Source organism: Curvibacter sp. GW821-FHT09D12 (assembly GCF_059416245.1).
Window position 1 is genome coordinate 1 of the sequence record NZ_JBWKOU010000026.1, and the last position, 57,671, is coordinate 57,671.

Here is a 57,671-nt window from a genome sequence, read left to right on the forward strand (position 1 = left end):
ACGTGGCCGATCTTCACGACCTGAACGTCTTGTGCCGAGGCAGCGCCTGCCAGAACTGCCAGGGCAGCAACAGCGGTAAGTGTCAACTTCAATTGCATGGATGAACTCCGAATCAGTAATAAACGCCGATAGAAGGCGGCGGTGGAAGGTATTTCAATTTCCGGGCCAGCTTTGTCGGGAGATGCCCTTAAAGCCCCTCTCCATCAATTCGATTCATGTACCAGCAGCCTGATTAATAGAACGTCCCACCGCATGAACGATCGATCCGCAGGCAACGAACGCTCCAGCCTCAATCAGCAAGATTCGATCCCCAGGAGATTCATCAGAAAAATTGATGATTCATGAAGCGCGCTAATTGGCATACGGGTGTCACAAAAACCCCACACCAAAAAGTTACGAAATGCAAACATGTCCCTAAAATCCGCGACCTGTCGTCAATGACATTTATTTGTGGGCGAAAAACCATTTCGCCTCATCTTGGTGCCTTCCTGGTCGGATGCACCCAGACGTGGCGCGATGCGGCCCTTCTGACTCACCCCTGCCCCACCTGAACACAGGACTTGCAATGAAAAAGACATTTCTGATGACCGCCCTGGCCCTGAGCCTGGGCTCTGCCTACGCCCAATCGAGCGTCACCCTGTACGGCGTGATCGACACCGCCTACCAACACCAGACCAACGCGACCGCCACCGGCGGCAGCCTGAACGCTGTGACTTCGGGTTCGATCAGCGGTAGCCGTTACGGCTTCAAGGGCAAGGAAGACCTGGGCGGCGGTCTGTACTCGCTGTTCACCCTGGAAGCCGGCTTCAACCCCAATGACGGCAGCCGTGGCCAAGGCGGACTGGCTTTCGGTCGTCAGGCCTTCGTGGGCCTGGGTGGTGACTTTGGCCAACTGACCGTGGGCCGCCAGTACACCCCGCTGTTCGAGCACTACGGCAATTTTGACCCGCTGTGGGGCATCTCCAACGTCAACGAATCGGGCTTCTACCTGGCCTACGGCACGTTCCGCCAGAACAACGCCGTGCGTTACGCCAAGAACATCGCTGGCGTGAACTTCGCCGCCATGCACGGCTTTGGCAACGTGTCGGGCTCCACCTCGGCCGGCCAACTCAATGGTCTGCAAGCCAACTACACCGCCGGTCCCCTGCTGGTCGGCGCGGCCTACCAGAAGTTTGACGTGAACGCCTCGGCCAGCACCAACCTGGGCAGCACTTCCAACGCCATGATCGGCGCCAACTACGGCTTCGGCCCGGCCCGCGTGTTCTTCAACTACATGGACACCAAGCTGAGCACCGGCGCCAAGAGCGACATCGCCACCCTGGGCGTGAACTACGAAGTGACCCCGCTGGTGGGCCTGATCGGTGCTTACTACAACGACAAGACCAAGTCGACCACCAATGTGGACGGCAGCCGCAACACCCTGGCACTGGGCCTGACCTACACGCTGAGCAAGCGCACCATGGTCTACACCTATGTGGACCGCTCCAAGCAAAACAGCGGCTACTCGGCCACCGCGATCACCGCCGGCTCCGATCTGTTTGGCGCCGCCTCGACGCTGAGCACCCGCTCCAACCTGATGCTGGGCGTGCGTCACGCCTTCTGATCGGCCCCCTCGATCTGACCAGGGAGGGTCGCTGCCCGGCCCCTCTGGTCTCTGGTTTCTCCAAGTTGAAGCCCCTTGCTCACGCCAGGGGCTTTTTTCATGGCTTCACGCCGGCGCGCCTGACTGCAGCAGGGCCCACAGCCGGCTTGACGACAGCGGCATCTGCAGCCTCGGCGCCGTGCCGGCCCGGCCTGCCCGGGCCAGGGCATCAGCCACAGCATTGACCAGGGTGGGGGTGGCGCCAATGGTGCCCAGCTCGCCCACGCCCTTGACCCCCAGCGGGTTGTTCTTGCAAGGGGTGGACTCGTCCATCGTGGTGTGGAATTCGGGCGCCAGGTCGGCCCGCGGGGCCGCGTAATCCATCAGGCTGCCGGTGACCAGTTGCCCGGTTTCGCGGTCGTACAGCAGGTGCTCGCACAGGGCCTGCCCCAAACCTTGCACAGCGCCACCGTCCAGTTGGCCGCGCACGATGAGGGGGTTGACCACCCGCCCCACATCATTGACCGAGGAATAGGCCACCACCTGCACATCGCCCGTCTGAGGGTCCAGCTCGACCTCGCAAACATGGCAGCCATTGGGCCAGGTGGGACCCGATACCGTGCTGGTCGAATCGATGTGGATGCGCTGCTCGCGCTGGGCCCGCGCCAGCGCAAACAGGTCGATCCCCAGATCGGTGCCTTTCACACTGAAGCGCCCGCCTTCATAGGCGATGTCCTCGGCGGCCACCTCCAGTTCGGCCGCCGCCAGGGTCTTGGCGTGCTCGATGGTGCGTTCGGCCCCCACCCGCACGGCCGAGCCGCCGGTGAACAAGGAACGTGAGCCCGCACTGCCGAAGCCGTCGCCGCGGTCGGTGTCACCCAGCACCACGCGCACCTGCGCGATCGGCACCCCGAACACATCCACCACCAGCTGGGCCAGCGTGGTGGCAATGCCCTGGCCCATGGCGTTGACGGCGGAGAACACTTCGATGGTCTCGTCCGGCAGCACGGTGACGGTGACGCGTTCCTCGAACACATTGCCACCGGTCCACTCCAGGAAGGTGGCAATGCCTTGGCCACGCAGCAACCCCTTCTGGCGCGAGGCCGCAGCCCGGGCCTCAAAGCCGGTCCAGTCGGCCTGCACCAGGGCCTGGTCCATCACCTTCTCAAAACAGCCGGTGTCATAGGTCTGCCCCATGGGGTTCTTGTAGGGCATCTGCTCGGGCTGGATGAAGTTGCGGCGGCGCAAGGCCACGCGGTCGATGCCAGTCTGCCGGGCTGCCTCATCCATCAGGCGTTCCATCGTGAAAATGGCCTCGGGCCGCCCGGCGCCGCGGTAGGCCCCGGTGGGTGCGGTGTTGGTCAGCACCGCCTTGAAGTGGAAGTCGATGGTCTGGATGTCATACACACTGGTCTGCACCCAGGGGCCGATCAGCAGCTGGATGGCCACCCCCGTGCCCGTGGCATACGCCCCCACATTGGCCAGTGAGCGCAAGCGCAAGCCCAGGATCTTGCCGTCGGCCGCCAGCGCCAGTTCGGCACGGGTCTGCAGGTCCCGGCCATGGCTGGACGACAGGAACTCTTCGCTGCGCTCGGCCACCCATTTCACGGGGCGCTGCAGGTGCTGGGCCGTCCAGGCCACCACCATGTCTTCGGGGTAGGCACCGGTCTTCATGCCGAAGCCGCCGCCCACATCGCCAACCACCACCCTCAGCCGCTCTCGCGGCAGGCCCAGCACGGCGATCAGGGTGTCGCGCACACCCGAGGGCATCTGGGTGCTCATGCGCAGGGTCAGGCGCCCATCGGCCGGATCGGGGTAGGCCAACACGGTGCGCGGCTCCAGCGTGAGGGCCGCCAGGCGCTGGTTGACCACCTCCAGCGCCACCACATGGGTGGCCTGGGCAAATGCCGCGGCACAGGCCACCGCGTTGCCGTGCTGCATCTCGGCGGCCACGTTGTCGGGGGCCTCAGGGCACAACGCGGGGGCGCCAGGGTGGGTGGCGTCGTCAAGGTTCACCACCATGGGCAACTCTTCGTACTCGACGAACACCGCCTCGGCCGCATCACGCGCCTGCTGTGGCGTGTCGGCCACCACCGCCACCACGGCTTCGCCCACATAGCGCACCCGCTCCTGGGCCAGCGGGTGGCGTGAAGGCGAGGCGGCCACACCATCGGCCCGCTTGAAGCCGGCATTGCCGGGCATGGGTTTGACGCCGGCCTGCGCCAGATCGGCCCCGGTGTAAACGCCCAGCACCCCGGGCAGGCCCAGGGCCGCCGAGCGGTCGATGCTCACGATGCGTGCATGCGGGTAAGGCGAGCGCTGAAACGCCAGATGGGCCTGTCCAGGCAGGCTGAAGTCATCGGCATAACGGCCTGCCCCTTTGAGCAGACCTTCGTCTTCGAGGCGCAGCACAGCCTGGCCGCTGCCAAATCGGGCAAAGGAAGATGGGGTGTTCACGGATTTGTCTCGCTGGTTGGAGCTTTGGAAACGGAAAACGGGAAACAGGGAACGGGCTGGGTACCGCCAAACACTCTAGCCAATTCCCGCCTCGGCTGCTGTCGCCGAACTCACGTCGCCCGGACCCGCCTGTCTTGTGGGCACCGATCTGGCGCCCAAAGCCCCCTGAAACCGGGAATGTTTCATGCTTGATGCTGCACCGCAGCAATACCCCTGTGACCCGCCGTCACGTGGGGTCTTCTGGCCTCTTTCCCAACCCTCGACAGGAGCCCTTCATGCTGGACCGAAGCTCAACCTTGTTTTCTCACGTCAAGCCTGGCGACAACGATTACGTCAGTGGCGGATTGCGCGACTTCTTCCTGTACCGAGACCTGGGCGTGGCCGCCGCCACGCACGGCCAGGTGATCGCCCACCTGGTGAAAGCCAACATGGCCCCTGAAGCGGGCACCGGGTGGCACCGGCATGAGGCCGATTTTCAGATCGTGATCATGCTCAAGGGCTGGGCACGCTTCATGTACGAAGACCAGGAAACCCTGGTGCAGGCCGGCGACTGCGTGCACCAACGCCCGGGCATCCGGCACTACCTGTTCGACTACTCGCCCGACATGGAATACCTTGAGATCGTCTCACCGGCCGACTTCAAGACCGTGGACGTGCCCGCGGTGTGCCCCATTCCGGCGCCCACGCCCTGGGTCTGACACAGGCCATGCACCCGCATGGGGCGGGTGCACCACCGAGAACGTGTTGACGTTCTCAGAACTCAGCGTCGAGTTCGTCGATTTCATCGGGCTCCAAGGCCGCGGCGGCCACCCACTCCTTCATGGCGGGCAGGGCCATGATGGTCTTGCAATACGCGGCACACACCGGATCCAGCGCCACATCGTAGGTCTGGAAGCGGGTCACCACCGGCGCAAACATCGCATCGGCGATGCAGGGCTGGGCGCCGAACAAATAGGGGCCGCCGTAGCGCTGCAGGCACTCGGTCCAGATGGTGGTGATGCGATCGATGTCGGTCTGTGCACGCGACCACAGCTTGAACCCCGGGAAATGGGCCTTGATGTTCATGGGCAGGGACGAACGCAGGGCGCTGAAGCCCGAGTGCATCTCACCGCAGATGGCTCGGCAATGGGCCCGGGCAGCACGATCCGCCGGCAACAGGCCGGCATCAGGCCGGATCTCGTTGAGGTACTCGCCAATGGCCAGGGTGTCCCAGACATGCAGTCCGTCATGGTCGAGGGCGGGCACCCGCATCGAGGCCGACAACAGCAGCATCTCGGCCTTCATGTCGGGGTCATCGGGTGAGATCACCTTTTCGCTGAACGGCAAGCCCGCCAGCTTCGCCATCAGCCAGCCACGCAAGGCCCAGGCACCGTAGTTCTTGCTGCTGATCGTCAAAACCGCTTTGGCCATGGCTTGCTCCTGTAGGTGCAGCGGCTGTGCAAGCCCCGTGCCATGCCGCCAGCGCCAGGCCTTGGCCCGCAACTTGCCTTCGCCCCGGCAACACCCACCGAAAGATTGCCATGCTGTATCAGGCCTACCAACTCCAGTCTGACCTGATGTCCCCGCTGCGCCTGATGGCGCAGGCCATGGGCTCGGCGTTCATGGTGCCCGGCACCGAACGCACGGTGCTGCGCCAGATGGCCGCGGCTGGCGAGGTGTTCTCGCGCCTGCGGCTCACGCACAGCCGGCCGGCCTATGGCATCGATGCGGTGCAGATCGGTGAACAGCGCGTGGCCGTCACCGAACGGGTGGCGCACACCCTGCCCTTCGGCACCCTGCTGCACTTTGCCAAAGACCCGGCCGCCGGCCTGCCCACCCAACCGCCCGTGCTGCTGGCCGCCCCCCTGTCGGGCCACTTTGCCACCCTGCTGCGCGAAACCGTGCGCACCCTGCTGCAGGACCACGATGTCTACATCACCGACTGGCACAACGCCCGCGACGTGGCCCTGCGCGAAGGCGCCTTCGGGCTGGACGACTACATCCGCTACATGATGCTGTTCCTGCAGCACATCGGCCCTGGCACCCACCTGGTGGCCGTGTGCCAGCCCTGCGTGGCGGCCCTGGCCGCCACCGCCCTGCTGGCCGAAGACGATGACCCGGCCCAGCCGCGCAGCCTGACCCTGATGGCCGGCCCGGTGGACTGCCGGGTCAACCCCACCGAGGTGAACCGACTGGCCACCAGCAAACCCATCGAATGGTTTGAAAAGAACCTGATCAGCCATGTGCCCCTGCCGCACCGGGGCTTCATGCGCCGCGTGTACCCAGGCTTTGTGCAGCTCAGCGCCTTCATGAGCATGAACCTGGAACGCCATCAACAATCGTTCGAACACCTCTACCAGCACATCCTGGAGGGCCGCCTCGACGAGGCCGAGACCATCAAGACCTTCTACGAGGAGTACCTGGCGGTGAACGACCTGCCCGCCGAGTTCTACCTGGAAACGGTGGAGAAAGTGTTCCAGACTTACGACCTGGCCGTGGGCCAGCTCCACTACCAGGGCCGCCGCGTCAACCCGGCCGCCATCCGGCGCACGGCACTGCTCACCGTCGAAGGCGAGCGCGACGACATCTGCGCCATCGGCCAGACCGTGGCCGCACAAGACCTGTGCAAAAGCGTGCGCCCCTACCTGAAGAACCACCACGTGCAGACCGGCGTGGGCCACTATGGCGTGTTCAGCGGCCGCAAGTGGAACCAGCAGATCTACCCGCGGGTGCGTGACAGCATCCACGCCAGCCTGGGTTGAGGCGCAGTGCCCAGGTGCTTGCGTTGAACTGGCGCTTGAAGTTCTGTCACCACTGCGTCCTCCACACAAGATTTGCACGTCAACCTCAGACCTTGTGAAGCCCTCAAGGTTGAGAGCTCATGTGCTCAGCCGGCCACCTGCCGCGCCACCCGCGCCACCTGGGCGGCGTCCACGCCAAAGAAAGCGCGCAAGGCGGCGCGCGTGTCGCTGCGGCCGAAGCCGTCGGTGCCCAAGGTGACATAGCGGCGCCCGGCCGGCATCCAGGCGCGCACGCTTTCGGGCACGGCGCGCACATAGTCGGTGGCCGCAATGACCGGGCCTTCGGTGTCGGCCAGCAAGTCCGTCAGCCAAGGGGTTCCTGGGTCAGGCTCACCCGCCAGGGCCCGGGCCTCGCAGGCCTGGCCATCGCGGGCCAGTTCGCTCCAGCTGGTGACACTGATCACGTCCACGGAGAACCCCTCGGCGGCCAGTTGTTGGGCCGCCTTGACCACCTCGGTGAGGATGGCGCCCGAGCCGAGCAGGGTCACCTTGTGGGTGGCCGCGCCGGGGATGCGCTGCAGCCGGTAGGCGCCGCGCAACACGCCTGCAGACGCGCCTTCGGGCAGGTCGCGCTGGGCGTAGTTCTCGTTCATCAGGGTGAGGTAATAAAAAACGTCTTGCTGCTCGACCAGCATCTCGCGCATGCCCTGGTCGATGATCACGGCCAGTTCGCCCGCGTAGGCCGGGTCGTAAGCCTTGCAGTTGGGGATGGTGGCCGCCACCAGGTGACTGCTGCCGTCCTGGTGCTGCAGGCCCTCGCCGCCCAGCGTGGTGCGGCCCGAGGTGGCACCCAGCAGAAAGCCGCGGGCGCGCTGATCGGCCGCGGCCCAGATGGCGTCGCCCACCCGCTGAAAGCCGAACATCGAGTAATAGATGTAGAAGGGCAGCATGGCCAGCCCGTGCACGCTGTAGCTGGTGGCGGCAGCGGTCCAGCTGGCGATGGCCCCGGCCTCGCTGATGCCCTCTTCGAGGATCTGGCCGTCCAGCGCCTCACGGTAGCTCAGCACCGAGCCGATGTCTTCGGGCGCATAGCGCTGGCCCACGCTGCTGTAGATGCCCACCTGCTTGAACAGATTGGCCATGCCGAAGGTGCGCGCCTCGTCCGCCACGATGGGCACGATGCGCGGGCCCAGTTGCGGGTCTTTCAGCAGGTTGCCCAGCATGCGCACAAAGGCCATGGTGGTGCTCATCTCCTTGCCATCAGGCTGCAGGGCGAACTGGCCGTAGCGGCTCAGTTCGGGCACCGGCACCACCTCGCAGGCGGCCTCGCGGCGCGGCAGAAAGCCCCCCAGCGCGGCGCGGCGCTGATGCAGGTAGCGCATCTCATCGCTGTCGGGCGCGGGTTTGTAAAAGGTCAGCGACTTGGCCTGCTCATCGCTGAGCGGCAATTGAAAGCGGTTGCGGTACTCGATCAGGTCGTCTTCGTCGAGCTTCTTCTGGCTGTGCGTGGTCATCTTGCCCTGACCGGCCGTGCCCATGCCATAGCCCTTCTTGGTGTGGGCCAGGATCACCGTGGGCTGGCCACGGTGCGCAGCCGCCGCGGCATAGGCGGCGTGGATCTTGACCAGATCGTGCCCGCCGCGCTTGAGGCGGTCGATCTGCTCGTCGGTCAGCCCCATGGCCAGCGCGGCCAGCTCAGGGTTCTGGCCGAAGAAATTGTCGCGGTTGAAACGCCCATCCTTGGCCGCAAAGGTCTGCATCTGGCCATCCACCGTGGCCGACAGGGCGCGGGCCAGGGCGCCGGTGATGTCGCGAGCAAACAGGCCGTCCCAGTCGCTGCCCCACACCAGCTTGACCACGTTCCAGCCGGCGCCGGCAAACAGGCGCTCCAGCTCGTCGATGATGCGGCCATTGCCGCGCACCGGGCCATCCAGGCGCTGCAGATTGCAGTTGACCACCCAGACCAGGTTGTCCAGCCCCTCGCGGGCGGCCAGGGTCAGGGCACTCATGCTTTCGGGCTCGTCCATCTCGCCGTCGCCGAACACGCCCCAGACCTTGCGCGCGCTGCAATCGAGCAACTGGCGGTGCGACAGGTAGCGCATGAAGCGCGCGTGGTAGATCGAGCTGATCGGCCCCAGGCCCATCGAGCCGGTGGGGAACTGCCAGAACTCGGGCATCAGCCACGGGTGGGGGTAGCTGCTCAGCCCTTGGGCACCTGCCGCCGGGGCCGAAATTTCCTGCCGGTAGTGCATCAGGTCGGCTTCCTGCAGGCGCCCTTCGAGGAAGGCGCGCGCATACACCCCCGGGGCGCTGTGCGGCTGGAAGAACACCAGGTCCCCGCGATGCTGGCCCGGGCCCAGGCCCTGGCGGGCATGGAAGAAGTGGTTGAAGCCCACCTCGAACAGATCGGCCGCACTGGCATAGCTGGCGATGTGGCCGCCCAGCTCGGCCGAGCCACCGGTTTCCACCTGATTGGCCCGCACCACCATGGCCAGCGCGTTCCAGCGCATCAGCGACGCCAGCCGCTCTTCGATCGCCAGATCGCCCGGAAACGCGGGTTGCTGCCCCACCGGCACCGTGTTCACATAGGCTGTGTTCAAGCCGGGGCGCCATCCCGTCTGATGCGCCCGGGCCAGGCGGGCCAGTTCGTCCAGCACGAAACGGGCTCGCTCCGGCCCCTGGGTCTGCACCAGGGATTCGAAGGCCTCACGCCATTCGGCGGTCTCGGTCGGGTCAGCATCGGGGATGCCATCGATGAGCTGCAGGAAGCGGGGATCGGCAGGTGCGTTCATGGTTCAGTACTTTAGGGAAATCACCACAGAATGAGTCGCCAAAACAAGCCTCAAAAACAAGCAATCTCAGCACAATATGCGGCTTATTTAATCAATTCCCACATATGAAGCTGGACACACTGGACCTTCGCATCCTGGCCGAACTGCAGGCCGATGGCGCGCTGTCGAACGTCGAATTGGCCCGTCGCGTGCACCTGTCACCGTCGCCCTGCCTGGCCCGCGTGAAGGCGATGGAGCAGGCAGGCGTCATCTCGCGCTACGTGGCGCTGGCCAGTGCGGCGGCGCTGGGCCTGGGCCTCAATGTGTTCATCTCGATCAGTCTGCGCACCCAAAGCAAGGCCGCCCTGGCCGACTTCGAGCAGCGCATCTGCGAGCACGACGAGGTCATGGAGTGCTACCTCATGACGGGCGACAGCGACTACCTGATCCGCGTGGCCGTGACCGACATCGCCGCCCTGGAGCGCTTCATTCTCGAACAGCTCACGCCCATTCCCGGGGTGGAAAAGATCCGCTCCAGCTTTGCCCTCAAGCAGGTGCGTTACAAAACTGCGCTTCCATTGCCCTCCATGGGTCGCTGATCCGTCGATACGAGACAAATGACCTTGACACACCCCTCAAATTCATCTTGTAACAATTTTTTGATTCACCCAGAATGGGGCTGTCCAAACCGGTTTCGTCGGATCCGTTCCAGGAAGGCCGCCAATCATGCAGGGCAGGGGAGTTCAAAAAAATCATCGTCCAGGCGACAGGCTGCGGGCTGGGCTGCGGCATGCGTTGCTGGCCTGGGGGCTGATGGCCCTCGGCCAATTGGGCTGGGCCGGCGAGGCCTTGCGCCTGCGCTTTGCGCCTGAGAAGGATTACGGTCCGTTCATCTACCTGACCGACGAGGGGCAGGTGGAAGGCCTGTCGGCCGACTTTCTGAACGCCATGGCCACCCAGGGCGAACTTCGGATCGACACCCTGCCGGCCCAACCCCTGGCCTCCATCCTGGAGGCCGCGCGGCAGGGGCAGGTTGACCTGATCTCCTCACTGCGCCCCACCCCGGAACGGGCCGAATTTCTCGGCTTCACCCGCCCCTATGTCACGGTGCCTGCCGTGCTGGTCACCCTGCCCAGCCGCGACCCCCAGTCGCTGGGGGACTTCCGTGGCCGGCCGGTGGCCGTGGGCCGGGGCTACGCGGTGGAATCCTTTGTTCGAGAGAAGTACCCCGAGGTCCAATGGATGCCGGTGGATGACGACAGCGAGGGGCTGCGCCTGCTGCGCGCGGGTCAGGTGGGAGCGGTGGTGGCCGATGTGGCCAGCGTGCACTTTGCAGCCGACCGCCTGGGCCTGCGGGCCGTGCAGGTGAATGCGGCCATCGGCTTCGAATACCCCTTGAGTTTTGCCTTTCCCAAATCCCGCCCAGACATCGGGCGGGTACTGGAGGAGAGCTTGCTGCGCCTGCCGGAAACCCGGCGCCAGACGCTGCGCCAGCGCTGGCTGGACGGGCGCCAACAGAGCAGTGACGATCCGCGCGCGGTGTGGCTGCGGCGTATCGGCTTGGGCCTGGCCGGGGTGGCCGTGCTGGGCCTGGCGGTGACCCTGGTGCGCAGGAGCCCGGATGACGACGCCCTCTGAGCCCGACGCCTACGCCTCCAGCGAACTGGAATCAGACCCCTCCGGCCCGCCTGTGCAACGCCACAGCGTGTGGGGTGCGGCCCTGTTCGGCGCCGTGCTGTATGCGCTGCTGGCCGGGATGAGCATCGCTTTGTCGCGCCTGCCGGGCAGTGTGGCCACCCTGTGGTTCGCCAACATGCCCGGTGCCTTGCTGGTGGCGCGCCGGCCCGCGCGCGACGCCTGGGTGCTGCTGCCCGCCCTGACCCTGGGCAACCTGGGCGCGAATCTGCTGCTGGTCGAAGACTGGCACGCGGCCGTGGCCTTTGTGCTGCCCAACCTGATCGAGGTGACCCTGGCAGCCCGGGCACTGCGGCGGGTGAAGGGGGACATCGATCTGCTGAGCAGCCCGGCCCGACTGCTGTTGATCGTGCTGAATGCCGGGCTGGTGCCCGCGCTGATTGGCGCCACGCTGGGGGCAGCCATGCTGGCGGGCAGCACCGCAGCCAGCTTCGGCTTCCTGTGGCCGCGCTGGCTGGAGGGCAGCCTGATCGGCGCCATCTCCATGCTTCCGCTGGTGCTGTTCGTTCTGATGCACGGTGCGCGTGTCCTGTTACACCAACTGCGCAGCCTCGAAAACGGCTCGCTGCTGCTGCTGAGTGCGGCCGTGGCCCTGGTGGTGCCCGTGAGCGTGCCCTTTCCCTTTGTCTACGTCACCCTGCCGCTGGCCCTGGCCGCCCTGCGTGGCGGCTTTGCCGTGACGGCCAGCGCCAGCCTGCTGGTGTCGATCCTGACCGGGGCCCAGATCGGCCTGGGGCTGCTGATCCCACCGCCCACCACGCTGCATTGGGAGCATGTGCTGTTTTACCTGCCCATCCTGGCCGTGGTGGTGCCCCCCACCCTGCTGGCCAGTGCCATGGAGGGCTACCGCCGCAGCCTGCGCGAACTGCGCACCAGCGAGCGCCGGCTGCGCACCCTGTACAGCCACACCCCCGCGCTGATGATGTCGTTTTTGCCCGACGGCCGCCTGCTGAGCGTGAGTGATCTGTGGCTGAACAAGCTCGGGCGTTCGGGCCCCGAGGTGCTGGGCCAGCCCTTCACCGACTTCATGCCGGCCGAGTCGGCCCAGTACATCCAGGCCCATGTGCTGCCTGAGCTGCTGCAGCGGGGCCAGTGCCGCGATGTCGCCTGCCGCTGGGTGACCGGCCGGGGCGAGTTGATCGAGTCGCGCTTGTCCGCCGTGTGGGAACGCAACGCCCGTGGCCAGCCGACGCGGGCCTTGGCTGTGATCGAGGATGTGACGGAGAACCAACGCCTGGCCCATTTCGCGGCCCAGCGCGAGTTCATCGAAGTGACCCTGCACTCCATCGGCGATGGGGTGGTGGCCTGTGATGCCGAGGGCCGGATCCAGTACCTCAACCCCGTGGCCGAGGCCTTGCTGGGCGTGCAGCGCCAGAGTGCACAAGGCCATGCCTTTGACCAGACCCTGGTCCTGCTCGACCCCGAAACCCGCTTGCGCATCGATAACCCGGTGCTGCGCTGCCTGCGCACCGGACGCGGCTCCGGCCTGCCCCGCGAAGCCTTGATGCGAGGCCTGTCGGGGCAGCAACACCCGATCCAGCACGCGGTGTCACCCATCTTCGATCCGCTCGGCCAGTTGCGTGGCGCGGTGATGGTGTTCCAGGACGTGCGCGAGGCCCGCGCCCTGGAGCAGCGCATGGCCCACCTGGCCCACCACGACGCCCTGACCGACCTGCCCAACCGCGTGCTGTTGCAAGACCGCATCCAGCAGGCCTGCGAGCGCAGCCGTCGTGAAGGCGGTGGCTTTGGCGTGATGTTTCTCGACCTGGACCACTTCAAGCACGTCAATGACTCACTGGGCCATGCCGCTGGCGATGAGCTGCTGCGCGAAATGGCGCGCCGGCTCAAGGCCACGCTGCGCACCTGCGACACCATCTGCCGACTGGGGGGCGACGAATTCGTCATGCTGGTGGGGGATATCCAGAGCCCCCAGGACCTGGGGGCGGTGGCCGAGAAGGTGCTGTCCGAGGTGGCGCGCCCCTGCCTGATCGCTGGCCGGGACATGAACATGTCGGTCAGCCTGGGCCTGGCCCTGTTCCCGGCCGACGGCGAAAACGTGGAGCTGCTCATGAAGCACGCCGACACCGCCATGTACCGGGCCAAGCGCGAGGGCCGCAACCGTTACCACTTCTTCTCGCGCGCGCTGGACGAGGCCGCCACCGTGCGCCTGCAACTGGAGCAGGACATCCGTCGGGGCATTGCCACGCGCGAATTCATCGTGCATTACCAGCCTCTGGTGCGGGCCCGCGATGGCGCCGTGATCGGGGCCGAAGCCCTGGTGCGCTGGCAGCGCGGGCCTGACACGTGCTGGGGCCCGGGGCAGTTCATCGCGGTGGCCGAAGAAAGCGGCCTGATCGTGGCCCTGGGCGAACAGGTGCTGGAGCAGGCCTGTTCCCAATTGCGCCAATGGCAGGACCAGGGGCTGCCGGTGCAGCGGCTGTGCGTGAACGTGTCACCGCTGCAATTCGCCGCCCCCGGCTTTGTCGAACAGGTGCTCGCCCAGGCCGAGCGCCAGCACATCAACCCAGCCCTGCTGGAGCTGGAGATCACCGAGGCCTCGTTGATGAGCCACCCCGAGCAGACCCGCGAAGCCCTGCGCCGACTGAAGGCGGCCGGCATCCAGGTCGCGCTGGATGACTTCGGCACCGGCTACTCCAGCCTCAGCTACTTGCGCCAGTTCCCGGTGGACACGCTCAAGGTCGACCGCTCCTTTGTGGCCGAGGTGCATCAGGATGCCGGCAACCAGCAACTGGTGGCAGCCATCGTGGCCATGGCCGCCACCCTGAAGCTGCATGTGGTGGCCGAGGGCGTGGAGACCCAGGCCCAGGCCGGCCTGCTGGCCGACATGGGCTGCGACACGCTGCAGGGCTTTTTGTTCGCCCGCCCCATGCCCGCCACCGCCATGGCGGTCTGGCTGGGTCGACGCTGGCCCACCGAAACGCCGGGCGCCCCCCCGGGATCAGACCCAGCCCTGCAGCACGACCTTGCCACGGGCACGCCCTGATTCGACGTGGGCATGGGCTCGGCGCAGGTTGGCCGCATGGATGGGCCCCATGTGCTCGCCCTCGGTGCTGCGCAACTGGCCAGCGTCCACCAGCTCGGCCACGCGGCTCAGCAGGCGGTGCTGCTCGATCTGGTCAGGCGTGGCAAAGCGGCTGCGCGCAAACATCATCTCCCAGTGCAGGCTCAGGCTCTTGGGCTTGAGAGCCATCACATCCAATTCTCCGGGGGCCAGGTCATCAATCAGGCCCAGCCGCCCCTGAGGCGCCAGCAACTCGACCAGTTGCGGGAAGTAGTCGCCGGTGTGGGTCAGCGAGGCCACCAGCGCCACCTCGGCATGGCCCAGGCCCTGCAGCTGCGGCAACAAGGGTTGGCCGTGGTCGATCACCGCATGGGCCCCCAAGGCCTCGCACCATTGGCGCGTCTCGGGGCGCGATGCCGTGGCCACCACGGTCAGCGCCGTGAGCCGCCGGGCCAGTTGCAGCAAGATGGAACCGACGCCTCCGCCGGCCCCCAGCACCAGCAAAGTCTGGCCGGCGCCCCCCTGCCCGTCGGCCTGCAAAGGCACCCCCAGTCGATCGAACAACAGCTCCCAGGCGGTGATGGCCGTCAGCGGCAAGGCAGCGGCCTGCGCGTCGTTCAGACTGTTGGGCGCCCGCGCGACGATGCGCTCATCCACCACCTGCCGCTCGGCATTGCTGCCGGGGCGGGTGATGCTGCCGGCGTACCAGACCCGGTCACCAGGCTGGAACAGCGTGACGGCCGGGCCCACGGCCAACACCGTGCCCACCGCGTCCCAGCCCAACACCTCGGCCTGGCCCGGGGCCGGAGCGCGGCTGCGCCGCACCTTGGTATCCACCGGGTTGACCGACACCGCCGACACGGCCACCAGCAGGTCGTGCGGCGCCAGGTCCTGCGCCTGCGGCGCGGGCAGTTGCAAATCGAGCAGCGACTCGGGGTGTTCGATGGGCAAGGCCTGGTGGTAACCCACCGCTTTCATGAGGGGAGAAGTGGTCATGGCAATCGTCCTTCTGACAAGAATGTGTGATGAAGACGAGAATCTAGGCCTGCCTGATCATTTGATAAACCACCTCAAAACAGCATCAGTTTCAAATGAAACTTGAAAACATCGACGAACTGCGCGTGGCCCTGGCCTGCGCCGACACGGGCAGTCTGACGCGCAGCGCACAACGCCTGCACATCACCCCGGCGGCGGCCAGTGCCGCCCTCAAAAAGCTGGAGTTCCGCCTGGGCGTGCGCCTGTTCGAGCGCAGCACGCGCAGCATGCGCATCACGCCGGGGGGCGAATTGTTCTGCCAGTACGCCCGGCGCGCCCTCGACCTGCTCGACGAGGGCCAGGCGCAATTGCACGACGATGGGGCCCAGCTCGTAGGCACCATCCGCCTGGCCGCCTCCAGCGACCTGACGCGGCGCGTGCTGCTCGACTGGCTGGACGACTTTCTGCAAGAGCACCCGGCGGTCGAACTGCAGCTGGCCGTCAGCGACACCCTGACCGACGTGGTGCGCGATCAGGTGGATCTGGCCCTGCGCTATGGCGAGCTGGACGACTCGCGCCTGGTGGCCCGGCGCCTGCTGACCACGCGGCGGGTGGTGTGCGCGGCCCCCGCCTACCTGGCCCGCCATGGCGCCCCCCAGCACCCCAGCGAGCTGGCCCGGCACGAGTGCCTGAGCTTCGTGATCCGAGGTCGGCGGGTGCTGCAGTGGCCGTTTGAACGCAACGACGGGCAAGAAACGCTGAGCGTGCGCGTGCACGGTCGGCGCAGCGCAGATGACGCCGAGATTGCCCACCGCTGGGCCCTGGCGGGCCACGGCATCCTGTGCAAGAGCGAAATCGACGTGCACGCCCACCTGGCCAGCGGCGCCCTGGTGCGCCTGCTGCCGGACTGGCAGGGCATCACCATGCCCCTGCACGCGGTGCTGCCCAGCAACCGCTTCGTGCCGGCCCGGGTGCGGGCCTTGGTCGACACCCTGGCCCGGCGCTTCGAAGCCTCCGGCATGGGATTGCCTACCCCCTTGACGCACGCGGGCGGGCCCGCTTCGCTACCATCGAGCCCATGACCCAAGACCTGTTCCGCCAAGATGCCCGGCTGCGTGAGTGCAGCGCCCATGTGACCGCCCTGACCGAAGCCGGCGTGGTGCTGGACCGCAGCGTGTTCTACCCGCTGGGCGGAGGCCAGGCCGGTGACACCGGGCAACTGCTGTTGGCCGATGGCAGCGTGCTTCAGATCATCGACACCCGCAAGGGCAAGGACGAACAGGGCCAGCCCACCGCCGACATCGTGCACGTGCCGGCCCCCGGGCAAGAGGCCCTGCTGGCCCGGCTGCAGCCGGGCAGCGAGCTCACGGCGCGCATCGACTGGGAGCGCCGCCACCGGCTGATGCGCTTTCACACCGCCACCCACCTGCTGTGCCACTTGGTGGCGCAACCCGTGAACGGCTGCTCCATCACGCCCGACTACGCCCGGCTCGACTTCCACATGACCGAGCCCCTGGACAAGGAGGCCCTGAGCGCTGGCCTGGCGCGCCTGGTGGCCGCGGCGCTGCCGGTGACGGTGGGGGCCATCAGCGATGCCGAACTGGATGCCAACCCCGACCTGGTCAAAAGCATGTCGGTGCAACCCCCGCGGGGCAGCGGCCAGGTACGCACCATCGGCATTGCGGCCCTGCCCGGCAGCACCGCCCTGGTGGATCTGCAGCCCTGTGGCGGCACCCATGTGGCCAACACGGCCGAGATCGGTGCCATGGTGGTGACCAAGATCGAGAAGAAAAGCGCCAACTCGCGCCGCGTGGTGCTGGGGTTTGCGGCGTGACGCAGCAGCCCCCGGTCGGCGGAACTTCGGCCGCCCCATCCGCTCCCAGAGCGGCCATGTCCTTTTTCTCGCCCCTGCTCCGCCCCTGGCGGCTGGCTGCCGCCCTGCTGGGCGCGGCCAGCCTGCTGCCCGCCACCGCCCCGGCCCAGATTGAATTGCGCACAGGTGCCGGGGCCGGCCGGCCGGCCTTGTCCAGCCCGGCTGCCCCCCCCAGCAGTGTCAGCACCCCGCGCGTGCGGGCCGAGTTGCTGGCGCTGGCGCCCCAGGGCGTGGGCCCGGGCCAGCCGCTGTGGCTGGGCCTGCAGATCACCCACCAGCCCGAGTGGCACACCTACTGGAAGAACCCGGGGGACTCCGGCCTGCCCACCCAATTGAGCTGGCAGTTGCCCGCCGGCCTGAGTGCGGGCGAGATCGCCTGGCCTGTGCCGCACAAGATCCGCATCGGTGCCCTGGCCAACCTGGGCTACGAAGGCACGGTGTTGCTGCCGGTGCCGGTGACCGTGGCGCCGGGCTGGACGGCGGCCTCGGGCACGCTGCCGATCCGCCTCAAGGCCAGCTGGCTGGTATGCCGCCAGGAATGCATTCCCGAAGAAGCCGAGCTGGGCCTGGACCTGCCCGTGGGCAGCTCCACGGCCGCCAGCCTGCCCGCCTTTGAGGCCGCTCGGGCCGCCCAGCCCCAGGCCTTGGCGGGTGCCCCAACCAGCCACAGTGCGGCCCAGGTGTCGGCCGATGGCCTGAGCCTGCGCATTGCCGGCCTGCCTGCCGCCTGGCGCGGCCAGCCCCTGAACCTGTACCCCGAAACCCCGGAGCTGCTTGACATCGCCGCCCCCGCCGAATCGCACTGGGACGGCGACACCTGGACCACCCGCGTGCCCCTGTCGGCCCAGCGCAGCGGCCAGGCCGCCCAGATCGCCGTGGTGCTGCAGCGCGAAGGCACGGCCCTGCCGGCCTGGCGCATCGAATTGCCCGTGCACGGCGATTGGCCGGCCACACCGGTGGCGGGCAAGGCCGAGGTCTCGCCCGCGCTGAGTGCCGCGCTGGCGGCCAACCAGGCCGCGGCCCAAGCGGCGCCGGTCACCACAAGCGGCTCAGGCTCGGCCTGGCTACCAGCCCTGCTGGGCGCCTTGCTGGGGGGGCTGATCCTGAACCTGATGCCCTGCGTGTTCCCGGTGCTGGCGATCAAGTTGCTGGGCTTTTCGCGCCACAGCGGCGAGCACGGGGCCCGCCACCTGCGCCTGCAAGGCCTGGCCTACACCGGCGGCGTGGTGTTGTCCTTTCTGGCCCTGGGCGCGCTGATGCTGGCCTTGCGCGCGGGCGGAGCGCAGCTGGGTTGGGGTTTTCAATTGCAGTCGCCCGGCGTGGTGGCCTTGCTGGCGGCCCTGTTCACCCTGGTCGGGCTCAACCTGGCCGGCGTGTTCGAATTTGGCGCCTGGCTGCCCAGCGGGCTGGCCAGTGTGCAGGCCCGCCACCCGGTCATCGATGCCGGCCTGTCGGGCGTGCTGGCGGTGGCCATCGCCTCGCCCTGCACCGCGCCCTTCATGGGCGCCTCGCTGGGTTTTGCCGTCGCCTTGCCGGCCACCCAAGCGCTGGCCATCTTCGCCGCCCTGGGCCTGGGCATGGCCCTGCCCTACCTGGCCGTGGCCCTGGTGCCCGGTCTGAGCCACGGGCTGGCACGGCGCCTGCCCCGCCCCGGCCCCTGGATGGTGGTGTTCCGCCAGCTGATGGCCTTCCCCATGTTCGGCACCGTGGCCTGGCTGGTCTGGGTGCTGGGCCAGCAAAGCGGCATCGACGGCGCGGGTGCCCTGCTGGCCCTGCTGGTGGCCCTGAGCGCCACCGTCTGGGCGCTGACGTTGCGCCACCGCGCCCGGCTGGTGCTGGGTGCCGCCTTTGCCGCCTTGCTGCTGTGGCTGGGCTGGAGCCTGGGGCCCCAGGTGACCCACCTGGCTGAACCGACCCCCAGCAGCGCCCAGGCCGACGCGACCTGGGCCCCGTGGTCTGAAGCCCAGGTGCAGGCCCTGGTGGCCCAGGGCCGGCCGGTGTTCATCGACTTCACCGCGGCCTGGTGCGTGACCTGCCAGGTCAACAAGCGCAGCACCCTGTCCGACACGGCGCTGCTGGCCGACATGGCCCAGAACAAGGTGGCCCTACTGCGAGCCGACTGGACGCGGCAGGACCCGGCCATCACCACCGCCTTGCGCGCCCTGGGCCGCAGCGGCGTGCCCGTCTACGTGGCCTACCGGCCGGGCCAGCCGCCCCAGGTGCTGTCCGAGTTGCTGAGCGTGCGCGACGTGCGCCAGGCCCTCAACCTGCCGGGCTCCTGAGCGCCCCGGCCCCTTCCCTTGAACGAACCACCATGCCCGCCTTTCCACTGTATGAACCCGAAGCCCCCTCGCAGGCCGAAGTCGAAGCCCTGCCCGGACGCACCCTGCTGCAGTTCGGCACCGACTGGTGCGGCCACTGCCGCGCCGCCCAGGGTCCGGTGACCGAAGCGCTGGCTGCCCACCCGGGGTTGCGCCACCTGCTGGTGGAAGACGGCCCCGGCCGTCCGCTGGGGCGTGTCTACGGCGTCAAGCTGTGGCCCACCCTGATCCTGCTGGTCGATGGCCAGGAAAAGGCCCGGCTGGTGCGCCCGACCGAGACCGCCGCGGTGCTGCAGTTGCTGGCCACCTGATGAGGCCTGGAAGCCACCCGAGGGCTCAGGGCAAACAGGCCAATGCCCAGGGCTGACAATCTTTTTGTTACAACAAAATGAAGATTGAAGCCTGCAAATCCACCATCCTAAAATGGTGGAACTTGAATATGATCCTCGTAAAAACGAGGCCAACATCCGGCAGCGCGGCCTCTCGTTCGAACTGGTGCGACAGTTTGACTTCGAGTCTTCGCTGATCTGGCAGGACAGGCGTCAGCCCTACCCAGAAACACGCTACATCGCTCTGGGCCTGATCGGTGCGAGAACCCACGTGGTGGTGTACGCAGAGACGAGCCGAGGCATCCGGGTAATCAGTTTTCGCAAGGCCAACTTCAGAGAGCAAAGCCGCTATGAGCAAGAAGCCCGATCCTGAAATGACTGACGCCGACAATCCGGCCTGGACAGAGGCCATGTTCGAGCAGGCCATCCGTGTGGACGACCTGCCCGCCAGCCTGCGCGACAAGCTCAGGCGCAGCCCCCGCGGCCCGCAGAAGGCAGCGCGCAAGATCTCCACCACCATTCGCTTGTCGCCCGAGGTGCTGACCGCTTTCCGTGCAGCTGGAGACGGGTGGCAAACCCGCATCGATCAAGCCTTGAAAGAGTGGCTGAAGATGCACCCTCAGCGCTGAGGTTTCGCAGCGGCCTGGCTTCTGCCGCTTTCCTCCGCACTTTCTCAGCGCATCAAAATTGATCCAGGGCAAGAAACCCGGGCCTCCTGCGTTGCAGCCAGAACGCACGGTGCTGCGACAATCCAGGGATGAGCACCTCTGCCGCCCCCCATCCCGCCGCCAGCCGCTTCGCGCCGCTGCAAAACGACACTTTTCTGCGCGCCTGCTGGCGCCAGGCGACCGACCACACGCCGCTGTGGCTGATGCGCCAGGCCGGCCGCTACCTGCCTGAATACTGCGCCACCCGGGCCCGGGCCGGCAGCTTCATGGGGCTGGCCACCAACACCGACTTCGCCACCGAGGTCACGCTGCAGCCTTTGGAGCGCTACGCGCTGGACGCGGCCATCCTGTTCTCCGACATCCTGACCGTGCCCGACGCCATGGGCCTGGGCCTGTCCTTTGCCCAGGGCGAGGGCCCGCGCTTTGCCACCCCGGTGCGTGATGAGGCCGCCGTGGCGGCCCTTCAGGTGCCCGACATGGACAAGCTGCGCTACGTGTTCGATGCCGTGACCAGCATCCGCCACGCCCTGAAGGGCCGGGTGCCGCTGATCGGCTTTTCGGGCAGCCCCTGGACGCTGGCCTGCTACATGGTCGAAGGCAAGGGCAGTGATGACTACCGCCTGGTCAAGACCATGCTGTACAGCCGCCCCGACCTGATGCACCGCATGCTGGAGGTGAACGCCGACGCCGTGGCCACCTACCTGAACACCCAGATCGAGGCGGGCGCCCAGGCGGTGATGATTTTTGACAGCTGGGGCGGTGTGCTGGCCGATGGCGCGTTTCAGCAGTTCAGCCTGGCCTACACGGCCCGCGTGTTGCAGCAACTCAAGCGTGAACATGAGGGCGTGGCCATTCCACGCATCGTCTTCACCAAGGGGGGAGGCCAGTGGCTGGACGCCATGGCGGCCCTGGACTGCGAGGTACTGGGCCTGGATTGGACCGTCAACCTGGGTCAGGCCCGCGCCCGCGTTGGCGGCGCTGTCGGCGGCCCGGGCAAGGCCTTGCAGGGCAACATCGACCCCAACGTGCTGTTTGCGCCACCCCAGCAGATTGCACAAGAGGTGGCCCGCGTGCTGGACAGCTTCGGCACCCCGCACCTGGACCCGCTGACCACCGGCCCCACCCACATCTTCAACTTGGGTCACGGCATCAGCCAATACACTCCGCCCGAGCACGTGAGCGCCTTGGTCGAGGCCGTGCACACCCACTCCAGGCGCCAGCGCGGGCTCTGAGGCCATCACAGGCCGTCGAAGGCCGCCAGAAGCCCTCACAGGCCGCCCTGCCCCCAAACGCCCGATGCGGGCGTTTTTTTTCGCCTTCTCACGCCACGCTGGAGCCCGCACCGGCAGGCTCGTCAAGCCTCTTATGCACAAATCATCTGATGCACCGCAACCCTTGAGCACCCTGACGATCTCGCCACAACAAATTTGCAAGTCATTGATTCATATAGGTTTTGTGTTCTGCCAATTTTGCAGGCAACCTAAGCAAAGCCTTGTGGCACAAGGGTTTTGACGGTTCACGAGTGGGATATCAACAAAGTTATCCACAGGATCTGTGAATTTTTGTTAAATCGCTATCCCGACAAGGACTTACTCTATTTTTCTCAAGCGGTGCCTGAGAACGCGGTGCGATCGCCGTGCGAACACCCAGGCGGCGCCCTGCGTTTTCTGCCAGCGCAAGGCCATCAGCCTCAACCAGGGACCGAAAACGCGAAGACCGTCAAGCACTTATGCACAAAATTTCTGATGCATCGCAACACGGGCAGTCCTGGACAGAATTTCTTATAAAAAGAATAAGACATTGATTTATATGGATTTTTTTCTCTGCCGATTTTGTGGGCAACGTAAGCAAACCCTTGTTTGGCAAGGGTTTGCAGCCCATGCGCGCTGGATATCAACAAAGTTATCCACAGCTTCTGTGAACACCTGAAAAACCCCTTTTGGCATCAAGCACTTAGCGCGGTTTTCTCGGGGCAGGATGAACTGAACGGCAGGCAATGACCGATAGTCGGAAAGTCACCGGGCCGCGTCCACACCGCCAACCCTTCTGCCATGGCCGCTTGGGGCATTGCACGATCCGGAACTTGTGCACAGCAGCAAGCCCCCAGCTTGTTTGGGCGGTGGGACATGCATTCGCCGCCCCCGGCTTTTCCTGCATTGACAACCCATTGATTTCATTGAGGTTTTTAAATTGCCAAATAAACAGGCAAGTTGTTGAAAGCCTTGTGGGACAAGGCTTTGGCACGGCTGGCGACAGGCTATCCCCAAAGTTATCCACAGAAAACCGGCGCTGATGTGAAAAATTCAAACAAATCAAGCACTTGCGGAAAAGTGATGAAGCCGGGGCGGGTGCGGACAAGTCTGTGGACAGTTGGCTTGGCCTTGGGGACAAGTCTCTTCGGCACGGCAGGGCGTTCGCTGAGCGAAGTTATGCACAAAACTGGGGCACGCCCTGGCCCATGGAAAGCCCCCCTCAGGAATGCCACCAAAAATCGGCTAAGTCCTTGTCCTTGTTCAAATTGTCTTCAGCCATGAGACCCCGGTCCAGCGACTCAATGAGCGGCGCAGGCCACACCCAGCGGCCTTGCGCGGCCATCTGTCAACAAACTTATCCACAGATCGCTGCGGTCCCGGAAGCGATGACTCGGGTCCGCCCCCCGGCGCGCTGACGCACAATCCAGCCCCATGACCCACCGGATTGCCGTCGTGGTCCAGACGCCGGCCCACAGCGGCCTCTCGGGGCCCCTCACCTACCTGAGTCCGGAGCCCGTGGCTCCGGGGACCCTGGTGCGCGTGCCCCTGGGCAAGCGCGAAACCCTGGGTGTGGTCTGGCCGGTGGCCGAAGCCGAATTGGACAGCGCAGGCGTGGCCGAGCGTCAGATCGCAGGCGTGCTGGGAGGCGTGCCACCGCTGGGCCAGGCCTGGATGCGGCTGGTGAGTTTTTCGGCCCGGTACTACCAGCGCTCGCTCGGCGAAGTGGCGCTGGCGGCCCTGCCGCCCCAGTTGCGTGAACTGGGCCCCGAGCAGTTGGCGCGGCGGCTCAAGCGCCAGCCGCAGGCCGACGACAGTGCCGACAACCAAGCCAGCGCGGCGGCGCTGCCCGAACTGACCGCAGAACAGCGGGTTGTGACCCAGGCCATTGAAGAGGGCAGCGGCCCTTTCTTGCTGTTTGGCGCCACCGGCAGCGGCAAGACCGAGGTGTACCTGCGCAGTGTGCAGGCCCTGCTGGAGCGCGACCCCACGGCTCAGGCCCTGGTGATGGTGCCCGAGATCAACCTGACCCCGCAACTGGAGGAGCGCTTCCAGGCCCGCTTTGCGCCATGCTGGGGCCCACAAGCGGTGGTCTCGATGCACAGCGGCATGACCAACCCGCAGCGCCTGAAAAGCTGGCTGGCGGCGCACGGGGGCGTGGCGCGCATCGTGCTGGGGACGCGCATGGCCATCTTCGCCTCGCTGCCGGGCCTGCGCCTGATCATCGTGGACGAAGAGCACGACCCCAGCTACAAGCAGCAGGAGGGGGCCCGTTACTCGGCACGTGACCTGGCGGTGTACCGAGCCCAACAGGAGGGCGCCAAGGTGCTGCTGGGATCGGCCACCCCCTCGCTGGAGAGCTGGCACCACAGCCGCCCTGCCGCGGAAGGCGGGCGCTACCAGCGCCTGCTGATGCCCACGCGCGTGGGCGCCGCGGCCGCTGCCGGTCTGCCCCGGGTGCGACGGGTGGACATGAACCGCCAACCCCGTGGCAGCGTGTTCTCGGCACCGCTGAGTGCCGCCTTGCGCGAGCGAGTGGCCCGTGGCGAGCAGGTGATGATCTTCCTGAACCGGCGCGGTTATTCGCCGGTGCTGCACTGCCGCGACTGCGGCTGGAAAAGCGAGTGCCCGCACTGCAGCGCATTCCGGGTCTTTCACAAGATCGATCGCACACTGCGCTGCCACCACTGCGGCTTCACCCAGCCCGTCCCCCGCGCCTGCCCCGAATGCGGCAATCTGGACATCTCGCCGCTGGGCCGGGGCACCGAACAACTCGAAGAGCAACTCGCTGAATTGTTCGAAGGCACGCTGCGGCCCGATGGCCAGCCGGTGCGCATCGCCCGCATCGACGCCGACAGCACCCGGGCCAAGGGCGCCCTGGAGTCGCAACTGGCCCAGGTGCACACCGGCGAAGTCGATGTGCTGGTGGGTACCCAGATGATTGCCAAGGGGCATGACTTCCGCCGCGTCACCCTGGTGGCGGCCATCAACCCCGACGGGGCCTTGTTCTCCAGCGACTTCCGGGCGCCCGAGCGCCTGTTTGCCCTGCTGATGCAGGCTGGCGGCCGGGCCGGCCGCGACGCCGCCTTCGTGAGTGCGCAAAACAGCGAAGGCGAGATGTGGGTGCAAACCTTCCACCCCGACCACCCGCTGTTCGAGGCCCTGAAACGGCACGACTACCCGGCCTTTGCCGCGCAACAGTTGCGCGAGCGTGAACAGGCGGGCATGCCGCCCTTCTCGTTCCAGGCCCTGGTGCGCGCCGAGGCCCGCAGCCAGGACGTGGCCCAGGCGTTTCTGAATGCGGCCAGTGCCGCAGGCGAGGCCCTGCCCGGGGCCGAGCAGGTGTTCCGCTTTCCGGCCGTGCCCATGACGGTGCAGCGCGTGGCCAACATCGAGCGTGCCCAGATGCTCATCGAGTCGGATTCGCGCGCCGCGCTGCAGCGCTTTCTGGCCGCCTGGCAAGGCGTGCTGCACGCCACCCGGGCCCAGCCCGAGCACAAAGGCCTGATCCGCTGGGCCATCGATGTCGACCCACTGATGATCTGAACCTCCTGCGCCCGAAGCTGCGCCACTCACGCGATCGGCCTGGTTACAAAGCTCTCAAAGCGAAAAATCGAGGTCTTGAGGCCGCCCCCGGGCCCGACACTGCGCAGGCTCTGCGAGGCCCAAGGACAGGCCCCGGGTCTTGACGCAGGGCGAGCAACGATGAACAGGGAGTTCACTCATGACACGCAGTTTCTGGCCCAGCGCCACACTGGTCGCCGCCTTGACCCTCACCGGCAGCCTGGCACACGCATTCGATCTCGGGAGCGCCGTCAGCGCGGCCGGCAAGGGCCTCAAGGCCGCCACCCTGAGCGATGCCGAGGTTGCCGATGTGGCGCGGCAGGTCAGCGCAGCCGAGGACAAGCGCAACAAGGTCGCCGCGGCCGGCTCAACACAGGCGGCGCGCCTGGACCGGCTGGCCGCCGGTCTGAAGAACGAAGACGGGCTGAAGCTCAACTTCAAGGTCTACCTCAACCCCGAGGTGAATGCATTTGCCATGGCCGATGGCACCGTTCGGGTCTACAGCGGCCTGATGGAGAAGATGAACGACAACGAACTCCGCTTCGTCATCGGCCACGAAATCGCCCACGTGAAATTAGGCCACAGCAAAAAAGCCTTGCAGGCCGCCTATGCGGCCTCTGCCGCGCGGGATGCGGTCGCCGCGTCGGGCAATGCCGCGGTGGCGGTGCTCAGCCAGTCAGCGCTGGGGGATCTGGCGGAAAAACTGATCCACGCCCAGTTCTCGCAAAGCCAGGAAAGCGATGCCGATGCGTACGCCGTGCGCTTCATGCAAAAGCGCCAATACGACACCCAGGCCGCCAGCAGCGCCCTGCGCAAACTGCAAGACCTGGGCGGCGGCGAGAACAGCATGTTCTCAAGCCACCCCGCTCCGGGCGAACGGGCCAAGCAGGTTGAATCACAGCTGAAAGGCTGAGCAGCGCCGGTTCGCGCTCAGCGCAGCCAGGCCACGGCAGCCGGAAAGCTGACAAAGGCCACCACGGTCGACACCAGGATGATGCGTGCCACACGCCCTGTGTCGGCGCCAAAGCGCTCGGTGAGCATGGACACATTGCTGGCGCTCGGCAGGGCGGCCAGCAACACCACCACGGTCAGGGCAAAAGGGTCGAGCGGCAGGCCAGCGGCCATCGCGGCATGGCCGGCACCCCACACCAGCAAGGGATGCAACACCAGCTTGTACAGCGCGATACGCGGTACATCGCCCCAGCCCCGTTGGGTCGCGGCCTGACGCGAGGGCAGCATCTGCGAACGGGCCAGCACCGCCCCCATGGTGAACAAGGCCACGGGCGAGGCGGCATCGGCCAGCAGCGAAACGGTCTTCTGCAGCGGCGCCGGCAGGCTGAAGCCCAGCACCGACGCCAGCCCCCCCAGCAGGATGGACCAGGGCATGGGATTGGCCACCACCCCACGCAAGGCATTGCGCAGGGCCTGCGCCACCCCATGCTGGCCGGCACCATCCAGGCGTGACAAGGCGATGCACAGCGACGAGGTGAAGACCATGTCGGCCACCAGCGTGACGATGGTGGGCCCCACCACCTGGGCCCCCAGCAGGGCCACCAGCAAGGGCACGCCCATGAAGCCGGTGTTGGGAAACGCCGCCACCAGGGCGCCGAAAGCGGTGTCGTTCCATCCCAGCCGGGTGGCCACCGGGCCGCGGCGGGTGCTGAGCACGGTCAAGCCCACCAGCGCCAGCGAGCACAGCAGGTAGACGGCGAACAGGGTGGCGTCCAGCATCTGGGCGATCGGGGTGCTGGCCCCGAAGCGGTACAGCATGCAGGGCAGGGCAAAGAACAGCACAAAGCCGTTCAAGCCACCAATGGCCTCCAGAGGCAACATCCGCCGACGCGCGGCCAAGTAGCCGCAAAGAACCAGGGCAAAGAAGGGAAAGGTGACTTGCAGAATCGAGAGCACGGCCAAACACTTTCAGCCGGCAGCCCGGCACAGGGTGCCGGGCGGACCCTCTGCCACGGCAAGCGGCCTATTCTGCCGGCTTTGCTGCCAGGTTTGCAGAGGCGCTCAAGGCTTCAGAGCCAGGGCCTGGGCTTCTGCAGCGCAGTCGCGCGTCAGGGGCGGCGCGGCTTGGCGCAGGGCCGCCACTTCGGCCGCCGCACGCTTCCACTGGGCCTGGTAGACCGGATCGGCCTGCAGGCGCGCCACCGCCGAGGCCGCCACGACACGGCCGTTTTCCACATCGCTTTGCCAATGCGCGCCGCAGATCACGCGGCTTTGCCCGAAGGCATAGCCCCGCGCCAGCAGCGCATCGGTGCGCTCGGGCATCAGGCTGGTGAGCACCAAGGCCCAGGCCCATCCGATGGCCGTGTGGCCCGAGGGGTAAGACCCGTCGCCCCGCAGCGCGGGCTCATCGTCGGGGGTGCAGGTGCCGGTGTTGTTGACCACAAAGGGGCGCTGGCGCTGGTAGAACACCTTGGCCTTGTAGGTGCTCAGCCCTGCGTCGACATAGCTGCGCCGCATCAGCGTGGTCAGGTGGGGGGTGAGCTGGGGATCGAACTCGAAGCCCGTGGTGCAGGCAAAGGCATTGGCCGAGGCCGGAAAGCTCAGGTTGGCATCCTGGCGCGCCAGCACGCCGCGGGGCCCCTGGGCCAAGGCTCGGGTGCTTTCAAATGCGGCCTGATCGGCCTGGGCCGCCGCGGAGCCCGGCGCGGGCGGCGCCGGCAGCAGGGCCAGGCTGTCGGGGTACTGGTCGGCCGCCAGGTACCCGCGCATGACGCCGGAGCCAGGCCGGGTTTCGCCGACCTCGGTCAAGGTGGTGGGTGGCTCGGACGGATCCTGGGCAGAGCCAGCGTGGCTACCGCCACAGCCGGACAGCAGGCCCGCGAGCGGCACGGCCAGGGCCGCGCCCAGGATCAGCGGGCTCAGACGTGACCCGCGGGTTGAGCAGGCCTTGAAGGGAATAAGGTGGCGGGACAGCAAAAACATGGACGTTGTCTCCTGATCGGAAGCGATGTGAACGAAGCCGGCCCTGTCAGGCAGGTGCCGGCTTCCGGGCCAGCCAGCGCGCCGGCGCCAGCCGGGGCCCCACCAGCGTGCGCTGGCCGGTGCCGGTATCATTGCGGGCCCCGCTGGCCTCCCCGCCGCTCATCAGCCTGTCACAGGCGCCTTCCATCTCCCCATGTCTGCCGGTCTGAATTTCGCCCAACTTGAAGCCGTGAACTACCTGCAAGGCCCCTGCCTGGTGTTGGCGGGTGCTGGCTCGGGCAAGACGCGGGTGATCACGATGAAGGTCGCACGGCTGATCGAGGCAGGCATGCCCCCGAAGCGCATTGCCGCCATCACCTTCACCAACAAGGCCGCTGCCGAAATGCGCGAGCGAGCCAAGAGCCTGATTGGACGCAACGCCAAAGACCTGGTGATCTGCACCTTCCACGCCCTGGGTGTGCGCCTGATGCGCGAAGACGGCCAGGCGCTGGGGCTGAAACCGCAGTTCAGCATCCTGGACGCCGACGACGTGACCGGCATCCTGAAAGACTGTGGCGGCAGCCCCGACATGGCCACGGCACGCCAGTGGCAATGGACCATCAGCGCCTGGAAGAACCAGGGCATGAACTCGGCCGATGCCATGGCCCAGGCCGAGAACGACCACGAGCGGGTGATCGCCGAGATCATGGCGCGTTACGAGGAACGCCTGACGGCCTACCAGAGCGTCGACTTTGACGACCTGATCGGCATGCCACTGAAGCTGTTGCGCGACTTCCCCGAGGTGCGGGAGAAATGGCAGAACACCCTGGGCCACGTGCTGGTGGACGAGTACCAGGACACCAACGCCACCCAGTACGAGGTGCTCAAGGCCCTGGTGGGTGAGCGAGCCCGCTTCACTGCGGTGGGCGACGACGATCAGTCGATCTATGGCTGGCGCGGCGCCACACTGGACAACCTGCGCAAGCTGCCGATCGATTTTCCGCAGCTGAAGGTGATCAAGCTGGAGCAGAACTACCGCTCCACCTCGGCCATCCTGCGCGCGGCCAACAACGTGATCCAGCCCAACCCCAAGCTGTTCCCGAAAACCCTGTTCTCGGAACTGGGCGAGGGCGAGCCGGTGCGCGTGGTGGACGCCGACAACGAAGAGCACGAGGCCGAGCGGGCCGTGGCCCGCATCCAGAGCCTGCGCGCCACTTCGCAATGGAAGAACCTGAAGGATTTTGCGATCCTGTACCGCGCCAACCACCAGGCCCGCATGTTCGAACAGGCGCTGCGCCGCGCGCAGATCCCGTACAAGGTGTCGGGCGGGCAGAGCTTTTTCGACCGGGCCGAAATCAAGGACCTTTGCGCCTGGTTCAGGCTGTGGATCAACAACGACGACAACCCCGCGTTCCTGCGCTCCATCACCACGCCCAAGCGTGGCATCGGCCACACCACCCTGGCGCAACTGGGGGTGTACGCCGACCAGTACAAGCTGAGCCTGTTCGAGTCGCTGTTCAGCTCCTCGCTGCAAAACGTGCTGCCGGCACGGGCATCGGCCGGGCTGCAGGAGTTCGGCCGCTACGTGAATGACCTGGAATACCGGGCCAAGCAAACCCTGGGCGCAGAAGATGCGCGCGCCTTTCTCAATGAGTTCCTCAAAGAGATCGGCTACGAGCAGCATCTGTATGACAACGAAGACAGCGAGAAGGCAGCCGCCACCCGTTGGACCAACGTGATGGAGTTCTGCGACTGGATGGCCGGACGCTGTGGCGGCCAGATCGATGACACCGCGGGCGTGACCACCAGCACCGAGAAGAAGAACCTGCTCGAGGTGGCGCAGACGATCGCCCTGCTGTCCACCATCAGCGACCGAGAACAGGAGCAGGACGTGGTCACGCTGTCCACCCTGCATGCCTCCAAAGGCCTGGAGTGGCCTCATGTGATGCTGGTGGGCGTGAACGAGAACATCCTGCCCTTCAAGATGGACCAGGAGCCCGGCAGCGCGGAGAGTGGCGAAAGCCTGGCGCTGCGCCTGCAGGAAGAACGACGCCTGATGTACGTGGGCATCACCCGCGCCCAACGCACGCTGGCCGTGAGCTGGACACGCCGGCGCAAAAAAGGCCGCGAGATGGTCGCGGCCCTGCCCAGCCGCTTCATTGCCGAAATGGCCCTGGACCAGAAGACCGTGAAGGAAGACCCGCGCGAGAAGCTCAAGGCCTTGCGCGCCGAATTTGCCAAGCGGGCGGCGGCCGGGGCCGCCCCCAACTGACCCGCGCCGACGGCCCCCGACATACGGGGCCCGATGCGCTAGAGATTGCCATGCTTCGACCCTCTCGTCCCTTGAAGAACGCCCTGGTGCTGGCAGCCCTGACGGCCAGCCTGCAGGCGCTGGCGGCCGACTCCGCAGAGCCCCCCCAAGCCAAGGCCGCCGCGCCCCTGGTGCCTCAGGCCACACCCTGCCCCCAACCCGACGAATTGCAGGCCTCGGACCTGTACGGTCTGTGGCGGGCCGAGTTCGAACCCCAGGCCACCCCGGCCACCGTGCTGCTGGAGCGCCACCCCGATCTGGCGGGCAGCGTGCGGGGCTTGCTGCAGCGCGAAGGCGTGCGGGCCTGGGTCAGCGGCGACGTGGACAATGGCGACTTCACGCTCGAAGAATCCGCCAACGGGCGCAACATCTCGGCCACCTGGCTCGGTGAAGTCAGCCCTGAAAGCTGCGGACGGGAAATCAAAGGCACATGGACCTCCGAAACACAGACTCAGAAACCGCTGCACTTTGTGCTCCGCAAGGTCGCCCGATGAGGTGGCCCACGCCCCTCCTTCTCGTCTTGCGCCGGGCCGCGGCCTCGGTGCCTGCGCTGCTGATGATGGGCCTGGCCGGCCCATTTCAGGCTCAGGCGCAGGTCGAGCCTGCCCCCCCGGGCGGCAGCCCCGCCACCGGCTGGCAGGCCTGCAAAGCATTGGCGCACGACCCGGCCGCCCGTCTGGCCTGCTTTGACGATTGGGCTGCCCAGCGTACGGCCCCGGCCCCCAGCCTGGCGGCCAAGCCAAGCGACAGCAGCACAGGCGCGGCCGCGGTGTCGCGCGAGCTGACGGTGTCACCCGGCGCACTGGCCAGCCAGCAGCCCAGCACCCGACCGGTCGACACCACCCTGCCGGCCACACGCATCATCACCGTGGGCAGCGACGCCGGCTGCCACGACCCGCAGTACTCGGAGCTGTCGCGCTTCTGGGAGCTGGAGGCGGGCAGCGACTGCGGCACCTTCGGCCTCCGGGGCTACCGCCCGATCAGCCTGTCGGTGATCGCCTCGGACAGCGTCAACACCCAGCCCAGTTCCCCCAGCGAGGGCCACACCCAGACCACGGCCATCGATTACCGGCGCACCGAGACCCGGCTTCAATTGTCGGTGCGCACCAAGATCGCGCAGGGCCTGTTGACACAGGGCCACCCCACCCTGAAAGACTCGCTGTGGTTTGGCTACACCCAGCAGTCGTACTGGCAGTTGTTCAGCCCCGAGATCTCGCGCCCCTTCCGCACCACGGACCACGAGCCCGAGCTGGTGTATGTGTACCCGAGCACCCTGGCCTTGCCCGGCGGCTGGCGCCTGCGCTACAACGGGCTGGGGCTGGTGCACCAGTCCAATGGCCAGAGCCTGCCGCTGTCGCGCAGCTGGAACCGCTATTACTGGATGGCGGGCGCCGAGCTGGACTCGCGCTGGCGCCTGCAGGGCCGGCTGTGGCGGCGCATCTCGGAGAGTGCGGCGAATGACGACAACCCCGGCATCAGCAACTACATCGGGCGCGGCGAGCTGTCGCTGGCCTGGAACAAGGACCTGGACAACACCTTGATTGCCACGGCACGGCATTCGCTGGGCTCGCAGGCGCGGGGCTCGGTGCGGCTGGAATGGCTCAAGGCCCTGGGCAACGGCCCGGCCACCGGCGGGCACAGCGGGCTGCGCCTGCACACCCAGTTGTTCAGCGGCTACGGGGACAGCCTGGTCGAATACAACCGCCGTCGGGTGGTGTTCAGCGTGGGCCTGAGCCTGGTCGACTTCTGAGCCAGATCAAGGCGTGGTGATCGTCAGCCCCGGGAAGGGCTGGCTGGTGTACGCTTGCGCGCCAACCAGCAGCGGCCCGAGGCACCCCGTGTTTTACGGGGGGTTTTACCGGCCTTTTCCAGCCATCAAACCGAAGCGCGCACACCACAATCAGATCAAGAGGACACACCGATGGATCTGCAATACCAACTCAAAGCCGGCAGCTACTATCTGTACGACATGAAGGAGCCGCCCAGCCCGTACACGGGTGAACGGCGTTTTCGCCTGAAGACGGACACCGTGGCCATCGCTTTTGACCGCAGCACCGGCGAACTGCACCAGCACGGCAGCCCGACCCGCATCCAGTCGTGGGCCACCGGTGCACGGCGGCGGCTGCGGGCAGCAGGCGCCATCGACATTGCCAACGACATCGTGGTGGTGTCGGGCCCTCTGCCTGTCGAGGAAATCAACAAGTGCATCGGGATCCAGGGCTACTGCCGGCGCCTGTTCCATCGCCTGCATGCCCTGCCCCACGGCAAGTTTCCCAAGGCCACGCCGCCCCGCCAAGGCCCGTTCAGCCAGCCGCAGTCGGCCTACGGCAAGTCGTCGACGGGCAACCGCAACACCCACTGACAACCCCGGCCTCCCCTCGGGCTGCCCCCCCCTGAAGGCGGGCCCCTGGTGCCGACGCACCGAGGTCAGCACAGGGCCTAGCATGCATCTTGCTATGGCTTTGGCATGCCCAACACCCTTCTTCCCTACATGGCACTGCCGGGCCGCCAGGCCAGCGGCACTGAAGCCCCTTGGGGCCGGCGGATGGCCCGGCACGCGGGGGAGCACCCATGATCCTGGACTTCTCCATCGTGCTGGCGCAGTGGCCGCTGCTGCTCAAGGGCCTGGCGCTGACCTGCCTGCTGACCTTGCTGACCGCGCCCCTGGGCGTGGCCCTGGGGGTGCTGTGCGCCTGGCTTCGCGCGCACGGCCCGGCCTGGCTGCGGGCCGGGGTGGCGACCTATGTGGAACTGGTGCGCAACACGCCCTTCATCATCCAGCTGTTCTTTTTGTTTTTCGGCTTGCCCTCGCTGGGCCTGCGCCTGTCGCCCGAGGTGGCCAGCGCGCTGGCCATGGTGCTGAACCTGGGCGCCTACGCCAGCGAGATCGCGCGCGCCGGCATTGAGGCCACGCCCCAGGGGCAGATCGAAGCAGCCCTGAGTCTGGCCATGAACCGCTGGCAGATTTTCACGCGGGTGGTGCTGCCACCCGCCCTGGCCCGCGTCTGGCCCGCGCTGGTGAGCCAGATGATCATCGTGATGCTGGGTTCGTCGGTGTGCGGGCAGATCTCGACCGAGGAGTTCTCTTTCGCCGCCAACCTGATCGCCAGCCGCACCTTCCGCAACTTCGAGGCCTACATCCTGGTCACCGGGGCCTACCTGGCCCTGGCGGTGGCCCTGCGCCACCTGCTGAACTGGTTCGGGCCGCGTTTCATCTTTGGCCGCTGAGGAGTCGCTGCGATGGTTGAGTTTTCTCTGTGGGACATCGCCCGGCACCTGCTGCTGGCCCTGCGCTGGACAGCCGGCCTGTCGCTGATTGCCTTTGTCGGCGGCGGAGCGGTCGGATTGGCCCTGCTGGTGGCTCGCACCGCCCGTTGGCCCGGGGCGCAGCGCGGCGTGGCGCTGTATGTGCAGCTGTTCCAGGGCACGCCGCTGCTGATGCAGCTGTTTCTGACCTATTTCGGCCTGGCCATGCTGGGTGTGGAGACCACGCCGCTGACGGCGGCCTCGCTGTGCCTGACCCTGTACGCCAGTGCCTACCTGACCGAGATCTGGCGCGGCTGTGTGGAATCCATCCCGCGCGGCCAGTGGGAAGCCTCCGCCAGCTTGGCGATGAGTTTTGGCGAGCAGTTGCGCCATGTGATCCTGCCGCAGGCCGCACGCCTGGCCATCGCACCCACCGTTGGCTTTCTGGTGCAGGTGATCAAAGGCACAGCCCTGGCCTCGGTGATCGGCTTTGTGGAGGTGACCAAGGCCGGCCAGATGATTGCCAATGCCACCTACCAACCGTTTCTGGTCTACAGCTGCGTGGGCCTGATGTATTTTGCGCTGTGCTTTCCGCTGTCATGGTGGAGCCGGCGCATCGAGCGCGCCCTGCGCCCCAAGCGCTGAAGCCCTCTCCACACTCACGCTTCACGCTCTTGCCGCCCCACCGGATCCCCGCCATGAATCTGCCAGAGACCGCCACCAACTCCACCCTGCCCCTGATCGACATCCGTGGGCTGCGCAAACGCTACGGCGACAACGAGGTGCTCAAAGGCATCGACCTGCAGATCCATCGCCGCGAGGTGGTGTGCATCATCGGCAAAAGCGGTTCGGGCAAAAGCACCCTGCTGCGCTGCATCAACGGCCTGGAGGTGTTTCAGGAGGGCGCTCTGACAGTGCACGGCCAGCCCTTGCAGCCCGACAACGCCCAGGCCATGCGTGAGCTGCGTCAGAACGTGGGCATGATCTTCCAGAGCTTCAACCTGTTCCCCCACCTGAGCGCCGGGCGCAATGTGATGCTGGCCCCCACCCTGGTCAAGGGCCTGCCGCAGGCCGAGGCGCACCGACGCGCCGAGCTGTTGCTGGAGCGCGTGGGCCTGGGCAACAAGTTCGACAGCCTGCCGGAGCAACTGTCCGGCGGTCAGCAGCAGCGAGTGGCCATTGCCCGCGCGCTGGCCATGGACCCCGAGGTGTTGCTGTGCGATGAGGTGACCTCTGCCCTGGACCCCGAACTGGTGGGCGAGGTGCTGCAGGTGGTGGAAAGCCTGGCGGAGCAGGGCATGACCCTGGTGATGGTCACGCACGAGATGAACTTTGCCCGCAAGGTGAGCGACCGCATCATCTTCATGCACCAGGGCAAGGTGCATGAGGAGGGCCCGCCCGAAGCCTTGTTCAGCCAGCCGGCAACCCCCGAGCTGCGCCAGTTCCTGTCGGCCATGGGCTGATCCGCCTCAGGCGCCCTCCCCTGGGTCTGTCACGACCGTCCGACACGTGACACTTGCCAACCGTCGACAACCGTGTCACAAACACGGACAGCATTGAAACTTTTTGATACGAGAGCGCGCGCCCCCCTTTCCGCGCTCTCCTTGGCGGGTGCCGTCACCTTCTGACCCCACCCGTGTTCTGTCCGTGGCCGTGTTCATTTCGCGATCGGAGTTGTCAATGAAGTTGTCCGACCTGAGGATTGGCGCCAAACTGGGCGCCGCATTCGCCGCCATCGTCGTGATGACGATGACTCTGGGCATTTTTGCCTGGAGCCAGTTGGGCGCCATCAACAACAACGTGGTCGATCTGGCCAGCAACTGGCTGCCCTCGATACGGGTGCTGGGCGAGATACAGGACACCCTCGGCCAGATCCGACGGGCCGAAGGCCAGCATGTGATTGCCACCGCAGCCGAAGAAAAGAAGGCCCAGGAAGAAAGGATGCGCAAGCTGGTCCAGACCCTGGGCGAACAGGAAAAGCGCTACGAGGCCATGTTGACGCCCCCAGAAAGGCCGATTTACGCCGAGTACCAGCAACACCGCCAAGGCTACCTGGTCAGCTCCGAAAAGCTGGCGGCCTTGTCCGGCCAGGGTGAGGACAAGCTGGCCGACACGCGGGTCTATTTCAATGGCGAAGCCCGCAGCACCATGCAGGCCACCTTCGCCGACGTGCAAAAGCTCGCCGACATCAATCTGAAGGGCGCGGATGACTCGTTCCGCCGATCGCAAGATCGCTACACGCAGACCCTGGTGTGGGTGGCGGTGGCCGTGGCGCTGTCGCTGGTGCTGGCGGTGATGTTGGGGCTGCTGCTGACCCGGGCCATCGTGCGGCCCCTGGCCCAGGCGGTGAGCGTGGCCGAGCACCTGGCCGCCGGCGACCTGACGGTGGCGGTTGATGTGTCTGGCCAAGACGAAACCGGCGTGCTGCTCAAAGCCATGGCCCACATGCGCGACCAGTTCAGCCTGATCGTGCAGCGGGTGCGCAGCAATGCCGAGGGGGTGTCCAGCGCCAGCGCAGAAATTGCCATGGGGAATCAGGATCTGTCCAACCGAACCGAGCAGCAGGCCAGCGCCCTCGAACAAACGGCGGCTTCGATGGAAGAGTTGAACGCCACCGTGAAGCACAACGCCGACAATGCGCGCGGTGCCAATCAGCTGGCCCAGAGCGCCTCCCACGTGGCCAGTCAGGGTGGGCAGGTGGTGTCGGAGGTGGTCGACACCATGCGTGGCATCAATGACAGCTCGCGCCGCATTTCCGACATCATCAGCGTGATCGACGGGATCGCCTTCCAGACCAACATCCTGGCCCTGAATGCCGCGGTGGAGGCCGCTCGGGCCGGTGAGCAGGGACGGGGCTTTGCCGTGGTGGCCAGTGAAGTACGCAGCCTGGCCGGCCGCTCGGCCGAAGCAGCCAAGGAGATCAAGGCGCTGATTTCAGACAGCGTGGAGCGGGTGGGCCATGGCAGCACCCTGGTCGACAAAGCCGGCGCCACCATGGCCGACGTGGTGAGCTCGATCCGCCGGGTGACCGACATCGTGGGCGAGATCAGCGCCGCCAGTACCGAGCAGAGCTCGGGCGTGGCTCAGGTGGGCGAAGCCATCACCCACATGGACCAGGCCACTCAACAGAACGCAGCCATGGTGGAAGAGATGTCGGCCGCCGCCAATGCCTTGCGCACCCAGGCCGCCGAACTGGTGGAGGCCGTGGCGCAGTTCAAGATCACCAACGACCTGACACGTGCCAAGACAGCCCCCCAACCCCAGGCAACCCCCACCAGCCCCCGACCAGTCAGCCGGGGCCCGGCCATGGCCAAGCTGAGTCAGCCCAAAGTGCCTGCCCCGGCGTCGGCTCCGTCACCTGCGCTCAGCCACAGCAAAGGGAACGACGACTGGGAGAGTTTTTGAACCCCTCCCACGGAGGCCTGAGGCCCTGAGGCGCTGAATTTCAGGCGCTGTGCGCTGGCGCCACAGCAGGCCACAGCAGGCCGGTCAATTGCTGGGGCACTTCGTTGTCAAAGCTCATCAGCGCCTCGGGCGGCTGCGCCGCTGCCGCTGCCTGCAAGACCGCTGCCACCCGGGCCGTCTGCGGCTCGCTCGGCGGCGCCTGCAAGCGCAACGCCAGTACTGCCAAGGTTTCACCCAGCAGCCGCTCGGAACCCAGAATGCTCCAGGCATAGTCAATCTCATAGCGCTCAACCGCTTGGCTCAGGCTCTCGCCATCCAGCCGGGCTTCCGCCGCGAAATCATTCAGGGTGCGGGTGCTGAGCATGCCCTGCAGTGCCTGGGCGTGGTCCTGGATGGAAAGGGTATCGACGACGACCATGAGGTGTCCTTTTGGAGGCGCGACGGCTGGCAATCCCACCAGCCAGGCCGACAGGCCCGACTGAGATGCCACAACAGCCAACGGGGCTGAAGACGGCACAGGGCCGACGCAGAAAAACAAAAAGCCATCCGGCAGGATGGCTGCATGGGTGAGGATCAAAACGAAAAAAGCCCTAAGCGTTTGAGTGCTTAGGGCTTTTTTGATGTCTTGGTGGCTGGGACTCTACCGAAAGAATCCCTGAAAGCCGCATAAACACTCATTTCTTGAGGTTGCAGGTCACTGGAGTTGCCCCCAATGTTGCCCCCAGCCTGAAAAGAGCCCAGGCCGGCACCATACCACGCGGACCTGATCACCCCATTTCGTACCCGGACCTGACGCCTTAGTTACTCAGGGCTCCTGAGGCGCTTGGTGCACCCACGTCAAGCGCTCACCGCCCGGCCGACGGCAAGGTGTAAAACGGCCAAACACACCCGGCACTCGGATTTCCACAGTCGTCCATACACGACCATAGAGGCATGTACTCATCCACCGACGTCCAGCCCGCCGACACCAGCGCCGCCCAACCGCTGAGCCTGACCAGCCCCACGGCCGCGCCGGCCACTCAGCCCGGCGCATAGCGCTCAGGCCCAAACCCCAACCCCAACCGCCCACTTTGCGGAGCCTGTTCGAGGCTCTGCGGGACGAACTCAGCCCAAAACATCCCGACCCCAGCCAAACCGCCCTCACCCGCTGCTCACCATGACTCCAAAGCCCAACCTCCAGCCCCTGTCCAGCAAACCACACTCAAAGACCCGCGCCGCAAACTTGGTGTGCCAGTTGTCCGTCAAACACCCACCAATTCCAACCAAACCCTCCAACCGGCCACCCGATCAAATGTCGCCAGCCTCATCCAATGACGCCAATCTGCCCGACCTTTGGTTGTGTACGGCCCGTACACAACCAGCACTCGCCAATCCACAGCCGTCCGTACATGACCATAGAGGCATGCACTCATCCACCGACATCCAGATTGCCAACGACACCGCAGTAGACCAACCGCTGCGCCAATACCGCGACCGCCTGCTGCGCCTGGCGGACGTCAAACACATGACCGGCCTCGGCCGCAGCAGCATCTATGCAGCCATCCAAGCAGGCACCTTCCCCGCTGCCGTCAACCTGACCGCCCACGCGGTGGCCTGGCGCGAATCGGAGATTGACGCCTGGATCGCCCAGCGCCCAGCCGCTGCAACGCCAATTCCTGCCCCATCGCCAGCCTCCAAGCCCAAGGCACCCCGAGGCCGCCCCAGCCTGGTGCCCAAGGTCCGCGCATCCAAGATCAGCGCACCGAAGGCCAGCGCAGCCCAACACGCCGCCGCTTGAGAAGGGAGACCCGCCCATGCTTTTCATCTGCCCTCACTGCCGAAGCAAAGCCACTGTGCGCAACAGCCGCCAGATGACGGTCACTCTGCGCGAGCTATTCCTGATTTGCTCGAACGTCCAATGCGGGCACACCTTCATGGCCGGCGCCGAAGTGCTGCGCACCATCTCGCCTTCTGCCACCCCTGACCCCAGCGTGCGCCTGCCGCTTGGCAAGAACATCAACCGCCGCGCCATCGTGGAGCAGATGAACACCCTGCCCGAGGCCGCAGACACCCCGGAGCCCGAGCCCCTGCCACCGCAGCGCTCCAGCCTTCCGCCCCCCCCTGTCACGGCGCCCAGCGCATAGCGCTCAGGCCCTAGCCCCCCAAGCCCGATTTCCCACTGAGCGGAGCCCGTTTTGAGGCCCTGCGGGACGAACTTTGCCCAAAACAACCCGATTTCACCCGAACGCCCTTCAACATGACCCCGAAGCCCTGTTTCCTGCCCCTGGCCAGCGCCCTGCACTTGCGGACCTGCGCCCCGAATTTGGCGCGCCGATTCGCCGTCAAACACCCACCATATCCAACCAAACCCACCACGGCGCGGGCAGTGGACAGCACTCGCTTTGAGCAGGCGCGACAAATTTTGGTGCGTCGATTCGCCTTCACAAACCCTCCAATTCCCACCAAACCCACCACAACCGGGCCGCTGAGCCGAGCCCCAGTTGAGCAAGCCGGGCAATTCTTGGCGCGTCGATTCGCTGCCAGCAACCCACCAAATCCAACCAAACCCACCACGGTGCCGGCAGCGGGCAGCGCGCGCTTTCAGCAGGCCCGGCAATTTTTGGTGCGCCGATTCGCCTTCGCAAACCCTCCAATTCCCACAAAACCCACCAACGCGGCCGGCCACTTCGCGCAGCCCTTCGCATTTGCGGACGCCATCAAAAACCAACCTAAACCCACCAGCGCTAGCTATACTGGCGCGGTCACGTCAAAAAAAGGCGTGATCGGGATTGGTCTCCCGTGTAACCCGCTGCGTCGCAAGCCGCAGCCTCTACCGCAGAGCACCTGCGGCTTGTTCGTTCGTGCCTCCATTTTTTGGCGGCTCGGGCAGGGAGCCGCAAGGCTCGCCGGTTCGCGCAAGCGGGTTCCCGGTAGACCAACCTGTTCGAGCCGCCGCCCTCGATTGGTCTCGGGTGCGTCGGTTTTTGCAAACCGAACCTGCTGTGAGGCCCTCAATGGCTAACTCCGCTCGTGCGTACACGCACGCCCCTACCCCTGGCATCGACTCCGACGACCAGGCACACCACACCCCCAACGTCGCCGCTCTGCCCCACCGGCAGGCCCGCGCCGCCTCATCCTGGGCCCTCGAAGTCTCCGACGACGTGGCCAACCTGCACGACGTTTTGCAGGCCTATGTGGGCCTTGAGAAACTGCTGAGCCCGGCCAAGACCAGCGACTGCAAAGACGTGGCCCCGCAGCGCCACGAACTGGGCGCCCTGGTGCGCCTGGTCAACGAAGCTCTGGCCCAGCGCCTCGAAGCCACGGAGGCCACCGTCTCCAGCCTGCGCGAATCCCTCGCAACCCAAGGGAGGGCAGCATGAAGGCCTATCTCATCCGCGTGGTGGACCAGGGCGGCAAGCTGCACCGCTACACCCAGTTAGCCAGCTCCAGCGCCTCGGCCGGCACCCTGGCCTTTGATCGCTTTGGCCAGTTGCGCGCCTTGAGCGTGCTCAGCATCCAGAACCTGAGCCGCCAGGCTGCAAGGGGGCACGCATGACCGCCTACCCTGTGCGCCTGCCTGCCCTGCAACTGCAGGCCGAGCGCCGCCATGCCTACGAACAAAACCGCGAGCGCATCGCCCAGCTCTGGGCCGAGTCGCACCCCATCCGCACGGGTGATGCGGCCCACCGCTTCCTGCAATGCCAGGGCCTGAACGCCCGCGCAGTGCCCGACACGCTGCGGCTTCACTCGGCCTTGGACTACTGGCACTTTGACGGTGCGGGCAAGCCCCTGGCCTGCGGTGCGCACCCGGCTTTGCTGGCGGCCCTGCAGGTGGAGTTCGCGCCCTTTCATATGACCCAGCTCCACACGGTGGCCCTGCTGCGCGTGTACCTCGATGCCCAGGGCAATCCGGCCCCGGTGCCCAGCTTCATGAAGCTCACGGGCGTGGATGGCCAGGTGCAAGGCGCCTCCATTCGCCTGTGCCCACCGCAGCACAAGGGCAAAGAGCTGCGCCTGGGCGTGGCCGTCGGGTTGCGCGCAGCCCTGCAGGCCAGCCGCGCCACACGCCTGCCGTTCTGGGCGGTGCTGAGCACCGAGGCTCTGGCCTCGTTCCGATGGCCCCGGGGACTCACGACCCTGCATGCGTTCGTCGACGACGTGGACGCCCGGCCAGTGACGGAGCTGCTGCGCAAGGCCTCGGCCTGTGGAGTGGAAGCAGTCGCCCACGCAGTGGAGCCACCGAGCGACACCCCCGACGACTCGCCCAGCGAGCCCGCACAAGACACCCGCGCACCGCGCTAACAACTCAAGGATTCACCATGGCAAAGAACAAGGCCAGCGCCATCGAATCGGGCGCGGCAAGCACGAACACGTCTGTACCTTCCTCGGACGCCCCAGAAACGAACACGGCGGCCACCACTGCAGCCGCGACCAAGGCAGCCCCGAAGACTGCGCGCAAAGCACCTGCAGCGCCCTCACCCGCCCCGCGCGTGAAGGCGGCCAAGCCCCTGACCACGCAAGGCCCCGCCCTGCAGTTCACGGTCTTCACCTCCACCGAGCCCGAGCGCTTGACCAAGGTGCTGAGCCTCAACCGGGACGGCACCCTCAACAAGCAATCGTCGGCCGGCATGATGCGCGGCCTGGCTCAGCGCCTGCAGGCCCTGAACCTGGCCGAGCTGGCCCAGATCCTCGAAACGCTCACGCCTGACCAGGCTGTGAGCTGGGGCATCTGCCAGCAAGAGCAAGTCGCCATTGCGCCCGAGCGTGATGTGCAGGACGCGCAGGCTGGCCAGGCCGTGCTCACCGAGCCCGGCGCCCCGGCCGCCATCTCTCGCACCCGCCAGCACTTTGCCTACCCTCGCGGGCCGGGCGTGATGATGCTGGACCACGACGGCTGCCCAAACAGCGAACTCAGCGCCGACGAGCTGCGGCAACGCTTGATTGACGCCTGCCCGGCTCTCGCCACCGCGCCCATGCTCTGGCGCCCGAGCTGCTCGGCCGGGGTGCAGGCACCTGATGGCCGCGTGCTCTCAGGCCTGAACCGCCACCGCCTTTACATCCCGGTGCGTGACGCCTCACGCATCCCCGATGCGGGCAAGACCTTGTTTGCTCTTCTGTGGGCTGCTGGCCAGGGCTGGCACGAAGTCGGGCGAGCTGGCCAGGCCCTGGAGCGCAGCCTGGTGGATGCCACGGTGTGGCAGCCCGAGCGCCTGGACTTCTGCGCCCCACCCGTGCTGCTCGATGGGTTGAGCCGGCCGACCGCTGCACCGCAGATCCACGGTGACGGCAATGCCTTGTTTGACCTGGCGTTGATCGAGACCGACAGCGAGACCTTGAAGCGGGTGCAGGCCTTGAAGAAGGCCAAGCGCGAGGCCATTGCAAGCCAGTGCGCCGCCCAGCGCGAGCGCTGGGCCTCGGCCAAGGCGCCGGCCCTGGCGCAGCGCCGCGGCATCCCCTTGGAGAAGGCCCGCGATGTGCTGATTCGGGCCAGTGAGAAGCGTGTGCTCATGGGGCACTTCATGCTGACGGCGGCCGATGGCCAATCGGTGTCGGTGGGCGAGATCCTGGACTTGCCCGACCGCTGGCACAACGCCCAGTTCGCCGACCCGCTGGACCCGGACCAAGACCGGCGCGTGGCCGTGGTGAACCTCAAGAGCGGGCAGCGACCCTACCTGTACACGCACCGCCATGGTGGGGTGCGGTTTGAATTGATGCGACAGTCTGCCCGGGTGCAGGTGGGCCGAGGCATGCGTGTGGCCACCACCGACGCGGTGCTGTCGGTGCTCAAGTCCCGGGGCGAGCTGTTCGACTATGGCGAGGGGGCCATTGCCTACGTGAGCGAGGGCAAGGCCCGGCCTGTGTCGCCGGACTGGCTGACCGACCACATGGGCCGGGTGTGCGACTTCTACTCAGTGCGCAGGAGGAAGGATTCAGCGGGCGATGACGTGACGGACGAAGGCGCCGAAGACGCGCCGCTGGGTGTGGCCCGGGCCATCCTGGCCAAGCATGGGGAGCGAGGCTTCAAAAAGCTGGTGGCCGTGGTCACTGCGCCGACCCTGCGCGTGGACGGCACGATTCTGGACCGGCCAGGCCATGACGAGGGCTCGGGGCTGCTGTACTACTGCGAACACCCGAACCCGCCCAGGGTGCCGAGTTCACCGAGCCCCACGGACGCGCTCAACGCCTTGCGGTATCTCTGGCGCCCCTTTGCGCTGTTCCCGCTGGTGGACGATGTGAGCCGGGCCGTGGTGTTGCATGGCCTCTTGTCTGCAGCCCTGCGGGCCAGCCTGCCGACGACGCCAGGCATTGGCCTGGACGCCCCTGCAGCGGGCAGCGGCAAGACCTTGTTGGCGCGTTGCATTGGGGTGATGGCCATGGGCTCAGACCCTGCGGTGCTGCCCCCGGCCGACACCGACGAAGAGACGCGCAAGCGCTTGTTTGCGGTGCTGCGCGAAGGCCAGCGCGTGGTCTTGTGGGACAACGTGCGCGAGCCCCTGGGCTCTGCCTCGCTCGATGCCTTCTTGACCGCGCCCACCTTTGCAGACCGCATCCTGGGCAGCAGCGAGACGGTGACGCTGCCCAACCGGGCCTTGTTCATCGCCACGGGCAACAACCTGCGCATGACCTCGGACACCTGCAGGCGGGTGCTGACGGCCCGCATTGATGCGCAAAGCGAGAAGCCTTACACCCGGGATTTCTCATTCGACCCGGCCCAGATGATCGCGGCCGAGCGGCTGCAGTACGTGGTGGCAGCGCTCACCATCGTGCGGGCTTACATCACAGCCGGCCGGCCCAAGGCGGCCAAAGGGCGCACCGCGAGCTTTGAGCAGTGGGACGACCTGGTGCGGCAGCCGATTTGCTGGCTTGCCGGCCTGGTGGCGGCCGATGGCTCGGAGGATCTGCCCACGCTTGAAGATCCGATGGAGGCAGCGGCGCGGGCGTTTGAGCAAGACCCGGAGACGACGAAGCTCTCCGCGATGCTGGAGGCCTGGTATGGGACGTTTGGAAGCATGCAGACCACCGTCGCCATTGCCATCCGCAGGGCCGACACCGACGAACGCCTAGGCGTGGCCTTGGACGACATCGCGGGCCAGGCCGGCAAGGTCAACTCGCGGATCTTGGGGCGCTGGATCGAGCGCATGACGGGGCGCATCGTGGGCGGCAAGCTGTTCTCGCGGGTGGGCCTGCGGGCAGGTGCGCTGCATTGGGCCGTGAATCTGGCGCGGCCAACGACCGCCACAAACGCACCAAAGCCCACCAATCCCACCAACGAAGACCCAGAGCAGGACGAAGACAGCGAGCGCACCACCGCGCCTGCCGTGGTGGGTTTGGTGGGAATTGGGGGGTTTGCGGAGGCGAATCGACGCGCCATGAATCAGCCTTTGACCAATGAGCAGACCGGCAACGGCGCCGACGTGGAGTTGTTTTGATGCATCCGAGCACAACGATGACCACAGCAGCGAAGGCCCCGGCTTTGGTGGGTTTGGTGGCTTCTGGTGGGTTTGCGACGGCGAACCGGCGCGACAAGTTGAGCCGCATGCCTGGCCTTCCTCTGGTGGGTTTGGTGGGAATTGGGGGGTTATCGGCGGCGAATCGACGCGCCACGATTCAACCTTTGATGGCGGCTCAAGCCGGCACCCCCTCCTTTGCGGAGGTGTTCTGATGCCCCCGACCACAACAACGACCACGACATCAACGGCCCTGCCCTTGGTGGGTTTGGTGGCTTCTGGTGGGTTTGCGAAGGCGAACCGGCGCGACAAGTTGAGCCGCATGCCTGGCTTATCTCTGGTGGGATTGGTGGGAATTGGGGGGTTAGCGGAGGCGAATCGACGCGCCACGTGGAACACTTCGGACTCTCGCGGCCGTCAGGCCATGGTGGGTTTGGTGGGCTTTGGTGGGTGTTTGACCGTCAACGGCGAGCCCAACTTGTGGGAGATCGCCGCCCGGATCTCGCCTGAACCGTCCGCAGAAGAGCGCGCCGAGGCCCTTCTGAGCACCCTGCGCGAGCTGGGGATTTCGGTGGAGCTGGAAGCCTCGGGCGCCCTGCGTGTGACGCCGGCCAGCCTGCTCACCCAAGAGCTGCGCGACGCCATCAAGGCCAACCGTGACGCCCTGGCCGAGCTGCTCGATGCGGCCGGCCTGCGCGACGACCGCAGGCGCTGCAGTGAGTGCCGGCACTTCCGCCCCTATGGTGGTTGCGCCGAGGCCGCACGGGGCAACATGCCCGGCGTGAGCCCTCGCATGGTGCCCATGAAGGATGTGCTGCAGCGCTGCGACTGGTTCAAGGCCCATCGTGATTTCGGGGGGGACTACTGATGGCCCGCCTCACCCCTGCAGAGCGGCAGCGCCGCTACCGCGACAAGCGCCGCGCCCAGTTCAAGGCCGCGCTTGCTACTGTGGAGTATTACGAAGTTCGCGAGGCACTTTCACGCCAGGCGCCGGCCTCTGCCCCTGCTGCGGCATCGGTGGCCAGCTCGGCCCAGCAGCGCGAAGACGACAGCCTGCGCACTCGGCTGCAGACCGCTCAACGCCAGCTCACCGAGCAGGCCCGCAAGCACACCGCTGAACGCGCTGCAGAGCGCGCCCAACTGGAGGCCTTGGAACAACGCATGAAGGCCCTTCGCCAGGCCTTGCGCGCTGTTCTCGGGCGGCTCTCGCTGGCTCAACGACAGATGACCCGGGCGCACCTGCAGGAGACAGGCTTTATCGAGTGGCTCGATGCCGATTGAAAGCCCGCTGTTCTTGGCTGAGCTGGGCCTTGGCCCTGCTCTCCCGGTTCGCTGGATTGCGCTCAACGTCTTCTTTTCCTCAACTGCTTTTCAACCCATTTTTCTCACTGGATCTACCCATGTTTGCCAACGAATCTCAAGCCCGAATGGCCCTCACCGCTGCCAGCCAAAAGCTCGAAGAAGCCACCCGCGAATACGCTGCAGCTCGCCAGAAGCTCAACAACATCACGGGCGAATTTGCAGCCCAAGACACGAAGGTTTCGCTGCAGTACACGGCCGCCGACGGCAAGGCCCGGACGGCCCATTTCCATCTCACCGACTGCTGATCAGCTCGACCGCTTTTTTTCTCTTTCACCCGCTCTCACGTTCTCAATTTCTGGATACACCATGACCTCGATTCAAGACAAATTCGCCAAGGCCAAAGAAACCTACAAGGAAGCCCTCATTCGCCTGGCCATGGCCCGCCAGGCCTACGAAGCCGGCTCGGGCAAGGCCTATGCCGATCTGCTGCAGCGCTGCGAGGAACTGCGCTCGAAGATCACCGCCCATGAGCAGGCCGCCGCTGATTCACACGACCTCTTCCGCCGAGCCTTTGCGGCTGCGAACTACACCCAGACCAAAGAGGTGAAGAACGCCCTGTTCAACAAGAACGACGCGGCCACGATGGCCGAGGAATTGCGCCTGGCTCTGGCCGAGTGCGAGGCCAACACCTTCGAGCCCCAGGTGCAGGCCTCCAACGATGCCAAGAGCTACCTCATTGCGCACCGCGCCGCCTTCGAGGCCTATGCCCACCTGCAGGTCTATCAGGCCTTGGCCGAGATGGGTGAGCCCCTGGCCCGCGCGCTGGCCCTGGTACGCCATTGCGAGCTGCCCCGGCTGTTGACCATCACCGACGATCCAGAAGCCCGCCGCGAGGCCTTTGTGTGGGACTGCATCAAAGAGATGGCCACCGCCCACCCAGTGGCCGACGAGTTGCCTGCGATCGAGGCGCTGGGAGTCCTGGAGCTGGGGCCGTTTGCGAACCGCCAGTTCATGAGCCCGATGGAGATTCACAAGGCGCGGAACGCCCAGCAGGAGGCGGCTGAGACCTGAGTCTGGGACTGCGCCTGGCCAGGCGCCCCACAAAGCAATGGGGCGTGTCCTATGGAGGGCACGCCCTTTTTTGCGCCCCATTTAGTGGAAATGGGTAATATCTACACGCAAGCGTTTGACTGGCAAGACAAGAACGGAAAGCGTCTATGGCTGGATTTGGCATTTTTCGCATAGCACATACAGCGAATACAAACCACAACTCCTTACGGCACATTTCTTGACCCGATCTAGACCGCGAGAGTCAGCCATGGCAAACTCCCTATTAATTTCCCCATTAAATTAGGCTAATAAACATGACAACCCAAAATGGATTTACGCTTCACCTAGAAGGGAGTCCAGCTCCATTCTTTTTTAACAACCCAAATGTCCCGTACAGCATCGACGACAAGGCTAGTCATCCGCCAGCAATCACCTCTCGCAGACTCGAGGATCTTGGGACAAAGTTCTTCTTAATGAGCATGGCCTTCAAGCAAGCCATCAATAAACAGCAAGAAATCGAAAATAAATATGACGCAAAAACTAATTCCTTGCATGTTTCCGATGACTATTGGCATTTGGTAATGCTGATTAATTATTTCCTCTTCGAGGCAAGATCAACACTCGACATATTAGCGCTTGTGCTTAGAAATCTCTACCAAGAGAAGCTACCGACCAGCTTCAACAAAATTGAACCGGCCGGCAGACACGCCACAATCTTCCAAGAAGACAAGCACTTTCACCAAACATTAACTACAGCAAAGAGTGCTGCTTGGATGTCGCACCTCCTATCTTCTAGTCGTGGTCTTTCATCAATTCGAGATCGAGCCGCCCATAGCACGGTAGCCACGGTCTCCATTTATCCAGCCGACACACAAAAAGGGCTTGTTTTCAGCATTACCGCAGAAACCGATTTAACTCGCCATCGCCAAAGCAAAAGCCCACTCGAAGTGAGACAGACCTTAACCGAGATACAGCGCGGCATCGGAGAAATATTAAATGCATTCAAACTAAATTACTCTCAAATACGAATACGACAATTACACGGCATTCCGCAAGATGCGCCAGGAATATTCCAATAATTACAACACAAATTAGAAATTCAAATATTACAGAGATACCTTGCATTCCTGCCACAGCAAAAAAAACCACTCTTTCAGCTTTCACATAGCTGTTGTCGGTAACCACCATTCGCTGCGCTACTACTAACGCCGTTCACCATACACGTTATGCAACTTGAAGCGAATTCATTGATATTTCTAGGCCACTCATCGCCCGTCAACGTCTACGAACATCGCGCTTGAAGCCTGTTCCTGACACTTTACAACTGGCCAGCCTAAGCCGATCAAGGCCGAGCCAATCACCATGAACCGACGACGAGACGACCTGAACCTGTGACGTACCTCCCCCCAATGGGCGACCGCAGACTCTTTGAAAAATTTCGTCGAATCTCGTGATTTCATCGATCTCAAAAAACGGCTACCAGCTCGCGCCACATCTGGCGAGCACTAGGGCCGACAGCGCCGTCAAAAGGAGCCTAGAAAGCCCGGGGGCGGGGCGGGGTCTCGACAGCGCGCCAGGGGTACAGGTCATGCGGGATGAGGCAAGCATTCGCCCCCAAAGATCATTTGATGCACATCCCACAGACCTAATGAATAGACTTATGGGGCCAGGTGCCCACCAATAGCCATCCACCTTTGCGGGTGTCACGCCAAGTAGCAACCGCTTTGCAGAAAATTGTGAAGATTTACTTGAACCATGGGCTTCCACCTACTTAGTTCAACAAGCAATAGCCCAATTTCTGCTGCTTGGCCTCCAAATCTTTGTACATATTTGAGGCTTTTAGACTTGCCTCGGTGTATGCCAATCTAAATATCTTCGCCATATCGTGCTCAGATATTTGCCTGGACCCAATTACACATCGCAAACCAATTGCCAAAATCTTCAAGCAATCGTGGCCTTGCGCCATATTCCAACCCTCTGGAGTTGGACATTTATCTTGTATAAGCTGATCCAATACATCCCGACCGACGCCTGCAAGTTGCGAATAGCGATCAAAGAGCTCATCAACCTTAACCAACCAGGAATTAACCTCTATAAACTGACCGGGCGAGAGCTTGGAAAAATCAACACCGTGCCCTTCAAAGTCATTCAGATACCTTAACAAACCAAACATTGCAGCATTAACCTGCAATCGATCGACAACACGCACCCCCATCGCGGCCTCAAAACGACCTATCTTATCCGCATCTCCATACTCATAAATAATACTATCAAGCGCCTCGCTTGCGATCAGAGTGACGTCCAAGTCATTGCAATCAGTCACCGCAAGCACATCGGGATGATACCGATGTCCAAAATGGTAATCGAAGTCCGCGTCATATATTCCAACAATATAATCAGCACCCGAATTCTTCGCCTTATCAACAACCCCCAATAAATTTTTCTTACCCTCACACGCAACTATATTAACCCGCCCCCCATTCACTCTTCTTCGCCAAAATCTCTCGTCTCCCGGACCCTCCACAAGAAAATGAACCCCATCAAATGCCGCCCTCATCATCTGAATTTCAGCAAAAATTATCCCTGGATTTTTACTATTTAACATCGTGCCCACCAAATTTATCGCTCATCAACCGACGACAAAGAGACCAACAGGTCATCACGATCACCAACAATATATGGTGAATGGGTAGCCATCAATACATCAAACTGCGCAACCCGAATTATTTCAAGAATATCCCCCAAGAACCCCTTTTGCCAACTAACGTGCAGAGAAAGTTCAGGCTCATCCAGCAAAACCAAAGTATTTGGCCTGACTTTAAACAAAAGATCGTAGAGCAAAACAATCTCATGCTGCTCGCCAGATGAGAGCGCCGCAATAGGTATTTCTCCACCATCCGCCCCCAAAATAGCAAGACCCGCCTCACGAGAGACTTTCACCTTTTTATTGGTGAATTTTTTATTGAGCACCTCCAGCAGAACCTCTATTCTCTGGGCGACGTCAAACAATACCGACAACTTCTTCTTAGCATCTCCTGCAAATACGGAAATCACGGATATTTGCGCTGGCAACAGATTATCGAACTGAGAAATATTCAAAGGATACGCATTATTAACACTATCATCCCCATCTAAAAGGCCAATCCTCTTCAACCGATCACGCGATTGCTCCACCAGAGTCATTTGGGCCTTCAATTTCTCCAACGGCAACGGAACAGTAGCATCCTGAATTAGTCTTTGAGGAAAAGTCTGATCCAATCTCTGAGATTCTTTTGCATAATTAGCCAATGCAGTTTCAAGTCTCTTCTTCAAATCTTCCGAATACTCTTGAACTGTTGCAGTCATCACCCTTTCCGGGCTTCTGTACCTCCACTCAGGAACAAAAGAAATCTTAATTAATCGCTGAGCCTCAATAAAATGAGTCTTTATTCGACTCCGCAACTCTTGCAAAGCCTTAGGCTCTTTCGAGTTGAGCTTTCCACGATAACGAGATGGAACCTCCGGCGAATGTCGACTGATTACTTCATCAGCACTCAGAATTTCGTCTGTTCTACTATCCAACCAGGAGTCCGCACCAACCTGAGAAACAAAGGGAAGCTCATCCGATATTTGACTAGCAATCTTCAATAAATTTGAATTTTCACTATCTATCAACACTTCCTCGGATTTATTTTCGTGCCGATACACCAACTTTATTAACCGGGCGCCCCTCTTATCCAGAAGCCCCTCGTTAATTAGATCGACACTCCTCCCTCCGCCAAAAACCACGTGAAAAGACGAAAATGGAGTATTAAAGAACTCATAATATCGACCATTAAGAACAGAATCCGTCAACCGCAGGAAAACGGTTTTTCCAACACCGTTCGGCCCGTGAATAATGGTGACATGATCATCCTTCAACTCGACCGAATGATTGTATAAACCAAAAAGGCCAACAACCCTCAAAGATTTCACCCGCACTAAGTCTTCAGTCATACATCCCCCTTCCAGGAACTTCAATTTCAAATCTACAAACAATAATAAAAATCCAAAAATCACACCTGCATTTGTACCAACCAATTTTCAACTACGCAGCTCATCCAAATAATCCGCCCAGACCGCCATCATTGAACCACGTTCGAGCAAAAATTCGGTTCGGTTGTATGCCCGACCAAGACTATCCTTCACCGAATGAGCCAACTGTGCCTCGATCACAGGCTCCGCGATCCCGAGACGTTCTGCAAGCATAGTTCGTGCGGTCGCTCGAAATCCGTGACCAGTTACTTCCTCCGCCGAAAAACCCATAGCTCGCAACGCGGCGTTAATAGCAGCGTCACTCATCGGCCGGTCATGGTGTCGCTCCCCGCGAAACACGTACGGACTCGCACCGGTCAACCCATGCAACTCTCGCAATGCCGCCACGACTTGCTTTGCCAGCGGTACGACATGGGGTTTGCCAAATAACTTGCCGACTTTCTCCCGCTTCATCCTCTCAGCCGGCACCGTCCACACACCCTTTTCTAGATCGAATTCCGCCCAGGTCGCATTACGCAGCTCACCAGGCCTCAGCAGCACCCGTGGCAGCAAATAGAGGGCCGTCCGGACTACATACGTGCCCTTGTAAGAGTCAATCGCACGGAGCAATTGGCCAAGGCGAGCGGGGTCTGTGATGGCCGGGAAGTGCTTCACCATGGGCTTGCGCAAGGCATCTTTAAGGTCGCGTGCCGGGTTGCTTTGAATGCGGCCCGTGGCCACGCCGTATCGGAAGACTTGGCTGCAGTTCTCAAGTGCTCGATGCGCTGTCTCGACCACACCACGCGATTCAATGCGGCGCAGCACGGCAAGGAGCTGGGGCGGCTTGATCGACTCGATGGGTTCAGCACCGACCCAGGGGAACACGTCCACCTCAAGGCGCCGCATGATCTTGTCGCCGTAGCTTGGCGCCCATTCCTCACGGCGCGTTGCAAACCACTCGCGGGCGACATGCTCGAAGCTATCTTCGGCGGGTAGGCCGGCGTCGGCCCGTTCGGTGGCGGCCACCTGTACGGCCAAGCGGGCCTTGTCCGCCTTGCGCTGCTCACTGGGATCGAGCCCCTCCGCCAGCATGGCGCGGGCTGCCTCGGCCTTTTCACGTGCCTGGCGAAGACCTGTCTCGGGGTAGGTGCCCAGGGAGATCCGCTTTTCTTTGCCTGCGATGCGGTACTTCAACCGCCACCAGCGCCCACCCGCTGGCGAGATCTCAAGGTACATGCCTTTGCCGTCGGCGAGCTTTTGAGGTTTGGGGCCGGGCTGAGCCTTGCGTATGGCTGTGTCTGTCAGAGGCATTGGGGGCAACTTTTATGGGGGTTGCCCCCAACTCTAGCAGTTGCCCCCAAACTTGCCCCCAAAAATCACCGGCTTGGTGCGGATGAGTACGGACGACTCTGGAATGAAAAAAGCCCTAAGTAGTTGATTTACTTAGGGCTTTTTGGTGTTTGCGGACGTCTATGGACGACTACAAACTGTGTACTGGTGGCCTGGGACGGAATCGAACCATCGACACGCGGATTTTCAATCCGCTGCTCTACCAACTGAGCTACCGGGCCTGCTGAGAAATAAATTATAGCAAGCTTTTTTGAGGCAAAAACGAAAAACCCTCAAATTGCATTTTTTTTGCTGCGCGACAGGTCGACGCCGAGCTGGCGCAACTTGCGGTACAGGTGGGTGCGCTCAAGCCCGGTCTTTTCGGCGACGCGGGTCATGGAGCCGTTTTCTTGCAGCAAGTGGAATTCGAAATAGGCTTTCTCGAAGCCATCGCGCGCTTCGCGCAGGGGCTTGTCCAGATCAAACAACTGCTGGGCCTGGGTCTGCACTTCGACCATCAGGGTGACGGGGTGGGCCTGGGCTTCGATTCTGGGTTCGGGCGCGTTGACGACCGGGACTGCGGTCTTGCGCAACTGGTTGCGGGCCAGGCCCTGCTCCACCGCCTTCAGCAGCTTTTGCAAGGTGATGGGCTTTTCGAGAAAGGAGAAAGCCCCGATGCGGGTGGCCTCGACGGCGGTGTCGATGGTGGCGTGGCCGCTCATCATGATCACGGGCATGGACAACAGGCCTCCGGCCGCCCACTCCTTGAGGAGGCTGACGCCGTCGGTGTCTGGCATCCAGATGTCGAGCAGGACCAGGTCGAACTCATCGCGCTGCCGTGCGTTGCGGGCTTGCGAAGCGTTTTCGGCAAGTTCGACGTTGTGGCCCTCATCGTTGAGGATTTCGGACAGCAGATCCCGGATGCCCAGTTCGTCGTCGACCACCAGTATGTTTGCCATGATTGAAAGAAAGCGGTTCCAGGGAAGATGTTGCGTCAGGCAGCGGATGCCGGCGCAGTGGCGAATGATAGCGACACTTGAGCCCCGGCGATGTTGTCGCCGCTCATGTGATTGGAGAGATCGATCCGTGCGCCATGCTCGTCTGCGATTTTCTTGACCACTGCAAGTCCCAGGCCAGTGCCTTTGGACTTGGTGGTGACATAGGGCTCGAAGGCCCGCTTGAGGATGTAGTCAGGAAAGCCGGTGCCATGATCGCGCACCAGCAAGCGCACCCGGCGCGAGCTTTCGCCCCAACGGGTGCGGATCTCAACCGGCTGTCGGTCCGCGACGGGCACGCCCTCGGTAGCGTCCTGCGCATTCTGCAACAGGTTGTGGATGACCTGGCGCAGCTGCTGGGCGTCACCCAACACAGGCAGGCAGCGCGGATCGAGTTCGGCACGCACGGGCACGGAGGCATTCTCAGGGCCATACAGGTGCAGGATGTCCTGCACCAGGGCATTGAGGTCCAGGGGCTTGAGCTCGGCGGCGGGCAAGCGGGCGTAGTCGCGGAACTCGTTGACCAGGCGCTTCATGCCGTCCACCTGGTCCACGATGGTCTTGACGGATTTGGTGAGCACGGCCTGCTCGGGCGCGGCCAGCTTGCCGTTGAGCTTCATTTCGAGGCGTTCTGCCGACAGCTGGATGGGGGTCAGCGGGTTCTTGATTTCATGGGCCAGGCGGCGCGCCACCTCGCCCCAGGCCTGGGCACGCTGGGCCGAAACGATTTCAGAGATGTCGTCAAACACCAGCAAACGAGCCGACCCGGGCATCTCAGCCCCCCGGGCCACCAAGGTGATCATGCCGGCAGCAGCACCGTTTTGCCCGTCGGGCAGTTCAAAGGATTGCTGCCAGTGGTCCAGCCCGTGCTGCTGGGCGTTTTCGCCCAGAAAAGCGTCGAACTGACTCTGCACACGCAGGGCAAAATTTTCCAGGCTGGGCACGGCGGCCAGCGGGCGACCTTCGTAGGCAGCGAGTGGCACTTTGAGAATGCGGGTCGCGCCTGGGTTGGAAGACTGGATCTGCCCTTGTGCGTCCAGCACGATCACCCCAGCCGTGAGGTTGTCCAGGATGGTCTGCAGATTGGCCCGGGCGGTGCTGACCTGACGCATGCTTTTTTCAACCGTGGCACGGGCATCGGCCAATTGCTGGGTCATGTCGGCAAACGAACGGGTAAGCCCGCCCAGCTCGTCGCGGCCTTGCAACACGGCCTTGGGGCTGAGATTGCCGGCCGCCACTTCGCGCACGCCTTCGGCCAACACCAGCAGGGGTCGGGCCAGTTGGTTGCCCAGCAGCACGGCGAGCAGCACGGCACCAAACACCGCCAGAAACAAGCTCAGCGTGAGGGTGCCGATGTACATGCGGCGCAGGCCCGATCGGGCCAGGGCACGCTCCTGGTACTCGCGGTAGGCCTCTTGGACGGCCAGTGCATTGGCCACCAAGGTCGGCGGCAAGGGCACGGAGACCTGCAGAAAGCGCGATTCGGACAACAGACCCAGGCTGGAGGAGTTGACCAGCGCCATGGCGCGGATGCGGGCATTGTTGATGGCGGCATCGTTGGCTGGGTCGTCCAGGCCTTCGATCTGGGCCACGGCGCGCTGCTTGCGCACGTTGCGGATGTTCTGCACCGAGGGGCGCTCGGGGTTGAGCTGGAAGCGCGACTGCCCCACGCTGGCCACCAGTTGCCCCGAGGCGCTCCAGAGCACCACGTCGCTGGCCCCCAACTGGTCCCGGATCTTCTCCAGCACCAGACCGGCGGTGGCATCGGGAACATCGGTGAGCTGGGAACCCGCGGCCCGGGTCTTGTTGGCCAGATCGTTGGACAGGGTGTCGAGCGTGGCACGCCCCAGGCTCACGCCGGCATCCAGCGCGCCTTCGACTTTGACATCAAACCAGCTTTCGATCGAACGCGATACGAACTGGTAGGACACGACATAGATCAGCACGCCAGGCACAAAGCCCACCAGGGCAAAGATGGCAGCCAGCTTGACCAGCAGCCGGCTGCCGAAGCGCCCGCGCCGCAGCCGCTGATACAGGCGCAGGGCGATCCACAGGATGGCGGACAGCAAGGCGCCCGCCACGATGAGGTTGATCACGAACAGGCGCAGGTAGTTGCGCTCGTACAGAGCCCGGTTGTTGGTCGCCTGGGTGAGCAGGAACAGCAGCAGGATGCCGATGATGACCATCATGGCAATGCCGATGCCGACGGTCCAACGGGCGGTGCGGGTACTGAACAGGGAGTGTCTGTCGAGGCCCGGCCTGGGCACGGTGCTCATTTGGCGGGCTCCGTCAGCAGGCGCTGGTGGCGGCTGGTGGCCAGGTTCCAGTCGGTCCGACCGGTCACGCCCAGCTGAAAGGGGCGGGGCAGTTGCGAGACATCGAGGCGGAAATGAAAGTCGACGCTGTGGCGAGCATCGTTGTCGAGGGCGGCCGCATCGGCGATGCGCCAACGGGAAATGCGTTGAACAGCGCCAAGCGCCTCGTCCAGGTCTTCGAAGCTCTGGCCCAGGCTCACCCCCAGGCCAGAATTGGAAATCGGGGTGGGCGCCACCAACAGGCGCCAACGGCGCGTCAGGGGCTGGTAGGCCAGGCGCATGTACCGGGCCACGCCGACGACGCGCTGGTCATACCAGTACCAGCGATCCCGCAGCACTTCGGCCTCGGCCACGAAGTACAGCGGGATGCCTTTGGCCGCCGCATCGGCGACCAACTGGGGCAGGTCAAAACGCACGTTGGCCGACAGGAAAAGCCCCTCTTCGGTGCGGTCCAGCCGCATTTGGGCGACTTCGATCTCGGGCGTGTCGGCCCAAGCCGGCCGAATGCACCAAAAAAAGGCAGCCAGCAGCCATCCCGCGAGAAAGACGATCCGGTCAATCTGCGCGTTTTTCGAGCAAGGCGTAGAAAAATCCGTCGTGGTCACGGAGCCCATTGTCCCGGACGGGATCCCCCTTACGCGCCGTGCGGGGAATTAAATGCCCGGGCGATGGGCTTAAAGCGGCGTCGGTGTTGTGTGCAAGAAACGTTTGAATCTGCAATTCGCCCTCGGCGCGGAAGACGGAGCAGGTGCAATAAAGCAGGCGGCCACCGGGGCGAACCAGCGGCCACAGCAAGGACAACAAGGCGGCCTGGATGATGGCGAGTTGGCCGATGTCGCTTTCGCGGCGCAGCCAACGCACATCGGGATGACGTCGCACAATGCCCGATGCGGTGCAAGGCGCGTCCAGCAAGATGCCGTCATATGGCAGTTTCTGGCCGTTTTCCGGCCACCAGAGTTCAGGATCGCGTGCATCAGCGGCGACCACGCGGGCATGCAGGCCCAGGCGCGACAGGTTCTGGTGGATGCGCTCACAGCGACGGGCGTCGATGTCCAGGGCCGTGACGTCACAGTCGGCCAGCTCGAGCAGGTGCGCCGTCTTGCCGCCTGGGGCGGCACAGGCATCCAGCAGACGCAGGCGCTGCCCCGCGTGAGCGGGTGCCAAGCCGTCCAGCAGCAAGGGAGCCGCCAGTTGGGCCCCGGCATCCTGCACCGACACATCACCCGCATCGAAACCGGGCACCTCGGTCACAGGGCGGGCCTGCTCCAGCATGACAGCGGGGCCGCCCAGGGCCTCGGCCGCAATGCCTGCGGTGGCCAGGCGCTGCAGGTAGGCCGACACAGTGGTATGCCGCTGGTTGACGCGCAAGGTCATGGGCGCCTGGGTGGCATTGGTGCGCAGGATCTCCTGCCAGTGACGGGGGTGATCCTGACGCAGGCGGTCGATCCACCATCGTGGATGGTTCCATTGCGCCATCGGTTCGCGGGCTGTGGCCTCGACCAAGGCATCGCGCTCACGCAGGAATCGGCGCAGGCAGGCATTGATGAAGGACGATTGGGGCCGAATGGCCGGCAGGCGCTTGGCCGCCTCGACGGCCTGATCGACCAGCGTGAACATTTCGTAGGGGGCGTCCTGCTCGCGCCAGCCCAAGGCCAGCGCCGTGCACAACAGGGCATCGGCCAGCGCCGGGGGGTTTCGCGGGGCGAGCTTGCGTCGCAAGGCTTCAGCCTGGCCCAGCCAGCGCAGCACATGGAACAGCAGCGCCTGCACGCCCGGACGCAACTCGGCTGGCACCGCCTCGATGGCCGTGGTGGCCGAGGCGCCTGAGCGAACCTCGGCCAAGGCCACGGCGACGGCCTGCAGCTGCTGCCACAGAGGGACGGAGCCGCTGTAGTCGCCCGACTTCAGGCTGGCATTCAAATCAATTTTTTTGTAGTTGCTTGTCATAAAGACCGTGCTGCCCTGTAGGCAAAAACCCAGGCCAGCAATATCGCCGGAAACTGGCGGATGGCTTGGTTGTACCGTTGCACCGCTTCGTTGAAAACATCCACGGCGGCCTGATCCTGAAGCAGCATCTGTTCCCAGTGGGCACTCAGCACCTGGGGCAGGCGCGGCACGCCAGCGTCGTCATCGGCCAGCACCTGTCGGATCGCCATGC

At 64.5% G+C, this 57,671-nt stretch carries 49 protein-coding genes and 1 tRNA gene (1 of these 50 running past the window's edge); 34 read left to right on the forward strand and 16 right to left on the reverse strand.

All coding sequences use genetic code 11. The features are described 5' to 3' along the window. Positions 1-565: 565 nt before the first annotated feature. Entirely contained in the window at positions 566-1,603 is a 1,038-nt protein-coding gene (locus AC07PT_RS26045; protein ID WP_492350393.1) for a porin, read from the forward strand. Positions 1,604-1,708: 105 nt separating this feature from the next. Here AC07PT_RS26045 and AC07PT_RS26050 read toward each other — a convergent pair whose 3' ends face one another. Continuing rightward, positions 1,709-4,039: a xanthine dehydrogenase family protein molybdopterin-binding subunit gene (locus tag AC07PT_RS26050; RefSeq protein WP_494658642.1), complete on the reverse strand. Its 2,331-nt coding sequence runs from the start codon at positions 4,037-4,039 to the stop codon at positions 1,709-1,711. Between the two features lie 275 nt (positions 4,040-4,314). Between AC07PT_RS26050 and AC07PT_RS26055 the strand changes: the two genes are divergently transcribed. Then, positions 4,315-4,737 (forward strand): cupin domain-containing protein, encoded by a 423-nt coding sequence (locus AC07PT_RS26055; RefSeq protein ID WP_492350391.1) that lies wholly within the window; start codon positions 4,315-4,317, stop codon positions 4,735-4,737. Between the two features lie 55 nt (positions 4,738-4,792). Here the strand turns inward: AC07PT_RS26055 and AC07PT_RS26060 are convergent, their stop codons facing one another. Beyond that, on the reverse strand, positions 4,793-5,449 hold the full coding sequence (locus AC07PT_RS26060) for a glutathione S-transferase (protein ID WP_494658643.1): 657 nt from the start codon (positions 5,447-5,449) through the stop codon (positions 4,793-4,795). 110 nt (positions 5,450-5,559) lie between these two features. On the opposite strand from AC07PT_RS26060, the gene AC07PT_RS26065 reads away from it, so the two are divergent. Further along, a complete protein-coding gene (locus tag AC07PT_RS26065; RefSeq protein WP_494658644.1) occupies positions 5,560-6,780 on the forward strand; it encodes a polyhydroxyalkanoate depolymerase in 1,221 nt (406 codons plus the stop codon). A gap of 125 nt (positions 6,781-6,905) precedes the next feature. Here AC07PT_RS26065 and mdeB read toward each other — a convergent pair whose 3' ends face one another. Further along, positions 6,906-9,551 carry an alpha-ketoglutarate dehydrogenase gene (mdeB, locus tag AC07PT_RS26070; RefSeq protein ID WP_494658645.1) on the reverse strand — a complete coding sequence of 882 codons (2,646 nt, stop codon included), beginning with the start codon at positions 9,549-9,551 and terminating at the stop codon, positions 6,906-6,908. A 104-nt stretch (positions 9,552-9,655) separates the two neighbouring features. On the opposite strand from mdeB, the gene AC07PT_RS26075 reads away from it, so the two are divergent. From AC07PT_RS26075 to AC07PT_RS26085, 3 genes are all read left to right on the forward strand, one after another. Further along, positions 9,656-10,129, forward strand: coding sequence for an Lrp/AsnC family transcriptional regulator (locus AC07PT_RS26075; protein ID WP_494658646.1), 474 nt, complete (start codon positions 9,656-9,658; stop codon positions 10,127-10,129). A 214-nt stretch (positions 10,130-10,343) separates the two neighbouring features. After that, positions 10,344-11,168, forward strand: a complete 825-nt coding sequence (locus AC07PT_RS26080; protein WP_492350386.1) for a transporter substrate-binding domain-containing protein — start codon at positions 10,344-10,346, stop codon at positions 11,166-11,168. Beyond that, on the forward strand, positions 11,152-14,229 hold the full coding sequence (locus tag AC07PT_RS26085) for a bifunctional diguanylate cyclase/phosphodiesterase (RefSeq protein WP_494658647.1): 3,078 nt from the start codon (positions 11,152-11,154) through the stop codon (positions 14,227-14,229). The genes AC07PT_RS26080 and AC07PT_RS26085 overlap by 17 nt, the downstream gene beginning before the upstream one ends. Here AC07PT_RS26085 and AC07PT_RS26090 read toward each other — a convergent pair. Then, on the reverse strand, positions 14,185-15,225 hold the full coding sequence (locus AC07PT_RS26090; protein WP_492350394.1) for a zinc-binding alcohol dehydrogenase family protein: 1,041 nt from the start codon (positions 15,223-15,225) through the stop codon (positions 14,185-14,187). The two genes, AC07PT_RS26085 and AC07PT_RS26090, sit on opposite strands and share 45 nt — an antisense overlap. Before the next feature lie 113 nt (positions 15,226-15,338). Here AC07PT_RS26090 and AC07PT_RS26095 point away from each other — a divergent pair, with 113 nt between their 5' ends. The 9 genes from AC07PT_RS26095 (at position 15,339) to AC07PT_RS26135 (ending at position 26,140) form a co-directional block, all read left to right on the forward strand. Continuing rightward, positions 15,339-16,304: a LysR family transcriptional regulator gene (locus AC07PT_RS26095; protein WP_494658648.1), complete on the forward strand. Its 966-nt coding sequence runs from the start codon at positions 15,339-15,341 to the stop codon at positions 16,302-16,304. Further along, complete coding sequence (locus AC07PT_RS26100; protein WP_492350383.1) at positions 16,301-17,056, forward strand: alanyl-tRNA editing protein; 756 nt, start codon at positions 16,301-16,303, stop codon at positions 17,054-17,056. Before AC07PT_RS26095 ends, AC07PT_RS26100 begins: the two co-directional genes overlap by 4 nt. Positions 17,057-17,112: 56 nt before the next feature. Then, entirely contained in the window at positions 17,113-19,377 is a 2,265-nt protein-coding gene (locus AC07PT_RS26105; RefSeq protein ID WP_494658649.1) for a protein-disulfide reductase DsbD family protein, read from the forward strand. Positions 19,378-19,409: 32 nt separating this feature from the next. Continuing rightward, entirely contained in the window at positions 19,410-19,727 is a 318-nt protein-coding gene (locus AC07PT_RS26110; protein ID WP_492350381.1) for a thioredoxin family protein, read from the forward strand. Positions 19,728-19,839: 112 nt separating this feature from the next. Then, positions 19,840-20,118, forward strand: coding sequence for a BrnT family toxin (locus AC07PT_RS26115; RefSeq protein ID WP_492350380.1), 279 nt, complete (start codon positions 19,840-19,842; stop codon positions 20,116-20,118). Position 20,119: 1 nt separating this feature from the next. Then, a complete protein-coding gene (locus tag AC07PT_RS26120) occupies positions 20,120-20,374 on the forward strand; it encodes a BrnA antitoxin family protein (RefSeq protein WP_492363006.1) in 255 nt (84 codons plus the stop codon). A gap of 128 nt (positions 20,375-20,502) precedes the next feature. Further along, complete coding sequence (gene hemE / locus AC07PT_RS26125; RefSeq protein WP_494658650.1) at positions 20,503-21,645, forward strand: uroporphyrinogen decarboxylase; 1,143 nt, start codon at positions 20,503-20,505, stop codon at positions 21,643-21,645. Positions 21,646-23,097: 1,452 nt separating this feature from the next. Beyond that, positions 23,098-25,209, forward strand: a complete 2,112-nt coding sequence (priA, locus tag AC07PT_RS26130) for a replication restart helicase PriA (protein ID WP_492350377.1) — start codon at positions 23,098-23,100, stop codon at positions 25,207-25,209. 178 nt (positions 25,210-25,387) lie between these two features. After that, positions 25,388-26,140: a M48 family metalloprotease gene (locus AC07PT_RS26135; RefSeq protein ID WP_492350376.1), complete on the forward strand. Its 753-nt coding sequence runs from the start codon at positions 25,388-25,390 to the stop codon at positions 26,138-26,140. Positions 26,141-26,157: 17 nt separating this feature from the next. Here AC07PT_RS26135 and AC07PT_RS26140 read toward each other — a convergent pair whose 3' ends face one another. Next, on the reverse strand, positions 26,158-27,135 hold the full coding sequence (locus AC07PT_RS26140) for an AEC family transporter (RefSeq protein ID WP_492350375.1): 978 nt from the start codon (positions 27,133-27,135) through the stop codon (positions 26,158-26,160). A 105-nt stretch (positions 27,136-27,240) separates the two neighbouring features. After that, positions 27,241-28,161: an acid phosphatase gene (locus AC07PT_RS26145; RefSeq protein ID WP_494658651.1), complete on the reverse strand. Its 921-nt coding sequence runs from the start codon at positions 28,159-28,161 to the stop codon at positions 27,241-27,243. A 193-nt stretch (positions 28,162-28,354) separates the two neighbouring features. Between AC07PT_RS26145 and AC07PT_RS26150 the strand changes: the two genes are divergently transcribed. The 8 genes from AC07PT_RS26150 to AC07PT_RS26185 all read left to right on the forward strand — a co-directional run bounded on the left by AC07PT_RS26150 (position 28,355) and on the right by AC07PT_RS26185 (position 37,102). Beyond that, positions 28,355-30,412: an ATP-dependent helicase gene (locus AC07PT_RS26150; protein ID WP_492350373.1), complete on the forward strand. Its 2,058-nt coding sequence runs from the start codon at positions 28,355-28,357 to the stop codon at positions 30,410-30,412. A 50-nt stretch (positions 30,413-30,462) separates the two neighbouring features. Beyond that, positions 30,463-30,945, forward strand: a complete 483-nt coding sequence (locus AC07PT_RS26155) for a hypothetical protein (protein ID WP_494658652.1) — start codon at positions 30,463-30,465, stop codon at positions 30,943-30,945. Beyond that, entirely contained in the window at positions 30,942-32,201 is a 1,260-nt protein-coding gene (locus AC07PT_RS26160) for a phospholipase A (protein ID WP_494658653.1), read from the forward strand. Before AC07PT_RS26155 ends, AC07PT_RS26160 begins: the two co-directional genes overlap by 4 nt. Positions 32,202-32,372: 171 nt before the next feature. After that, a complete protein-coding gene (locus AC07PT_RS26165) occupies positions 32,373-32,813 on the forward strand; it encodes a hypothetical protein (RefSeq protein ID WP_492350370.1) in 441 nt (146 codons plus the stop codon). 209 nt (positions 32,814-33,022) lie between these two features. Next, a complete protein-coding gene (locus tag AC07PT_RS26170; protein WP_492350369.1) occupies positions 33,023-33,679 on the forward strand; it encodes an amino acid ABC transporter permease in 657 nt (218 codons plus the stop codon). 12 nt (positions 33,680-33,691) lie between these two features. Next, on the forward strand, positions 33,692-34,342 hold the full coding sequence (locus tag AC07PT_RS26175; RefSeq protein WP_492350368.1) for an amino acid ABC transporter permease: 651 nt from the start codon (positions 33,692-33,694) through the stop codon (positions 34,340-34,342). 53 nt (positions 34,343-34,395) lie between these two features. After that, on the forward strand, positions 34,396-35,160 hold the full coding sequence (locus AC07PT_RS26180) for an amino acid ABC transporter ATP-binding protein (protein WP_494658654.1): 765 nt from the start codon (positions 34,396-34,398) through the stop codon (positions 35,158-35,160). Positions 35,161-35,377: 217 nt separating this feature from the next. Then, on the forward strand, positions 35,378-37,102 hold the full coding sequence (locus tag AC07PT_RS26185) for a methyl-accepting chemotaxis protein (protein ID WP_494658655.1): 1,725 nt from the start codon (positions 35,378-35,380) through the stop codon (positions 37,100-37,102). Between the two features lie 40 nt (positions 37,103-37,142). Here the strand turns inward: AC07PT_RS26185 and AC07PT_RS26190 are convergent, their stop codons facing one another. After that, on the reverse strand, positions 37,143-37,520 hold the full coding sequence (locus AC07PT_RS26190) for a hypothetical protein (protein ID WP_492350365.1): 378 nt from the start codon (positions 37,518-37,520) through the stop codon (positions 37,143-37,145). 984 nt (positions 37,521-38,504) lie between these two features. Here AC07PT_RS26190 and AC07PT_RS26195 point away from each other — a divergent pair. The 11 genes from AC07PT_RS26195 (at position 38,505) to AC07PT_RS26245 (ending at position 47,960) form a co-directional block, all read left to right on the forward strand. Beyond that, complete coding sequence (locus tag AC07PT_RS26195) at positions 38,505-38,879, forward strand: helix-turn-helix transcriptional regulator (RefSeq protein ID WP_494658656.1); 375 nt, start codon at positions 38,505-38,507, stop codon at positions 38,877-38,879. 16 nt (positions 38,880-38,895) lie between these two features. Then, the gene (locus AC07PT_RS26200; RefSeq protein WP_494658657.1) at positions 38,896-39,225 is read left to right on the forward strand and encodes an Ogr/Delta-like zinc finger protein; all 330 of its coding nucleotides are present in this window, start codon (positions 38,896-38,898) and stop codon (positions 39,223-39,225) included. An 870-nt stretch (positions 39,226-40,095) separates the two neighbouring features. Further along, positions 40,096-40,461 (forward strand): hypothetical protein, encoded by a 366-nt coding sequence (locus AC07PT_RS26205; RefSeq protein ID WP_492350362.1) that lies wholly within the window; start codon positions 40,096-40,098, stop codon positions 40,459-40,461. Beyond that, entirely contained in the window at positions 40,458-40,637 is a 180-nt protein-coding gene (locus AC07PT_RS26210; protein ID WP_494658658.1) for a hypothetical protein, read from the forward strand. The genes AC07PT_RS26205 and AC07PT_RS26210 overlap by 4 nt, the downstream gene beginning before the upstream one ends. After that, complete coding sequence (locus AC07PT_RS26215) at positions 40,634-41,383, forward strand: DUF7146 domain-containing protein (RefSeq protein ID WP_494658659.1); 750 nt, start codon at positions 40,634-40,636, stop codon at positions 41,381-41,383. Before AC07PT_RS26210 ends, AC07PT_RS26215 begins: the two co-directional genes overlap by 4 nt. A 17-nt stretch (positions 41,384-41,400) precedes the next feature. After that, a complete protein-coding gene (locus AC07PT_RS26220; RefSeq protein ID WP_494658660.1) occupies positions 41,401-44,511 on the forward strand; it encodes a P-loop NTPase family protein in 3,111 nt (1,036 codons plus the stop codon). A 442-nt stretch (positions 44,512-44,953) separates the two neighbouring features. Beyond that, on the forward strand, positions 44,954-45,397 hold the full coding sequence (locus AC07PT_RS26225) for a hypothetical protein (RefSeq protein WP_494658661.1): 444 nt from the start codon (positions 44,954-44,956) through the stop codon (positions 45,395-45,397). Next, positions 45,397-45,810, forward strand: coding sequence for a hypothetical protein (locus tag AC07PT_RS26230; protein ID WP_494658662.1), 414 nt, complete (start codon positions 45,397-45,399; stop codon positions 45,808-45,810). Before AC07PT_RS26225 ends, AC07PT_RS26230 begins: the two co-directional genes overlap by 1 nt. 29 nt (positions 45,811-45,839) lie before the next feature. Continuing rightward, a complete protein-coding gene (locus tag AC07PT_RS26235) occupies positions 45,840-46,136 on the forward strand; it encodes a hypothetical protein (protein WP_494658663.1) in 297 nt (98 codons plus the stop codon). Between the two features lie 61 nt (positions 46,137-46,197). Next, positions 46,198-46,902: a hypothetical protein gene (locus AC07PT_RS26240; protein ID WP_494658664.1), complete on the forward strand. Its 705-nt coding sequence runs from the start codon at positions 46,198-46,200 to the stop codon at positions 46,900-46,902. A 293-nt stretch (positions 46,903-47,195) separates the two neighbouring features. Continuing rightward, positions 47,196-47,960 carry a hypothetical protein gene (locus AC07PT_RS26245; RefSeq protein WP_494658665.1) on the forward strand — a complete coding sequence of 255 codons (765 nt, stop codon included), beginning with the start codon at positions 47,196-47,198 and terminating at the stop codon, positions 47,958-47,960. A gap of 692 nt (positions 47,961-48,652) precedes the next feature. Here the strand turns inward: AC07PT_RS26245 and AC07PT_RS26250 are convergent. The 9 genes from AC07PT_RS26250 to AC07PT_RS26290 all read right to left on the reverse strand — a co-directional run. Next, positions 48,653-49,486, reverse strand: a complete 834-nt coding sequence (locus AC07PT_RS26250; RefSeq protein WP_494658670.1) for a DUF4435 domain-containing protein — start codon at positions 49,484-49,486, stop codon at positions 48,653-48,655. Between the two features lie 14 nt (positions 49,487-49,500). Beyond that, a complete protein-coding gene (locus AC07PT_RS26255) occupies positions 49,501-50,856 on the reverse strand; it encodes an AAA family ATPase (protein ID WP_494658666.1) in 1,356 nt (451 codons plus the stop codon). Between the two features lie 87 nt (positions 50,857-50,943). After that, positions 50,944-52,185, reverse strand: a complete 1,242-nt coding sequence (locus AC07PT_RS26260; protein ID WP_494658667.1) for a tyrosine-type recombinase/integrase — start codon at positions 52,183-52,185, stop codon at positions 50,944-50,946. A gap of 184 nt (positions 52,186-52,369) precedes the next feature. Beyond that, positions 52,370-52,445, reverse strand: a tRNA-Phe gene (locus tag AC07PT_RS26265). A gap of 51 nt (positions 52,446-52,496) precedes the next feature. Next, positions 52,497-53,162, reverse strand: coding sequence for a response regulator (locus AC07PT_RS26270; protein WP_492350720.1), 666 nt, complete (start codon positions 53,160-53,162; stop codon positions 52,497-52,499). A 35-nt stretch (positions 53,163-53,197) separates the two neighbouring features. Next, entirely contained in the window at positions 53,198-55,474 is a 2,277-nt protein-coding gene (locus tag AC07PT_RS26275) for a sensor histidine kinase (protein WP_494658668.1), read from the reverse strand. Next, positions 55,471-55,974: a DUF4390 domain-containing protein gene (locus AC07PT_RS26280; protein WP_494658669.1), complete on the reverse strand. Its 504-nt coding sequence runs from the start codon at positions 55,972-55,974 to the stop codon at positions 55,471-55,473. Before AC07PT_RS26280 ends, AC07PT_RS26275 begins: the two co-directional genes overlap by 4 nt. Before the next feature lie 94 nt (positions 55,975-56,068). Further along, the gene (gene rsmB, locus AC07PT_RS26285) at positions 56,069-57,460 is read right to left on the reverse strand and encodes a 16S rRNA (cytosine(967)-C(5))-methyltransferase RsmB (protein WP_492350717.1); all 1,392 of its coding nucleotides are present in this window, start codon (positions 57,458-57,460) and stop codon (positions 56,069-56,071) included. Further along, on the reverse strand, positions 57,457-57,671 hold the 3' end of the coding sequence (locus AC07PT_RS26290) for a LemA family protein (RefSeq protein ID WP_492350716.1). It continues 364 nt past the right edge of the window; the window shows 215 of its 579 coding nt (coding positions 365-579); its start codon lies off the right edge, out of view — the gene reads right to left on this strand; it ends in the stop codon at positions 57,457-57,459. The genes rsmB and AC07PT_RS26290 overlap by 4 nt, the downstream gene beginning before the upstream one ends.

What these genes read in the sequence shown, in the direction of transcription:
- AC07PT_RS26045 (WP_492350393.1), top strand. Translation starts at nt 566, where the DNA reads ATGAAAAAGACATTTCTGATGACCGCCCTGGCCCTGAGCCTGGGCTCT.
- AC07PT_RS26055 (WP_492350391.1), top strand. Translation starts at nt 4,315, where the DNA reads ATGCTGGACCGAAGCTCAACCTTGTTTTCTCACGTCAAGCCTGGCGAC.
- AC07PT_RS26060 (WP_494658643.1), bottom strand. Translation starts at nt 5,449, where the DNA reads ATGGCCAAAGCGGTTTTGACGATCAGCAGCAAGAACTACGGTGCCTGG.
- AC07PT_RS26065 (WP_494658644.1), top strand. Translation starts at nt 5,560, where the DNA reads ATGCTGTATCAGGCCTACCAACTCCAGTCTGACCTGATGTCCCCGCTG.
- mdeB (WP_494658645.1), bottom strand. Translation starts at nt 9,551, where the DNA reads ATGAACGCACCTGCCGATCCCCGCTTCCTGCAGCTCATCGATGGCATC.
- AC07PT_RS26075 (WP_494658646.1), top strand. Translation starts at nt 9,656, where the DNA reads ATGAAGCTGGACACACTGGACCTTCGCATCCTGGCCGAACTGCAGGCC.
- AC07PT_RS26080 (WP_492350386.1), top strand. Translation starts at nt 10,344, where the DNA reads ATGGCCCTCGGCCAATTGGGCTGGGCCGGCGAGGCCTTGCGCCTGCGC.
- AC07PT_RS26085 (WP_494658647.1), top strand. Translation starts at nt 11,152, where the DNA reads ATGACGACGCCCTCTGAGCCCGACGCCTACGCCTCCAGCGAACTGGAA.
- AC07PT_RS26090 (WP_492350394.1), bottom strand. Translation starts at nt 15,225, where the DNA reads ATGAAAGCGGTGGGTTACCACCAGGCCTTGCCCATCGAACACCCCGAG.
- AC07PT_RS26095 (WP_494658648.1), top strand. Translation starts at nt 15,339, where the DNA reads ATGAAACTTGAAAACATCGACGAACTGCGCGTGGCCCTGGCCTGCGCC.
- AC07PT_RS26100 (WP_492350383.1), top strand. Translation starts at nt 16,301, where the DNA reads ATGACCCAAGACCTGTTCCGCCAAGATGCCCGGCTGCGTGAGTGCAGC.
- AC07PT_RS26105 (WP_494658649.1), top strand. Translation starts at nt 17,113, where the DNA reads ATGTCCTTTTTCTCGCCCCTGCTCCGCCCCTGGCGGCTGGCTGCCGCC.
- AC07PT_RS26110 (WP_492350381.1), top strand. Translation starts at nt 19,410, where the DNA reads ATGCCCGCCTTTCCACTGTATGAACCCGAAGCCCCCTCGCAGGCCGAA.
- AC07PT_RS26115 (WP_492350380.1), top strand. Translation starts at nt 19,840, where the DNA reads ATGGTGGAACTTGAATATGATCCTCGTAAAAACGAGGCCAACATCCGG.
- AC07PT_RS26120 (WP_492363006.1), top strand. Translation starts at nt 20,120, where the DNA reads ATGACTGACGCCGACAATCCGGCCTGGACAGAGGCCATGTTCGAGCAG.
- hemE (WP_494658650.1), top strand. Translation starts at nt 20,503, where the DNA reads ATGAGCACCTCTGCCGCCCCCCATCCCGCCGCCAGCCGCTTCGCGCCG.
- priA (WP_492350377.1), top strand. Translation starts at nt 23,098, where the DNA reads ATGACCCACCGGATTGCCGTCGTGGTCCAGACGCCGGCCCACAGCGGC.
- AC07PT_RS26135 (WP_492350376.1), top strand. Translation starts at nt 25,388, where the DNA reads ATGACACGCAGTTTCTGGCCCAGCGCCACACTGGTCGCCGCCTTGACC.
- AC07PT_RS26145 (WP_494658651.1), bottom strand. Translation starts at nt 28,161, where the DNA reads ATGTTTTTGCTGTCCCGCCACCTTATTCCCTTCAAGGCCTGCTCAACC.
- AC07PT_RS26150 (WP_492350373.1), top strand. Translation starts at nt 28,355, where the DNA reads ATGTCTGCCGGTCTGAATTTCGCCCAACTTGAAGCCGTGAACTACCTG.
- AC07PT_RS26155 (WP_494658652.1), top strand. Translation starts at nt 30,463, where the DNA reads ATGCTTCGACCCTCTCGTCCCTTGAAGAACGCCCTGGTGCTGGCAGCC.
- AC07PT_RS26160 (WP_494658653.1), top strand. Translation starts at nt 30,942, where the DNA reads ATGAGGTGGCCCACGCCCCTCCTTCTCGTCTTGCGCCGGGCCGCGGCC.
- AC07PT_RS26165 (WP_492350370.1), top strand. Translation starts at nt 32,373, where the DNA reads ATGGATCTGCAATACCAACTCAAAGCCGGCAGCTACTATCTGTACGAC.
- AC07PT_RS26170 (WP_492350369.1), top strand. Translation starts at nt 33,023, where the DNA reads ATGATCCTGGACTTCTCCATCGTGCTGGCGCAGTGGCCGCTGCTGCTC.
- AC07PT_RS26175 (WP_492350368.1), top strand. Translation starts at nt 33,692, where the DNA reads ATGGTTGAGTTTTCTCTGTGGGACATCGCCCGGCACCTGCTGCTGGCC.
- AC07PT_RS26180 (WP_494658654.1), top strand. Translation starts at nt 34,396, where the DNA reads ATGAATCTGCCAGAGACCGCCACCAACTCCACCCTGCCCCTGATCGAC.
- AC07PT_RS26185 (WP_494658655.1), top strand. Translation starts at nt 35,378, where the DNA reads ATGAAGTTGTCCGACCTGAGGATTGGCGCCAAACTGGGCGCCGCATTC.
- AC07PT_RS26190 (WP_492350365.1), bottom strand. Translation starts at nt 37,520, where the DNA reads ATGGTCGTCGTCGATACCCTTTCCATCCAGGACCACGCCCAGGCACTG.
- AC07PT_RS26195 (WP_494658656.1), top strand. Translation starts at nt 38,505, where the DNA reads ATGCACTCATCCACCGACATCCAGATTGCCAACGACACCGCAGTAGAC.
- AC07PT_RS26200 (WP_494658657.1), top strand. Translation starts at nt 38,896, where the DNA reads ATGCTTTTCATCTGCCCTCACTGCCGAAGCAAAGCCACTGTGCGCAAC.
- AC07PT_RS26205 (WP_492350362.1), top strand. Translation starts at nt 40,096, where the DNA reads ATGGCTAACTCCGCTCGTGCGTACACGCACGCCCCTACCCCTGGCATC.
- AC07PT_RS26210 (WP_494658658.1), top strand. Translation starts at nt 40,458, where the DNA reads ATGAAGGCCTATCTCATCCGCGTGGTGGACCAGGGCGGCAAGCTGCAC.
- AC07PT_RS26215 (WP_494658659.1), top strand. Translation starts at nt 40,634, where the DNA reads ATGACCGCCTACCCTGTGCGCCTGCCTGCCCTGCAACTGCAGGCCGAG.
- AC07PT_RS26220 (WP_494658660.1), top strand. Translation starts at nt 41,401, where the DNA reads ATGGCAAAGAACAAGGCCAGCGCCATCGAATCGGGCGCGGCAAGCACG.
- AC07PT_RS26225 (WP_494658661.1), top strand. Translation starts at nt 44,954, where the DNA reads ATGGTGGGTTTGGTGGGCTTTGGTGGGTGTTTGACCGTCAACGGCGAG.
- AC07PT_RS26230 (WP_494658662.1), top strand. Translation starts at nt 45,397, where the DNA reads ATGGCCCGCCTCACCCCTGCAGAGCGGCAGCGCCGCTACCGCGACAAG.
- AC07PT_RS26240 (WP_494658664.1), top strand. Translation starts at nt 46,198, where the DNA reads ATGACCTCGATTCAAGACAAATTCGCCAAGGCCAAAGAAACCTACAAG.
- AC07PT_RS26245 (WP_494658665.1), top strand. Translation starts at nt 47,196, where the DNA reads ATGACAACCCAAAATGGATTTACGCTTCACCTAGAAGGGAGTCCAGCT.
- AC07PT_RS26250 (WP_494658670.1), bottom strand. Translation starts at nt 49,486, where the DNA reads ATGTTAAATAGTAAAAATCCAGGGATAATTTTTGCTGAAATTCAGATG.
- AC07PT_RS26255 (WP_494658666.1), bottom strand. Translation starts at nt 50,856, where the DNA reads ATGACTGAAGACTTAGTGCGGGTGAAATCTTTGAGGGTTGTTGGCCTT.
- AC07PT_RS26260 (WP_494658667.1), bottom strand. Translation starts at nt 52,185, where the DNA reads ATGCCTCTGACAGACACAGCCATACGCAAGGCTCAGCCCGGCCCCAAA.
- AC07PT_RS26270 (WP_492350720.1), bottom strand. Translation starts at nt 53,162, where the DNA reads ATGGCAAACATACTGGTGGTCGACGACGAACTGGGCATCCGGGATCTG.
- AC07PT_RS26275 (WP_494658668.1), bottom strand. Translation starts at nt 55,474, where the DNA reads ATGAGCACCGTGCCCAGGCCGGGCCTCGACAGACACTCCCTGTTCAGT.
- AC07PT_RS26280 (WP_494658669.1), bottom strand. Translation starts at nt 55,974, where the DNA reads ATGCGGCTGGACCGCACCGAAGAGGGGCTTTTCCTGTCGGCCAACGTG.
- rsmB (WP_492350717.1), bottom strand. Translation starts at nt 57,460, where the DNA reads ATGACAAGCAACTACAAAAAAATTGATTTGAATGCCAGCCTGAAGTCG.